The following is a 57,671-nucleotide window of genomic DNA, read 5'->3' as shown; positions in this document are numbered from 1 at the left end:
TGATTCAGCCAGAAACTAGTGTTTTCTATCTTAAAATGAATCAAACAAGAAACGAAGCATTAGCTAATAAAAATATTCGTGCTGCAATCGCTAAAGCATACAATAAAGAAGCTATCGTAAACGAAATTCTTAACAATGGTTCCGTTGCAGCAAATGGTTTAGTGCCAGCTGATTTCGCTCCAATGCCAGAATCTGGTGAAGACTTCCGTGAAGTAAGTGGTGACCTTGTCACTTATGATGTAGAAGCTGCAAAAGAATATTGGGCTAAAGGTTTAGAAGAGCTAGGTGTTGATTCTATTGAACTTGAACTTCTAGGTGATGATAGTGAATCAGCATTGACAATGAATGAATATTTAGCAAATCAATTATCTACAAACTTACCTGGTTTATCAGTGACATTGAGAAATGTACCATTTGAACAACGTTTAGATGCTGATACAAACATGGATTATGACCTACAAGTTTCTGGGTGGGGTCCTGACTACCTTGATCCAAACACCTACTTAAACCTATGGGTAACAGATGGTGGAAACAACAAGATGGGTTATTCCAATCCAGAATTTGATACGTTAATCGAAGAAGCGGCAACAACATTAGCTACGGATAATGTTGCGCGATATGAAAACTTCTTAGAAGCAGAAAAAATTCTAATGGAAGATGCAGCAATTGCGCCTATTTATCAACGAGCTAAAGCATATCTAGTTTCGCCAAAAGTTGAAGGTGTTTATTATAATGCATTTGGATTTGACTGGGAATTTAAATGGGCTAGTGTTGGCTCAGCAGAATAACCAGAAATAAAATTCTTATTTTCTAAAATAATTAACAAGAGAGTGTGTACCCTAAAGGTATTATACTCTCTTGTTCGCTTTTAAAGGAAAAATCTTATAATAATGAACATTACTCATTTTTGAAAATAACTATAAAATTTGGGAGGTGCGAGAATGGTTCGTTATATTGGGCGTAGAGTCTTCTATATGTTAATAACATTATTTGTTATTGCTACCTTGTCTTTCTTTCTCATGAAAATGCTACCGGGAAGTCCGTTGAATGCGGAAGATAAATTATCTGAAGAACAAAAGGCAATCGTTTTAGAAAAATATGGCTTAAATGATCCGGTGCCAATTCAATATGTCAAATATCTTGGTGGTCTCGTCCAAGGAGATTTAGGGATATCATTTAAGTTTAGCAATTATCCAGTAACAGAAATCTTACTAGATAGAATGGGACCATCTGCGCAATTAGGTTTTCAAGCCTTACTAGTTGGAACGATATTAGGTGTTTTATTTGGGCTTATTGCAGCGATTTCCCACAATGGTTTCCTTGATTACACCTCAACGATCATCGCTGTATTAGGTACGTCAATCCCCAACTTTGTGTTTGCGGCATTACTGCAAATTGTCTTTGCGGTAAATCTAGGCTGGTTCCCTGTAGCATTGTGGGGAGAATTTGAACATACGGTCTTACCAACTATTGCCTTAATGATTTTCCCAATGGCTACTGCTGCGCGTTTTGTCCGCACGGAAATGGTGGAAGTAATGGGCTCTAGTTATATTACAACGGCAAGAGCAAAAGGGATTAGTGAACCCGCTATTGTATTTAAACATGGGTTCCGTAACTCATTGATTCCATTAATAACTGTTATTGGACCACTTGCTGTCAGTATGTTAACTGGTTCCATGGTTATTGAACAAATTTTTGCTATCCCTGGGATTGGTGAACAATTTGTTAATTCCGTTTTTGCTAATGACTATCCTACAATCATGGGAACGACATTACTATTTGCATTTTTATTTGTCGTCATTATCTTAATAATCGACCTCCTATATGGATTGATTGATCCAAGAATTAGGATTAGTGGAGGGAAGAGCTAGTATGGAAATGAATAACAAAAATAATATACCAAAAGAACTGCTAGTCCCAATGAAACAGCGTGAAGATACTAGTGAGGAAATTTCTCGTCCGAGCAGGACATTTGGGCAAAATGCAAGAAGAACATTTTTTAAAAACAAACTTGCTGTTGTCAGTTTAATTATCTTAGTTATCATAATTCTGATGAGTGCATTTGGGCCATCAATGAATCAATATGGACTAGATGATCAAGACCTATCTCGTGCGAAAATGCCTGCACGTGTTCCGGTATTAGAAAATATATCATGGTTAGGCTTGGATGGGACATTGAGTGATAACTTTAAAGGAAATACTGTAGAACAAGCGACGTTAAAAGGTGTTTCAAGATATGATAATGCAGAAGAATTCATTGATATTGAAGTAATCGATGAAGGTGATGGTTCGAGAAATTCTGCGGAAGTAAAAGCAACCTATCGTATATATGAAGCAAAAGAGATGACGGATCAGTATTTCTGGTTAGGTACGGATACGTTAGGCCGTGATCAATGGACTCGTATTTGGCTTGGTACGCGGGTGTCGCTACAAATCGCTTTCTATGCTGCTCTTATCAGTCTAATCATTGGTGTAGCCTATGGTGGTATTGCAGGCTTCTATGGTGGTAAAGTCGATGATGTCATGATGCGTATTTTAGAAGTTTTGATTGGAATACCAAACCTCGTTATTATTTTGTTAATGATGTTAGTGCTTAATCCTGGTATCACTTCTATTGTTATAGCCTTAACCATCACCGGATGGACAGGGATGGCACGTATTGTTCGTGGGGAAGTCATGAAACAGAAGAATCAAGAATATGTACTTGCTGCCCGGACATTGGGAAGAAGTAATTGGAAAATAATCATGAAACACTTATTACCAAACATTAGTGGGATTATAATAATTAATACAATGTTTACGATTCCTGATGCCATATTCTTTGAAGCATTCTTGAGCTTTATCGGACTGGGAATTACTCCGCCAGAAGCTTCACTCGGTGCCTTAATCAGTACTGGGTTTAAAAGTATTATGCTTTATCCGTATTTATTGATTTTCCCAGCAATTTTAATTTCATTAATTATGATTGCATTTAACTTGATCGGTGATGGACTACGCGATGCATTTGATCCGAAAATGCATAAATAATAAAGGTAGGTGTTTTTAAATGAGTAAATTATTAGAAGTGAAAGACTTAAGGGTATCATTTAACACCTACAATGGCGAGGTACAAGCCGTTCGAGGTGTTAACTTTGAATTAAATAAAGGGGAGACACTAGCAATTGTTGGTGAATCGGGTTCAGGGAAATCCGTAACCACTTCTGCGTTAATGGGGCTTCTTCCCAAACCACAAGCGATGATAAAAACAGGTGAAATACTGTTTGAAGGACAAGACATAGTAAAGAAATCTAATAAAGAAATGCAAAAAATAAGAGGAAAAGATATATCCATGGTATTCCAGGATCCAATGTCATCGTTGAATCCGACGATGAAAGTTGGAAACCAGATTATGGAAGGTCTAATAAAACATCAACATATGAATCGCACGGATGCTAAGAAAAAGGCATTGGAACTATTAGATCAAGTTGGAATTCCTCATCCTGATGTTAGATTACATCAATACCCCCATCAATTCTCTGGTGGGATGCGTCAACGTGTTGTTATTGCAATTGCGCTAGCTTGTAACCCAAAAATATTAATTGCAGATGAACCAACAACAGCGCTAGATGTAACGATTCAGGCACAAATATTGGAATTGATGAAAGAAATTCAACGAGAATCCGATAGTGCTATTGTCTTTATCACACATGACTTAGGAGTTGTAGCGAATGTAGCAGATCGTGTTGCTGTTATGTACGCAGGTAAGATTATAGAAACAGGAACTGTAGATGACATCTTCTATAATGCGAAACACCCTTATACATGGGGATTACTCGGTTCCATGCCAACTCCAGATAGTGATGATGAGGAACTTTTCGCAATTCCTGGAAGTCCTCCAGATATGTCGAACCCGCCAAAAGGTGATGCTTTTGCACCACGAAACAAGTTTGCATTAGAAATTGATACCGTTATGGAGCCGCCGATGTTTAAGGTCTCCGATACCCATTATGCTGCGACTTGGTTGCTCCATGAAGATGCACCAAAAATTGAGCCACCTGATTCCGTGAAGAAACGCATGCAAGGATTTGCGAGAACAAGGGGTGACAAATAATGGAGCAGAAAAAATTATTAGAAGTTAAAAACTTGAAAAAGCATTTTAAAGTAGGACGAAATAAAATTGTTAAAGCAGTTGACGATGTCTCCTTTGATATCTATGAAGGGGAAACGTTTGGACTTGTTGGGGAATCCGGAAGTGGGAAATCCACAACAGGTAGAACGATTATTCGTCTTTACGATGCAACAGATGGACAAGTTTTGTTTAATGGGGAAAACGTTCACGGGAAGAAGTCTAAACAGGAATTACTAAAGTTTAATCGAAATATGCAGATGATTTTTCAAGACCCATCTTCTTCACTTAATCCAAGAATGACCGTGTTGGACATTATTGCGGAAGGCTTGGATACACACCATTTAGTGAAAGATAAAGCAGAACGCAAAGCGCGTGTGGAAGAATTGCTTGAAGTAGTAGGACTGAATAAATCACATGCGAATCGTTTTCCGCATGAATTTAGTGGTGGACAACGACAACGGATTGGGATTGCAAGAGCGTTAGCGGTAGAACCATCATTCATTATTGCCGATGAACCGATCTCCGCACTAGATGTATCTATTCAAGCCCAGGTTGTCAACTTGTTGAAGAAGCTACAAAAGGATCGTGGGTTAACGTATTTATTTATCGCTCATGATCTATCGATGGTGAAATATATTAGTGATCGAATTGGGATTATGTATTTAGGACATTTAGTAGAAGTTGCAGATAGCGATGAAATATTCAACAATCCACTCCATCCTTATACGAAGTCATTATTATCGGCAATTCCATTACCAGACCCAGAATATGAGCGTACACGAAAACGTATTTCCTATGATCCAACTGTTCACGATACAAGTGAAGAACCGAAGCTCCGTGAAATCGGCCCAAGGCACTGGGTTCGTTGTACGTCAAAAGAATTGGAACAGTATAAGATAGAATTAGATAAATAATGTAATAAGTATAGTGGGTAAAGTCATCGATCGATGAATTTACCCACTATTTTTCTTTTTAGAGTAACAGTGTAAAGTGAAAGGAAGCTCGACCAAACCTCAATGATACGAGACCGAAAATTAAACTGAGGTGGTACATAACTCAATATTAGCCCCGGAAATATACGGAGACTCCTTGAAAAAGAAGACCGCTTTTTCTGCGTGCGATGAGTCGCTGCCGAAGCGTTCCTTGTCCTGTGGGGGGATAGGTTTTATGAACTAATAAAAATGTTCGGTTCGGTTTTACCTTAGATAGAAAAACTTCAGTCCGAATATTTTTTTCTTATATAAGAAAGGTGTCAGCCCTTGATTGCTTTCCCTCAGGATTTAGCGAAACCTCAATATTTGAAACACCCTCAATATAATATTGATATGTTAAACTTTAAAAATAGTATGAAAATACAATTATTTAGCGACACTAAATATTTAAAATTTTTTAACAGATTAATATTATTACAATTTAATTGTAAACAAATAACAAATTAAAAAATTAATTTAATTCCTCAGAAACATTGATAAATCAATATTTTCACAGTTACAACAAAACAGAAAGTAACAATTTTATAAATTTTATTGAAGATAGGGGGTGACATTCATGGGAATATAGTAGTATAATTATTTTCATCACGTAATTCCAATAACACTAAATTGTCAGAATAATTTAAACAATAATAAGAATACCGTGTCTCATAAAAACTATAAAAACGTACACCCTAAAAAGGCGTTATGTCTTGGGCCTACAATACTAAATAGGGGGATTTAGAAATGGCTGAAAAGCTTCTCGATATTAAAAATCTAACGACATCATTTCGTATAAAAGATGACTACCATGCAGCGGTAGATAATTTATCATTAACCGTGAATAAAAATGAAGTTCTTGCAATCGTTGGAGAATCCGGCTGTGGTAAGAGTGCACTTGCTTTCTCCATTATGGGTCTTCATACTCGTGCGAAAATTGAAGGGGATATCCTGTATAAAGGAAACAATATTGCTAAAATGTCACCTTCCGAATTAAACAAAGTCCGTGGTAATGATCTAGGAATGATCTTCCAAGATCCATTAACTTCCCTAAATCCACTTATGGAAGTAGGCGAACAAATCGGAGAAACATTATACCTTCACAATAAAAACATGTCTAAAAATGCGCGTCGTGAAAAAGTATTAGATTTGCTAAATAAAGTTGGTATACCTCGTGCGGAGCATGTCATTAATCAGTTCCCACATGAATTATCAGGTGGTATGCGCCAGCGTGTAATGATCGCGATGGCAATTGCAAATAAACCTGAATTACTTATTGCAGATGAACCAACAACTGCACTAGATGTTACCATTCAATCTCAAATATTAGATTTAATTAATAAGCTTAAAGATGAAATGGACTCTGGTATTGTCTTAATTACTCATGACTTAGGTGTAGTTGCTGAAATGGCTGACCGAGTTGCTGTTATGTATGCCGGACAAATTGTAGAAGTCGCGGATGTGAAGACACTATTCGAAAGCCCATTACATCCTTATACTCGCTCATTATTAAATTCTGTACCAAACGCTAATACGGAACAAGATGAATTACACGTAATTCAAGGTATTGTTCCTTCGCTACAGAATCTACCAAGAGAAGGGTGTCGCTTTGGTGCTCGTATTCCTTGGATAGATGAATCTGCACATGAAAAACATCCAGAACTAAAAGAAGTAGCACCAGGGCATCAGGTGCGTTGTACTTGCTACAAGCACTTCAGCTTCCCTGATGAAAGCAAGGAGGAACAACATGTCTTATCTTGAGGTTAACGATTTAAAAGTTCACTTCCCAATCAAGGGTGGAGTATTTGGTAGAACAGTTGGCCATATTAAAGCGGTTGACGGGGTATCGTTTTCATTAGAAAAAGGAAAAACATACGGCTTAGTTGGAGAATCTGGATCAGGTAAAACAACTACAGGTAGAGCGATTATTGGTCTAAACAATATCACCTCTGGAAAAGTTATGTTTGATGGAAAAGAAATTACGAATATGAGACGCGCAAAATCAGATGCACGTAAAAATATTCAAATGATTTTCCAAGATCCTTATTCATCTTTAAACCCTAAGAAACGTGTGGTAGATATCGTATCGGAACCATTACGTAACTTTGAAAACCTAACACGTAAAGAAGAGCGTAAGAGAGTTCAAGAATTATTAGAACTTGTAGGATTGAGTCCTGAAAGTATCTTGAAGTATCCACATGAATTCTCAGGTGGACAACGTCAACGTATCGGTATTGCTAGAGCGATTGCACTAAAACCTAAACTCATCATTGCCGATGAGCCAGTTTCAGCACTTGACGTATCTGTTCAAGCACAAGTACTGAACTTTATGAAGGAAATTCAAAAAGAACTTGATTTAACCTATCTATTTATTAGCCATGACTTAGGAGTAATCAAACACATGTGTGACGAGATCGGTATTATGTACAAAGGTCGCTATGTGGAAGAAGGAACTGCGGAAGATATCTTTAATGACCCTCAACACATTTATACAAAACGTTTAGTTGCGGCAATTCCTGATATCGATCCGAATAAACGTGAAGAAAAACGTAAATTCCGTGAAGAGGTAAAAGTGGAATATGATCAGTCCTATAATGATTACTTTGATGAAGAAGGTTTAGCCTATAAACTACAGCCAGTTTCTGATACACATCTAGTGGCTTTACCGGAGAAAGGTTGATAATATGTGGAAATTTACATTACGACGTACACTAATAATGATTCCTCAATTAATTGTTCTTAGTATTCTAATATTCGTACTTGCACAATTAATGCCTGGGGATGCTTTATCTGGACAAGTTGGACCAGATGTTGACCCGAAACGTCTTGATGAAATTCGTGAACAAATGGGTTGGAATGACCCATGGCATGAACAATATGGTCGTTGGGTAGGTGGAATCCTACAAGGGGATTTCGGAGACTCGTATCGATTTAAAATACCAGTATCAGAGTTAATCGGTCAACGTATTGTGAACTCATTTTGGTTATCAGTTGCAACATTAATTCTATCGTACCTAATTGCTATTCCTCTAGGGATTACAAGTGGTCGTTACAATGATTCATGGCGCGATCAATTAATTACAGGTTATTCCTATATTGGATTTGCAACGCCATTATTTATTTTTGCACTAGTTATGCTTTGGTTATTTGGTTTCACATTACAGTGGTTCCCAACCAGTGGTAGTGTAACGCCAGGTCTTGAACCAGGTACCTTTGAGTACGTTATGAGTAAACTATATCACCTGTTATTACCTGCGCTATCAACAGCACTAATTACAACGTATGGTACCATTCAATATTTACGAAATGAAATAGTCGATACTAAACAAAAAGATTTCATTATTACTGCACGTGCAAAAGGTGCTTCGGAATCAAGAGTATATAATCGACATATTTTACGAAACTCACTATTACCAATTGCAGCGTTTTTTGGATTTGAAATCACGAATCTAATTGGTGGATCTATCTTCATTGAGAACATTTTTGGTTATCCAGGAATGGGACAACTACTAGTAGAATCCATTACACTACGTGACTACACCGTATTAACAGCTACGACATTACTATTTGGTGTTGCGTCAATACTAGGTGCTCTATTATCCGATATCATCTTAAGTATTGTCGATCCAAGAATTCGTATTAAATAAAATTTAGGTAAACAGTGAGGTGAGATAAATGGAAAACAAAGCAGAAGAAGTAAAAACAAATCAACCGATAAAAAGTCCCTCGGGCTTTAACATAATTTGGCGTGAGATCGTTCGAGATAAACTTGCATTATTATCTTTAGCCTTTCTAATACTAATAATTGCTTTTGTATATGGTATAGCACTTTTCTTAGACCAAAAAGAAATTGTAAAGGTAGACCTGTTCTCCATCTATGAACCACCTGGTGAAGAGTTCCTATTAGGTACAGATTATGGTGGCCGTGATGTATTTGGACAATTAATTATTGGTACTAGAAACTCTCTAACTATCGCGTTACTCGTTACATTATTAACCGGAATAATTGGTGTTGCATATGGAGTAATCTCAGGCTACTTTGGTGGTCACATCGATAACATTATGATGCGTATTTTAGATTTCTTTATGATCTTACCATTTACAATGATCGTAATTGCTTTCGTGGCAATTGTTCCGAAATATAACACGATAACATTCTCGCTTATTATGACAGCATTCCTATGGATGGGAATCGCCCGTTTGATTAGATCAAAGGCATTACAAGAAAAAGAACTTGATTATATTCAAGCTTCTAAAACACTTGGAAGCTCGAATTTCAAGATTATCTTTACACAGTTGTTACCAAACTGTAGCTCATTAATTATTGTAACAATGACACTAAACCTAGCAGCGAATATTGGTCTTGAATCTGGACTTTCTTTCTTAGGATTCGGTTTCCCAGAAAGCACACCAAGTTTAGGGACATTGCTAAGCTATGCTAGAAATCCACAAGTTCTTGAATATAGATGGTGGATCTGGGTACCTGCATCTCTAATGATTCTTCTACTTATGCTATCCGTGAACAACATCGGACAAGCACTAAAACGAGCAGGAGATGCTAGACAAAGAAGAGGTTAATAAACACAAAAATGTACGGGGAGTAGGTCTCCCTGTACAATGAAAATTTTGATTATTGCTACTAAACATCCAATGATGTTTTAGTATATAATCTTGGCCGCGCCAAACGAATGGCCAAGAAAAAGATTACACAAAATAGGGAGGCAACAAAGATGAGAAAGACAAGCAAATGGCTTTTAGCTCTTATGCTAGTATTATTGCTTGCACTTGCTGCATGCGGTGGCGATAGCGATAATGAGTCTTCTTCTGATAAAGAAGGAGATAAAACAGAAGATACAAACTCAGGCGAAAATACTGAGGCAAATGAAGATGGAATCTTCAACATTGAAGATTTCAGCATGACATCAACAAATGCTGGTGATGCACTTGAAGATGGATCATTAACTTACGGTATCGTTTCTGATACTGTATTAGAAGGTACTTTTAACTTTAACTTCTACTCAGCTGCACCTGACTATGAAGTAATCGCTTGGTTCGATGAGCCTTTATTCGATTCAGATGCTAACTATGCTTACACTCAAGATGGCGCTGCTACTTGGGAAGTAGATGAAACTGGTACAGTTTACACACTAAAAATTAAAGATGGCGTAAACTGGCATGATGGTAACCCTGTAACTGCTGAAGACTGGGCATTCGCTCATTATGTTATTGGACATCCAGACTATATCGGTATCCGTTACGGAGCTGATTTTGAAAACGTAGTTGGTATGACTGAATACCATGCTGGTGAAACAGATACAATTTCTGGTATTGAAGTAATTGACGAAAAAACACTTCAAATTACGTATAAAGAAGGCGGCCCTTCTCAAATCACTGGAGGAATCTGGCCTTACGCTTTACCGAAACATATCTTCGGTGAAATGGAAGTTGCTGAAATGATGGAATCTGATGCAGTTCGTAAAAACCCAATCGGATTCGGTCCTTATGTTGTTGAATCAGTTGTACCTGGTGAGTCTGTTGTTCTAACAAGAAACGAAGACTACTGGAGAGGTAAACCTGCATTAGAAAAAGTAACAGTTAAAGTTGTTTCATCTGCAACTGTTGTTCAAGAATTAGAAACTGGTGGCGTAGACTTAGTTGATAGTTTCCCAACAGATCAATTCTTAGATAACTCTGATATGTCTAATGTTGAATTCTTAGGAGCAGTAGATGCTGCTTACACTTACATTGGATTTAAACTTGGTACTTGGAATGCTGAAACTGGTCAAGTTGAAGTAGATCCAAATGCTAAAATGGCTGACGTAAATCTACGTCGTGCTATGTGGTATGCTGTTGACAACAACGCTGTTGGAGATAACTTCTACAATGGTTTACGTTGGAACGCTACTACATTAATTATTCCATTCTTCCCTGAGTATCATAATGCTGATATTGAAACACCAACATATGATCCAGAAGAAGCAAACCGTATTCTTGATGAAGCTGGATATGAAGATGTTGATGGCGATGGTTTCCGTGAAAACCTTGAAGGTGAAGAGTTAGTAATTAACTTTGCATCTATGTCAGGTGGAGAAACTGCTGAACCATTAGCACAATACTACATCCAATCTTGGGAAGCAATTGGTCTTAAAGTAGAACTAGTTGATGGTCGTCTACTTGAGTTCAACTCATTCTATGATCGTCTAGAAGCAGATGATCCTGCTTATGACATCTACCAAGGTGCTTGGGGAACTGGTACTGACGTTAACCCTGCTGGTATTTTCGCAGGTAACTCACCAGCTAACTACCCACGTTGGACTAACGAAGAAAACGATCAGCTTCTTGCTGAAGGTTCTTCTATGAAAGCAATGGATACTGAGTATCGTAAAGAAGTTTATGACAAGTGGCAACAATTAATGGTTGATAACATTCCTATGTTCCCAACTCTATACCGTTCAGTAATTGTTCCAGTGAACAACCGTGTAGTTAACTACACACTTGACCCACAATCTGACCTTCACCGTTACGAGATCGGTGTAACAGAAGCTGAGTCAGTAGTAGCTGAATAATACTGTTTAAAAGAAGAGGCCTTTGGCTTCTTCTTTTTTTATGCTTCTTTATACCTAGTATCATTCATCCCATAACCCCCTAAAAAACTCTCTTATCTAGCCAGTAAATAATATAACTACAATCTAATTTTAAATTCCAATAAAATAAGCAATGAAAGCGGTCTATAGTAGTAATAATAGAACCAATTATCTAAAAAGTTTTAATAAAAAGTTTAAAAAAAGCTTGTTAAAACTCAGAAAATAATATATACTTTAAAAAAATCAAATATATATTACAGTTTTATTACGAAAGTAGTTTAAAAGACTAATTTATGTAATGAAACCAACATATAATTTTTTGAAAATTAAAATTTATAACTAATGATAGGGCAGACACTTACTAGATTAATAACACCACGAAACTTCTGCTCTTTAATATGCTTGAAAAGAAATAAATGCCTAGATTTGATAGTGAATTTATATATAAAATATTTGTAATTTTTAGTTAGGGGGATTATTTTGGCAGAGAAATTATTAGAAATCCAAAATCTTAAAACTTCTTTCCGTATAAGAGATGATTATTTCGCAGCGGTTGATGATGTAACACTTACGGTGAATAAAAACGAAGTGTTAGCAATTGTAGGTGAATCTGGATGTGGTAAGAGTGCTCTTGCATTCTCTATTATGGGTTTACATAACCGTGCAAAAATAGAAGGAAATATATTATTTAAGGATGAAGATATTGCAAATATTGCTCCTTCTAAATTAAATAAATTACGTGGTAATAAAATGGGGATGATTTTCCAAGATCCGTTAACGGCACTAAATCCTTTAATGGAAATTGGAGATCAAATTGGTGAAGCTTTACTGTTACATAACAAAGAATTATCGAAGTCAAAACGAAAAGAACGAGTAATTGAATTGCTAAATAAGGTTGGTATCCCTCGTCCGGAATATGTGTATGAGCAATTCCCACATGAGTTATCTGGTGGAATGAGACAAAGGGTCATTATCGCTATCGCAATAGCAAATAAGCCAGACTTATTAATCGCGGATGAGCCAACAACTGCACTAGATGTAACGATTCAATCACAGATATTAGATTTAATTAAGGATCTAAAGGATGAGATGGATTCAGGTATCGTACTAATTACCCATGACCTAGGAGTCGTAGCAGAGATGGCTGATAGAGTAGCGGTAATGTATGCGGGACAAATCGTGGAATTAGCTGATGTAGATACACTATTTGAAGAACCTTTACATCCGTATACTCGTTCATTATTTAATTCCATTCCAAATACAGCTGAAAAACAAGATAAATTACATGTAATACAAGGTATTGTACCTTCTTTACAAAATCTACCACGTGAAGGATGTCGCTTTGCTCCTAGAATTCCGTGGATAGATAATTCCGCTCATGAAGCACATCCAGAACTTCATGAAGTAAAACCAGGACATTTTGTACGCTGTACTTGTTATAAACATTTTAGTTTCCCGGAACATAGTAAGGAGGAACAGCAGCATGGGGTTTCTTAAAGTAGAAGATTTAAAAGTTCACTTTCCAATTAAAGGTGGCCTATTTGGAAGAACAGTAGGAAATGTAAAAGCAGTAGATGGTGTCTCCTTTAATTTAGAAAAAGGGAAAACCTATGGATTAGTTGGAGAATCTGGTTCCGGTAAATCAACAACAGGTAGAGCAATTATTGGCTTAAACCATATTACTTCTGGAAAAGTGTTGTTTGAAGATAAGGACATTACGGGAGTAAGACGTGCAAAAACTGATATTAGAAAAGATATTCAGATGATTTTTCAAGATCCTTATTCATCACTAAATTCCAAGAAGAGGGTTATTGATTTAGTTGCTGAGCCTCTAAGAAACTTTGAAAAGATGACTAGAAAAGAAGAAAGGATTAGAGTCCAGGAGTTATTAGAATTAGTTGGACTAAACCCTGAAAGTGTACTTAAGTACCCACATGAATTCTCTGGTGGGCAACGCCAACGTATTGGTATTGCTAGAGCGGTTGCTTTAAAACCAAAACTAATCATTGCAGATGAACCAGTATCAGCACTAGATGTTTCGGTTCAGGCGCAAGTATTAAACTTCATGAAGGAAATCCAGAATGAATTGGATTTAACCTATTTGTTCATTAGTCACGATTTAGGTGTTATAAAACACATGTGTGATCAAATTGGCATTATGTATAAAGGCCGTTTTGTAGAAGAGGGGACATCACAAGAAATCTTTAATGATCCGCAACATATTTACACGAAACGTCTAGTTGCAGCAATACCGGAAATTGATCCGAAAAAACGTGAAGATCTAAAGAGGTTCCGACAAGAAGTCAATACAGAATATGAACAAGCCTACAATGATTATTTTGATGAGGAAGGTTTAGCTTATGGGCTAAAGCCTATATCCGATACGCATTTAGTGGCTTTACCGGAGAAAGGTTGATAATATGTGGAAATTTAGCTTACGACGTATATTAATTATGATACCTCAGCTCTTCTTTCTTAGTTTATTAATTTTTGTACTTGCAAAAATGATGCCTGGGGATGCATTGTCAGGGCAAATTGACCCGAATATAGACCCTGCTAGAATTGAAGAATTGAGAATTCAAATGGGTTGGTATGATCCATGGCACCAACAATATGCTGCATGGGTAGGTAACCTACTACAAGGCGATTTAGGAGATTCATTCCGATTTAAAATGCCTGTTACAGAGTTAATAGGTCAACGTATTGCAAACTCCTTCTGGTTATCCGTAGCAACGTTAATTTTTACGTATTTAATAGCTATTCCTCTTGGAATTACAAGTGGAAGATTCAATGATACGTGGAAGGATCAGTTGATAACAGGTTATTCCTATCTAGGGTTTGCAACACCATTATTTATCTTTGCACTTGTAATGCTATGGTTATTCGGGTTCCAATTACAATGGTTTCCAAGTAGCGGAAGTATTGAACCTGGGCTAGAACCGGGAACGTTTGAATATTTCATGAGTAAATTTTACCATTTACTTTTACCTGCTTTATCCATGGCACTTATTACTACGTTTAGTACAATCCAATACTTACGTAACGATATTGTTGATACAAAACAAAAAGAATTTATTCTGACTGCTAGAGCAAAAGGGGCTTCAGAATCAAGAGTTTATAATAAACACATTTTGAGAAACTCACTATTACCGATCGCAGCATTTTTGGGGTTTGAGATTACTGGATTAATCGGAGGGTCCATTTTCATAGAGACTATTTTCAGTTACCCAGGTATGGGACAATTGCTAATTGAATCTATTTCTCTACGAGATTATAGTGTTGTAACAGCAACTACTCTATTATTCGGAATGGCATCGATACTAGGTGCGTTACTCTCAGATATCATTCTAAGTATTATTGACCCAAGAATTCGTATCAAATAATCTAGGTAAACAGTGAGGTGATGAAAATGGGAGCAAAATCAGTGAATGTCGAGGTCAAATCAAACGTAGTGAAGAGTCCTTCTGGGATAAGCGTGATTTGGCGAGAAATTGTTAAAGATAAAATAGCACTAATCTCATTAATATTCTTAGTGTTGGTTACTGCTTTTGTATATGGCGTTTCATTAGTATTAGATCAAAAGGAAATTGTTAAAGTTGATTTATTTTCAATTTACGAACCGCCTAATGATGAGTTTATTTTAGGAACGGATTATGGCGGTCGTGATGTATTTGGTCAGCTTATTATCGGAACACGTAACTCATTATCGATCGCTATACTTGTAACGGTAATGACAGGTGTAATTGGTATCGTTTATGGATTAGTATCTGGTTACTTTGGTGGCCATATCGATAACATCATGATGCGTATCTTAGACTTCTTTATGATTCTACCATTTACGATGATCGTAATTGCTTTTGTTGCAATTATTCCGAAATACAGTGTTTGGACATTTTCACTTATAATGACAGCCTTCCTTTGGATGGGGTTAGCCCGACTAGTCAGATCGAGAACATTAGCGGAAAAAGAATTAGATTACATTCAAGCAGCGAAAACACTTGGTACGTCGAATATTAAAATCATATTTAAGCACGTATTACCAAATGTAAGCTCACTCATTATCGTTAGTATGACTTTAAGCTTGGCAGGTAATATCGGTTTAGAGTCAGGTCTGTCATTCCTAGGGTTTGGTTTTCCTGAAAATACACCTAGTTTAGGGACTCTGCTAAGTTATGCTAGAAATCCACAAGTACTGGAGCACAGATGGTGGATTTGGGTACCTGCATCCGTAATGATTCTATTATTAATGTTATGTGTTAATAACGTGGGTACGGCATTAAGACGTGCAACAGATGCAAGACAAAGAAGAGGATAAGAATTAAAAGTCTAAGCTTTCTAATAACAGATACATTTACCAGAAGACTTTAGGGAGGTGAGGCTTGGAAGAACGATGCAGGCAACTTATTGTTACCTACATTAATACACAGCTTGTATTAATGTTGAGTATAAATGTCGAAATATTCGACAAAAAAGGGTTTATAAAAAAAGGGAGGGTATTTAGCATGAGTAAGACAAACTTAACTAAGTGGCTATTTGCACTAATGCTTGCTATGTTACTAGTGTTAGCTGCATGTGGCGACGACACTTCTAGTGAAGAGCCAGAAAAAGATCCTGAAACAACCGAAGAGGATCCAGCTGGTGAAGAAGATCCAGAAGATGCTGAAGAGCCGGAAGATGGTTTATACAGTATCGATGATTTTGCTACAACTAAAACAAATGAAGGTACTGCTATCGAAGGCGGAACACTTAACTTTGGTTTAGTATCTGACACAGTTTTTGAAGGTACATTAAACTATAACTTCTATTCAGGTGCACCTGATGCAGAAGTAATTGCATGGTTTGATGAATCGATGCTTTACACTGATGGAAACTTTACATTTACAAACGAAGGTCCTGCAACATTTGAAACAGAGCCTTATGAAACTGATGAATATCCAAATGGTGTAACGTTCACTTTCACTATCCGTGACAATGTAAATTGGCATGATGGTGAGCCAGTAAAAGCGGAAGACTGGGCATTCTCTTATGAAGTAATCGGTCACCCAGATTATCCTGGTGTTCGTTTCGGTCCAGATTTCACGAACATTATTGGTATGGAAGAGTACAATGCTGGTGAAGCTGATTCAATTTCTGGTATTGAAATTGTTGATGAAAAGACACTAAAAATTACTTATAAAGAGTCTCAACCATCATTATTAACTGGTGGTGTATGGTCATATGCTATGCCTAAGCATATCTTTAAAGATATTCCTGTAGCAGAAATGCAAGAATCTGATGCAGTTCGTAAAAACCCAGTTGGTATGGGACCATTTAAAGTTAAGCAAATCACTCCTGGTGAGTCTGTAGTTTATGAAAAGAACGCTGACTACTGGAGAGGCGAGCCTAACCTAGATCAAGTAGTATTAAAAGTAGTATCTCCTGCAACAGTTGTTCAAGCTTTAGAAACTGGTGAAGTAGATATGGTTGATGGATTCCCTGTTGACCAATTCGTTGATAATGCTGATATGTCTAACGTAGAATGGCTAGGAGTTACTGACTTAGCTTATACGTATATCGGATTTAAGCTAGGACATTGGGATGCAGAAGCGAAGAAAGTTGTTATGGATCCTGAGAAGAAGATGGCTGACGTAAACTTACGTCGTGCTATGTGGTACGCAGTTGATAATAATGCTGTAGGTGAACAGTTCTACAATGGTTTACGTTGGAACGCAACAACACTAATTATTCCACCATTTGGTGATTATCATGATCCAACAATTGAAACACCAACATTCAATCCAGATGAAGCTAATAAAATTCTAGATGAAGCTGGTTATAAAGATGTTGATGGTGATGGAATCCGTGAAGATAAAGATGGCGAAGAGTTAGTAATTAACTTTGCTTCTATGTCAGGTGGAGACGTTGCTGAACCATTAGCACGTTACTACATCCAATCTTGGGAAAATGTTGGTCTAAAAGTTGAATTAATTGATGGACGTCTATTAGAGTTCAACGCATTCTACGATCGCGTAGGTCAAGCAGGTGAAGATGATCCTAACATTGATATCTATCAAGGTGCTTGGGGTACTGGAACAGACGTAAACCCTTATGGATTATATGGTCCAGACCAAATGTTCAACTTCCCACGTTATGAGTCTGAAAAGAATACTGAATTACTTGTAGAAGGTAACTCATTAGATGCATTCGACGTTGAATATCGTCAAGGTATTTACAAAGAGTGGCAACAACTAATGGTTGATGATATCCCAGTATTCCCTACTCTATATCGTGCAGTGTTAATTCCAGTTAACAACCGTGTTCATAACTACTCAATCGATTATGGTAGCACAATGGGACGTCATGAGTTAGCAGTAACTCAAGAAGAAGCAATCAAACACGAAGATTAATAGCTAAATAGAAAACGAAGAAGCTTAGTGCTTCTTCGTTTTTTTATTTGGTTCTATATGTCTAAATTACACAGTATTATCCTACTTTTGTCTCAAATCTATAATTTTTGTAATAAATCATAGTAGTTTTGGTAATCCTTGTAACAGACTCTTAAAAGTCTTGTAACGGCACAGTCTAGTAACCTATGATACGATAGGCTTTGTCCGGAAATTAAGGAGGGACTACTATGAAGAAGATTGTAGCGACAATTGCTACAGCGATTATACTCGCCGCCCCAATCAGTACGTCAGCTTTAGAGTATGAAGTCATTGAAGGTGATACTCTGTGGGGAATAGCAAAAGAACATGCGACATCAGTTTCATCTCTATATGAATTAAATGAGTTGAAATCTGACTTGATTTATCCAAAACAAAAACTAGCTATCTATAAAAAGTATTTAGTAGAAAAGGGAGATACGCTTTATGGCATATCCAAAGAACATGGAACTAGCGTAGAAGAGTTAAAAGCGTGGAATGAATTAACTTCAGATTTAATTTTAGTTGGACAAGAGTTAATCATTAAAGAAGCAGAAGAAGAAAAGGTAGTAGCAGCTGCTAAATCCATTCAACCAACAGAGGTTAAATCTAGCACTGTGAACAAGAACGATAATCAACCAGAAGGTACAACAATGACAGTTGTGGCAACAGCATATACCGCTGAGTGCGATGGTTGTTCAGGAATTACGTACACTGGTATAAACCTGCTGGAAGATCGAAATGCGAAAGTGATAGCAGTCGATCCAAATGTTATACCGCTAGGTTCTAAAGTGTATGTCGAAGGTTATGGATATGCAATCGCTGGAGATATCGGTAGTGCAATTAAAGGTAATCGAATTGATATTCATTTACCTACTAAACAAGAAGCATATAATTGGGGCGTAAAAGAAGTAAAAATAACGATTGTTGAATAAATTATTTAAGGAAGCATTCCTGGGAGTGCTTCCTTTTTGTTCGTTAAGATTGAATATTAACTGTATTAGGATTGTTTGGTTTGATGACCTGTTCCGGTCCATTTATCTGTTGATTAAACCCAACAACTCCAAAGCTGATAATTAACATAAGAAAAAGTACAACTAAAAACTTTCTCACCGCTGATTCCTCCAAATTGATATGTCCCTAAATCCTAGTATAATAGATAATGTTCAGTACATACAACGACAATCTTTAATAATGTGATAGGAAATAATTTCACAAACGTACAACGATTGGATAGGTAACACACCAATAGAGAAAAATAGGTTGTATGTCAGTCTAAACATTTAAACCGTATTATGATAAACTGAATATGGTAACCAGCATGGTAACGCTTACATATTTCGAATATAGGAGGTACTAAAAATGAGTAGTAAGACTTTAGATAAATTTTTAAATGATAACTTAGCAGATTTAAAGGCAAATGGTTTATACAATGAAATTGATCCTGTACAAGGTGCAAACGGTCCAATTATAACGATTGATGGTCAAAAGTTAATAAACCTATCATCGAATAATTATCTAGGTTTAGCAACAGATGAACGATTAAAGAAAGTAGCTAAGGAAGCAGTAGATTCACACGGTGCTGGTGCTGGTGCAGTGCGAACAATCAATGGAACCTTAGATTTGCATATCGAACTGGAGAAGAAGTTAGCAGAATTTAAAGGGACAGAAGCAGTAATCTCCTATCAATCTGGATTTAACTGTAATATGGCTGCAATCTCAGCAGTTATGGATAAAAATGATGCTATCTTATCGGATGAATTAAACCATGCTTCAATTATTGATGGCTGTCGTTTATCGAAAGCAAAAATTATTCGATTTGGACACTCCGATATGGATGATTTACGTGCAAAAGCAAAAGAAGCGGTAGAATCAGGTAACTATAACAAAATTATGGTTATCACAGATGGCGTATTCTCGATGGATGGCGACGTTGCTAAGCTTCCAGAAATCGTAGAAATCGCTGAAGAATTCGATCTAATAACTTATGTTGATGATGCACACGGCTCTGGCGTGCTAGGTAAAGGTGCAGGAACGGTAAAACATTTTGGTCTACAAGACAAAGTAGACTTTCAAATGGGAACATTATCAAAAGCTATTGGTGTTATTGGCGGATATGTAGCAGGAAAGGCAAACCTAATTGACTGGTTAAAAGTTCGTTCTCGTCCATTCCTATTCTCTACAGCAGTATCACCTGCAGATGCAGCTGCTAGTAAACGTGCGATTGAAATTTTAATGGAAAGCACAGAGTTGCATGACAAGCTTTGGGAGAATGGTAATTATTTAAAGGCAGGTCTAAAGAGCATTGGCTTTGACATTGGTAATAGTGAAACACCAATCACGCCATGTATCATTGGGGAAGAAAAGACTGCCCAAGCATTCAGTAAGCGATTATTCGAAGAAGGGGTATATGCCAAATCAATTGTATTCCCGACGGTTCCAAAAGGTACTGGCCGTGTACGAAATATGCCAACTGCAGCACATACGAAGGAAATGTTAGATGACGCTATTGCGATTTATGAAAAAGTTGGAAAAGAAATGGGATTAATTTAGTAGATAGAAAACGTAACACTTTTATTAAGTGACCCGCAAATACGAGTTTTATAGCATCTTTTTAATAGAGGAGAAACCGATGAAAAAAATACTTGTTACAGGTGCTCGTGGCCAAATTGGATCTGAGCTAGTTACGAAGTTAAGAAGTATATATGGGGATATAAATGTTATCGCAACCGATATCCGCTCGTCTGAAGAGGAAAAAGAAAAAGGTCCATTTGAAGTAGTGGATGTAACGGAAGAGAAACGAGTTTTTGAAGTTGCCAAAAGCTATCAGGTCGATACGGTGATGCACTTAGCTGCATTACTATCCGCTACAGCCGAAAAAATGCCTAGAGTAGCGTGGGATATTAATATGGGTGGACTTGTAAATACATTAGAGGTTGCACGTGAGTTAAACTTACAATTCTTTACGCCTAGCTCCATTGGGGCATTCGGCCCGACTACACCTAAGGAGAATACACCACAAGATACGTTACAACGACCGACAACTATGTATGGTGTGAATAAGGTTGCTGGAGAGCTTCTTTGTGATTACTATTATGAACGTTATGGTGTGGATACACGTGGCGTAAGATTTCCTGGTTTAATTTCGTATGTAGCGCCTCCTGGAGGGGGAACTACAGACTATGCAGTGGAAATTTACTATGAAGCTATAAAGGAACGAGCATACACATCCTATATTGCAGAAGGAACTTACATGGATATGATGTATATGCCAGATGCCTTAGATGCGATTGTTCAATTAATGGAAGCAGATTCTTCAAAGCTTAAACATCGAAATGCGTTTAACATCACTGCTATGTCTGCAGAGCCAATGGATTTTGCCAAAGCAATAGAAAAACATATTCCAGAATTTAAATTGTCCTTTGATGTAGATCCTGTTAGGCAGAAAATCGCTGACAGCTGGCCAAACAGTATCGATTCTTCCGCAGCTGAAGCGGAATGGGGCTTTAAATCAAATTACGATATTAACCGCATGACAGCAGATATGCTGGAGAAAATCGCAGAGAAGATAAAATAATGTGACGCTCTCATCTTGGATGAGGGCGTATTTTTGTGTTGATAGTTGCTCATAAATCGTAATGAGGAAGCAAACAACTGTAGTGAGGGGAGCATCAACCGAAATGGAGCAGCTATCAACTGTTTAAAGGAGTACATCAACCAATATAGGTGAGCTATCAACCACTATAGAGAAACATCAACCGAAATGAGATAACTATCAACCATTGCAGCGGAACATCAACCAAAAACGGTCACTTATCAACCATTAAACAAGAACATCAACCAAATAGAGTCCTCGCACAAAATTCCCCTTAAAAAAATAAATCCCCCTGCACGAAACAGGGGGAGTAGTTTATCGAATTAACCAGCATACATCTCTTTAATGCGCTTCTGTAATTCTTTATCTTGTACATATTCATCATAGGTCATTTCTTTATCGATAATACCGTTTGGCGTAATATCGATTAAGCGATTTGCAATACTATTGATGAACTGATGGTCATGAGAAGTGAAAAGAATGGAACCTTTAAACTTAATTAGACCATTGTTCAGTGATTGAATAGACTCTAGATCTAAGTGGTTTGTTGGATCATCTAATAGCAGTACATTAGCATTGGAAAGCATCATTTTAGAAAGCATACAACGTACTTTCTCACCACCGGAGAGGACGTTTGCTTTTTTCAACGCTTCCTCACCAGAGAATAGCATTCTACCCAAGAAACCACGTAAGAATGATTCTGTCTCGTCTTCTGGAGAGAATTGGCGTAGCCAGTCTACTAACGTTAGATCACCATTATTAAAGAATTCACTATTATCTTTCGGGAAGTAGGACTGTGATGTTGTAATTCCCCATTTATAGGAACCAGAATCGGCTTCCATTTCACCCATTAGAATTTTAAATAGTGTTGTTTTCGCGATATCATTTTTACCAACTAAAGCAATCTTATCGTCTTTGTTCATCGTGAAGCTAACATTATCAAGCACTTTTTCTCCACCAATTGTTTTGGTAAGACCTTCAACACGTAATAGATCATTTCCAATTTCGCGCTCTGGTGTAAATGCAATATACGGATACTTCCTAGAAGAAGGCTTAATGTCATCTAATGTAATGTTATCAAGCATTTTCTTACGTGAAGTCGCTTGTCTTGATTTAGAAGCATTCGCACTAAATCGTGCAATAAAGGCTTGTAATTCTTTAATCTTTTCTTCTTTCTTCTTGTTCGCATCTTGAGCCATTCTACTTGCTAATTGGCTTGATTCATACCAGAAGTCGTAGTTTCCGATATAAACCTGTATTTTTCCATAGTCAACATCTGCAATATGCGTACATACTTTATTTAAAAAGTGTCTATCGTGGGATACAACGATAACGGTGTTCTCAAAGTTGATTAGGAATTCTTCTAACCATTGGATCGCTTGAATGTCTAATCCGTTGGTAGGCTCGTCCAATAGTAACGTATCAGGGTTTCCAAAAAGAGCTTGTGCAAGTAAGACTTTAACCTTTTGCTCTTCGGATAGCTCTGACATTAATTTATAATGAAGAACTTCTTCAACACCTAGTCCTTTAAGAAGGATTGCGGCATCAGATTCAGCTTCCCAACCATTCATTTCAGAAAATTCACCTTCTAGTTCTGCAGCACGCATTCCATCTTCTTCGGTGAAATCTTCCTTCATATAAATTTGGTCTTTTTCTTGTTTAACAGCATATAGTTTTTCATGTCCCATTAAAACAGTCTCAAGTACAGGGTTATCTTCATAGGCAAAGTGATCCTGCTTCAGAACAGCTAGACGCTCTCCAGGAGACATAGAAACATTACCAGTTTGTGGGTCAATTTCGCCGGAAAGAATTTTTAAGAATGTTGATTTTCCAGCACCATTGGCACCAATAACACCATAGCAATTGCCCGGTGTGAATTTTAAATTTACATCTTCAAACAATTTTTTATCGCCATATCGTAAGCTTACATTAGTAACAGTTATCATTTATAGGTTTTCCTCCAAAATTAATACTATCGTAAGCTTACGAGATTTAAGACTTTTAGTCAATGTAAATCCTTGATTTACTTACGATTTTACAATATTTAAGAATTTTATTTTCAAAATTGTCTTGTATATTTATTGTTTTTTCGGTAAAGTTTTGTTATATCCGTTTGTTTTAGCGAATTGTAGACAGAAAAAGCTCGGTTGCAATTCTGAGTGGAGGGGAAAACATGAGAGAAAGGACTATCTACTTTATCTTCACAGATACTGGGACTTACCTTTCAAGAATGATTAATTTATATACGAATCAACCATTAAATCATGTATCTATTGGTTTTGATCATGAGTTAAAAGAAGTTTATAGTTTTGGTCGTATACATCCAAAGAATCCGTTTAGCGGTGGATTTGTTCGTGAAGATATTAGAGGGGAATTTTTAAAGCAATCTAGAAGTGCAGTCTATGCCCTTAATATATCGGAACAAGAATATCAACGAATACGCCAGCATATTAAAGAATTCGAAGATCGAGCTTCGGATTATAAGTATAACTTTATCGGACTTTTGGGTATTGCTTTAAAAGTTGAGATTCATAGAAAAAATGCTTTCTTCTGTTCTCAATTCGTTGCGACAGTTATGGAAGATGCAGATTCTTTTAAACTATCAAAACCAACCAATTTTGTTACACCAGCTGACATCCGAGACAATACTGAACTACAATTAATTTTTCAAGGTAGATTAGGAGATTATCCGAAGCACCAGCTTGCAGAGGAAGTATTAGATTTACCAAAGCAATCATTTATTAATCATATTACGCAAAAAGTGAAGCAGATTGTGCTTAGATAGCGCAGTTGGGTCTGTCCCCCCAATTACAACAGTAAGAATAGGTTGTAATTGGCGGGGGAGACCCTTTTTGGTTACGCCTACTTCGGTAAAAAGGTTTCAATACCTAACGATTCATAAGGAACTTTTAACTTGAAAGAGAGATTGTTAGCATCCAAATCCATATGTTCTACACTCACATGGAAATTACTCTTGATGTCCATTTGTGTCACCGCAACATAAATTTCTTCTTCCTCTGGATTGAACGTAACCCATTTGGGAACAGGCAAATACTTTTTCATATATTCCATTACCTTTTTATTGGGCAATTCCATTAATCCTAGTGAAATAGACTTTTGCTTGAGGATGACATCTCCATTCTCCTGAACAAGTGGTTCCAAACGAATCGAAACTGGAACGGTTGTTGAAAAGACAGGTAATTCACCAATCAAGTGAACATCCTCTTCTAATGCTACCCGGTATTTATGCTTCGAGTCCTTTAAATATTCATACATGTAGGCATTGATTAACTCGTTCAAGTTCTTCTTCGTTGTTCGGATAATAAATTCAGAGTTGTCTTGAGTCGTTTGATGCTCCGATATCGACATATCCGTTTGCTCAACTGGCCAAAATATGAAAGCTATTATACTTAGCACAACAAAAAAATTTAATAGAAGTAGGACGATAAAGGCTGTTCTCCATTTACTACTATTCGATTTTTCTTGTTCCATCCTACTCACCTTCTACTTTAATCTACAACTAAATAGTTTAATATTCTCTCTGCCATACGCCGGTAACCATATTCATTCGGATGAAAATGATCATCTGCGAATAAGTTAACCTCTTCGGTTACAAACAAATCCTTCGTAGGAATAAAAATTGCTCCATAATCATTGGCTACTTGATTACTAGTATGATTCCAATCATCGACAATCATCTCGAGCTCTTTAATATGCTCGAAATACTGTTGAAATGGATTGTAAAAGCCAACTAAATATACGGAAGCATCTGGATTTAACTCCTGGAGCGTCGAGAATATCTTCCGTAATCGCTCTTCGTATTGTCCTCTTTCTTCGGAAAAAATCTCATACGTTATTTCAGTAAAATTTTCTTTTACAACTTGCATAATATCATTTGCCCCAATGGTAATAATGATGATATCTGCGTTTGTTAAGGATTGCTTTATCTCGGGGTCTTCCATACGCTTTAGTAATTGATTCGTTCGATTCCCACGTTTGCCGTAGTTTTCGATGGTGACGATTGTTTTATCAGCATTTAAGTGCTTATCTAAAATACCAACATACCCACCTTGCCCAGTATTATCTCCAACACCTTGGGTTAAAGAGTCACCAATTGCCACAATTCGGTGTTGTTTACCAGTGAAAAATTGAATTGTACTTTGAATAGTTTCTCCAAATTCCTTTGAAATTTCCTCAGCTGGCTTAAGAGGGCCAATGTTTGTTTGTTCATCATCCTCGGTTGGATTGTTTGGATCCTTGGAATGTTCTTGTAACTCTTTTTCCATATTTTCATGGGATATCGGAGAGGTATCATGTTCGCTATAAAGCCAAACACCAATTCCGAAGACAATTAGAAATACAAGTGTTACAGTCATGATGATTGTCTTTTTCCGCATATGAACACACCTATTTAAATCGATTTCTTTTCCATTGTGCTTATAGTTTAATGTATGAATACCTATTTCATATATCTACTGATTTTATTATATATACCCATTTTTAGAGGTTTTTAAAAGTGAAAGGGGAAAATGTCATGAAAAAGAAAAAAACGCCAAGGAAGGCGCTTATAATTATGGTGTTAAATTATTTGTTTATAAAGTCATGAATGAGGGGACCCCATTTGTCAAATTCGACAAGAAATCCGTCATGGCCATATATTGTGTGAACATGGTGATAAGAACAATTTGGTGTGACAGATGTAAATTCAGCAATTGATCTTGGTTCATAAATTAAGTCATTCTCGTAGCTAATGGATAAAATGGGACATACATAATGCTGGCATGCTTCTTTCCATCCGCCCCGTCCATAACCAATATCATGTGAATTCATCGCATCTAATAGATAGAGATAACTGTTCGGATCAAAACGTTGGGTTATTTTTTTGCCTTGGTAGTCTAAGTAAGAAGCGACGGAAAAATTATCTTCTCTTCGTTGTCTTCCAAATCGTTCTGAAAAAAGTGATGCACTTCTGTACGTGACCAATCCAATCATTCTTGCTATCTCTAATCCTTGAATTTGCTCCGTATTATCATAGTTCCCATCTCTCCATAATGAATCGGATTTAATGACGCGTTCGGCAATATGATTATAAGCGATACCGTAATCAGAAAGAGAAGGGGTTGTAGCTAACAAAATGAGTCTTTCTACCATTGACGGATATAAAAGCCCCCATTCGAATGCTTGCATTCCTCCTAAGGACCCTCCTATGACAGCGTGCAATTTCGGAATACCGATTTTCATTAAAGCTGCATGTTGTGCGCGAACCATATCACGAATGGTTATCTTTGGAAAGCGCATCCGGTATAACTCGTTCGTAAATGGATTTATTGTTGATGGACCAGTAGAACCATAACAAGAACCTAGTACATTAAAGGTGATGACTTGAAATTTAGTTGTATCAACCGGTAAATCATACCCTACCAGCCCACTCCACCAGCCAGGTTCATCTGGTGTTCCTATGGTGAGATGATTACCAGTTAGGGCATGGCAAACGAGAATGGTAGGAGCATCAACAGGACCAACCCGTTCATATCGGAGTGTAACGGCCGGTAGTTCTATTCCAGAATCTAAACAAAGTGATCCTATATTAACTTCACCGATAGACAAATTGGCATGTGTAACCAAAAGTACCGCCCCCTCTGATTAGCCTACTGTTATAGGCTGGCTTTGCGTACCGCGTAACGTATATAGTGTTTCGATTAAGGAGCGGTTTGAAATAATCGTTAATCCAGTAGCTCTTGCATGTTCTAGGATTGGGTCATTACTTAGTGGATTCTCAATCCAAATAGCTTTCACCTGTTTATTAATGAACTCCTCGATTGCAGTAGGTGGAAGGGGCCCGTTATGGACATACACGATATCAGCCTCTCCTGTATTTGCTAGAGTGTTAACCTTATATCCAAAAAGTTCTAATCGTTCAAGCGTTTGTTTAAAAGCTTTACTTTGAGTTTCTCCTAGTGTTGCGATCGTTTTTGGCCGTACAATTCCGTTACTTCTATCAAAAGCAGAATGAAGGAACCATTCGGTAAAATAAGTTTCATCCTCTTTAATGGTTGAATGGACAGAGGAAGCTTTAGTTATTGCTTGTTCCAAATCCTGTATAATATCGTCTACAGATTCAATTCCTATCGATAAGCGAATCAATTCTTCGGAAACACCACTTAACCTTAATTCTTCCACGCTTAATTGCTGATGTGTTGTAGAAGCGGGATGAATGATTAGTGACTTCGCATCGCCGACATTAGCGACATGTGAAAAAAGCTTTACGGAGTCAATTACTGTTCGGCCAGCTTCTAGACCGCCTTTAATACCGAACGTAATCATCGATCCAAATTGCCCACTTAAATACTTTTTGGCTAAATGATGGGAAGGGTGACTAGTTAGACCTGGGAAATTAACCCACTCCACTGCGGGGTGCTCCTCTAAATACTGGGCAACAAGTCTAGCATTATCGGTATGTCTTTCCATCCGTAAATGCAAAGTTTCTAGACCTTGTAGGAGTAGAAAGGCATTTTGTGGACTTAAGCAAGCTCCGATATCTCGTAATAGCTGTACTCGTAGTTTGGTAGCAAATGCTGCAACACCAACATCGGCATAGCGGATACCGTGATAACTTTCATCTGGTTCGGTAAAGTCAGAGAAACGCTCATTGTTCCAGTCGAAACGGCCACCGTCAACAACTACGCCACCAATAGAAGTTCCATGTCCACCAATCCACTTAGTAGCGGAATGCACAACAATATCTGCTCCCCAAGTAAGAGGTTTCGAAAGAACCGGCGTACCAAATGTATTATCAATAATTACAGGAATATGATGCTTCTTACATATGGAAGCGACAGCCTCGACGTCAAGAACATTTAAGCTTGGATTCGTAATGATTTCCCCGAAAAATGCTTTCGTATTGGTCGTGATTGCTTGCTCTATTTCGCTTAGATTGGTACCGTCTACAAATTTTACCGTGATACCGTATTTCGGTAATGTTTTCGCAAACAGATTATACGTACCACCATATAAGTTACTATCCGCAATAATCTCATCACCTGCACGAGCTAGATTTAAGATTGCTAGCGTAATTGCGGCCATCCCAGAAGATGTAGCAACAGCTGCCACGCCATCCTCAAGTAAGGCAACACGTTGTTCAAACGCATCAACGGTGGGGTTCATGATACGCGTATAAATATTGCCAGGTTCCTTTAGTGCAAATAAGTTCTGAGCATGCTCGGTATCACGAAATACGTATGATGTAGTCTGATAGATTGGCACAGCCCTTGATCCAGTCGTGGGGTCAGGTTCCTGACCCCCGTGTAGTAATACAGTTTCTGCTTGTTGAACATGATAATTTGTCATAAAAAACTCCTCCTTCAATTGGTTTGTCTGGAGGTAGAAGAGAAACAAAAAAGCCCTCTTCCTAAGAAGAGGGCCCGATATGTACATTCGTTCCTCCTCTTATCTTCCAGATCATCGCTTCGATCTGTAGGATTTAGCACCTTTTAAGTAAAGTGTAAACTTCACCTAAGGTTGCCGGGCTTCACAGGGCCTATTCCCTCCACCACTCTTGATAAGAGATTCAATTAATTTAATTATTGACTAATATAATATCGACTTAAAAAAGATATGTCAATGGTTATTTAATTATTTCAACATTTAAGTATTATTGTCTTAGTGAGAATATACTAATGAATACTCTGAGCGGCTCGATTACACGTAGACTCCTGCGGGAGGATAGGCTTAGGTGAGACCCCACAGTGCGATAGCACGAGGAGGCTCACCAGCCGCCCGCGGAAAGCGAAGTGTAATCGAGCCGCGGATCTGGCCAGAATGTGTTATTGGTCCACACTTTTAATCTTCCTAATCGGAAAACGATAAATAGAACCAAGATAAATAACAAGCGCCAACCAAATAAAGCCAAACGAAATCAAATGCTCAAAAGAAAACGTCTCACCATACACAAACACCCCAAGCAACAGCATTAAAGTTGGCGCAATATATTGCAAAAAACCAACCAAAGCCAAAGGAATTCGCTTAGCACCACTAGCAAATAAAAGAAGCGGAACAGCTGTTACAATACCTGCACCCATAAGGAGCAAGCCATCAATTGATAAAGCTCCTTGAGAGGAGAACGTATTCTCTGGTAAAAACAACAAGTAAATAAGCGCAATCGGAGTAATAATCATCGTTTCAATCGTTAAGCCATACATCGCAGGAATATCCACAATCTTTTTAAATAACCCATATAATGCAAAAGTAATCGCTAAAACGATAGACACCCATGGAAATACACCATAACTAAAAGTTAAATATAATACACCGATACCAGCTAAAATAACGGATACCGTTTGGCTTTTTGTTAGTTTTTCCTTCAATACAATGATAGCTAGTAGAATGCTAACTAAGGGATTGATATAATATCCAAGGCTAGCTTGTAACACATGATCACTATTCACTGCCCAAATATAAATTAACCAATTTAAACTAATCACGATAGATGCCATCGTAATACTGAACAACTTCTTTTTATCCTTTAAAATAATTTTACACTGGTCAATAAAACCAGGCCATTTTCGTACAAAAAGGACGATAAACACCATAAACACGAAAGACCAAATAATTCGGTGCGCGAGAATTTCACTAGCGGGAACCGCATCAATAATCTTCCAATAAATCGGTAGAAACCCCCAAATAACATATGCAAAAACCGCATAAACAACCCCGACCCTATCAGTACCCTGCACCATCCGCAACCCTTCTTTTCCTGTAATTAGTGGCTCAATTAGTAATTTGATTTTGTAAAAAAATGAAATTAGAGTATTTTCTATGAGCAGCCAGTATACACGAAGACTCCTGCGGGAGGATAGGCATCGGTGAGACCCCGCAGTGCGTAAGCACGAGGAGGCTCACCAGCCGCCCGCGGAAAGCGAAGTGTATACTGCTGCGGACTACGCTAAACAACAACACTTACAAAACAGCCTAATAAATAAAACCAATTTTAAAACTGATTCCCCAAAAAGGCAATCAAAAGGTTTCAGATAAACTAAAAAGAAAACGCTTTCATTATTCATGATAATAGAATATGATAATAGTAGAAACTAAGAAAAAGGAGGAGAAATAATTGGCACGCTCATATAAACATATGGAAACATCTGTTATCCATGAAGGCTATGATTCAAAAGATATGTTAGGAAGCCTGACTACACCATTGTTTCAAACCTCAACGTTTACGTTCGAGTCAGCAGAACAAGGAGAAAGACGATTCGCTGGTGATGAGGACGGTTATATTTACACCCGACTTGGAAATCCAACCGTTACGGTTCTAGAAGAAAGAATTGCCGCGCTGGAGAATGGAGAAAGAGGTCTGGCATTTGGTTCAGGGATGGCCGCGGTATCAGCTATATTAATTGCATTAACCAAGGCAAATGACCATGTACTATGTTCCTCTGGATTATATGGTTGTACATTTGGACTACTAACGATGATGAAGGAAAAATATAATATTACGCACGACTTTTCTACTATGGAGACAGAGGATGATGTACGCGCGCATATTAAACCAGAGACAGTTTGTATTTATGTAGAAACGCCGATAAACCCAACTATGAAGTTGATCGACCTAGAAATGGTAGCAAGGGTCGCGAAAGAATATGGTATTCCAGTCGTTGTTGATAATACGTTTGCATCCCCATATTTACAAAAACCATTGGATCTAGGCTGTGATGTCGTAGTGCATAGTGCAACAAAGTATATTGGAGGACATGGGGATGTCATTGCAGGTCTTGCAGTAGGAAAAAAAGAATTCCTAGATGAAGTAGCGATGACGACGTTGAAAGATATTGGTGGTGTCATGGCACCTTTTGATGCTTGGCTACTTTTAAGAGGCTTAAAAACGTTACCAGTTCGCATGGATCGCCATTGTGATAATGCAGAAGAAATTTTTAAACGATTAAAAGACCACCCGAATGTAGCTAATGTGTACTATCCAAATGATGTCACGCATTCAGATTATCCTATTATGAAAAAACAAATGCGACGCGGTGGGGGCGTTATCTCATTTGAAATTATAGGAACGAAAAAAGATGCACAAGGCTTTTTGAATAACTTAGATTTCCTAAAGATTGCCGTTTCTCTCGGTGATGCTGAGACGTTAATTGAACATCCAGCAACAATGACACATGCCGTTGTTCCTGAAGAATTTCAACAACATATGGGAATCACGGACCAGTTAATCCGACTTTCCGTTGGATTAGAAGCATGGCAGGATATTTGGGCGGATTTAGAGCAAGCACTTGATAAGATATCAGTTAGCTCGGACGCTTATTCCAAGGTTTTAGAGTCCCGATAACCGTCTCTCTATAGTCTTGCTTAATCACTTTAATAACGCCATTGGCTATCTCTTCGTGGGTTAGCCACCTGGAGTTTTCATTATCTAATACAAAACCTAAGTAAACACGTCTGTATTCGCACGGTTCGGGTACGGACGTGTTTTCTTTTACAAAAAATGATGAACTACCTTGAACATGGATGAGTTTCCAAGGTTCCTTTCTTTTACTAACTTCCTTTAAAATAGTTGGTAGTGCATTTGGAGCAGAATTATGAATCCAGCTAACAATTAAATCAGGACAGTTTCCTTTTATCTTAATTATCTCTTGCAGCTTTATTTGTAGGGCTTCATCATCATGGTAATCAACTGCTACAGAATAAAGTTTGTCAGGGTGTTTCCCTCTGAGTCGCATCGCTTCAAACTTCGTGCGATCTCGATGAACGACATATACATCATAGCCTTCCTCGGTCAACCAATGACAGACACTTTCTAACATCCCAGTTCCGCCGATTACAAATGCAAATAACTTTTTACTCATGCTTTCAGCTCCCTTCTGTTATATTATTATATAATGAACAGTTTGTATAAACCCGTAATAAGGTAGTATGCTATAGTTACTTATATTGATTAGTTTGGTAGTAAATACAATTTTTATTAAACAAAGGGGAAATTGGTATGGAGATCATGCCATATTTGTTGTTTGCATTCATTATTTTTAATATCGCGCTAGGGCTATCTATCGTATTTCTAGAGCGAAAGGATGCATCAGCGACTTGGGCTTGGCTAATGGTTTTACTGTTTGTACCCGTCATTGGCTTTTTTGTTTATTTAATTTTTGGTAGAAGATTAAGTGGAAAACGTATTTTTACATGGGATGCCAAGGCAAAACTTGGAGTTAAAACAATCGTACAGTCCCAATTAAGGGCAATCGAGAATAATGAATTTGTTTTTAATCAATTAGAAGAATATAAGGACTTATACTACTTGCATTTACGCAATGATGATGCTATTTTTACCCAAAATAACGATATTGAAATCTTTGTTAATGGTAAAGATAAGTTTCGTTCTCTATTAGCCGATATGGAAAAGGCAACAGACCATATTCATCTACTGTATTATATCATCCGTCATGATGAGCTAGGGCAGCAAATTGCGAATATGTTAATGAAAAAGGCAGCTGAAGGTGTGGAGGTTAGGGTGTTATATGATGCCTTAGGTACTCGTTATTTAAGGCCGAAATATATTCGAAAGCTCAAGAAAGCTGGCGTACAGTTAGAAGCATTTTTCCCATCATTTATCCCAAAAATAAATTTTAAAGTCAATTACCGTAACCACCGTAAACTGGCTATAATCGATGGAAAAGTCGGTTATATTGGTGGTTTTAATATTGGGGATGAATACTTAGGCAAAAGTAAAAAGTTCGGTTTCTGGCGTGATACACATCTTCGGATTAGTGGAGATGCGGTACAAAGCATGCAGACACGTTTTATACTGGACTGGAATCAAGCATCCAAGCAGGACATTATCTATGATGAACGATATTATTCATCAGAAACCAAAGGAAGTGCGGGCGTCCAAATCGTCTCAAGTGGACCTGATTCCGATTGGGAGCAAATCAAAAATGGGTACATTAAAATGATTATGTCAGCAAAGGAATATGTATATATCCAGACACCATATTTTATCCCAGATGAAAGTTTGCGGGATGCAATTCGAATTGCGGCGTTATCCGGTGTGGACGTTAAAATTATGATACCAAATAAACCTGATCATCCATTTGTATATTGGGCAACCCTCTCTTATGTCGGTGATATGTTAGAGGCAGGTGCTCAAGTATTTATCTATCAAAAAGGTTTCTTACATTCGAAGACCATCGTTGTAGATGGAAAAATTGCCTCTGTTGGTACAGCAAATATCGATGTACGAAGTTTTCGACTGAATTTTGAGGTGAATGCATTTCTCTATGATCATGCCCTTGCAACCAAGCTTTTAGATGCATTTAATGTGGATGTGAAACACTCCACACAAATGACAAAGAAACTCTATAACAAACGTTCGATTGGAATTCGGATTAAAGAATCCATATCACGATTACTGTCACCTATACTATAAGAATAGATTTAAAATTGGAGTGAATGGAAGAATGGAAAAAAAGCCTTGCTCTAGTTCATTAGCAGTAAAAACCTCTCATGTACTACCTCCAGATACTAACTATCACGGCACACTATTTGGTGGAACATTAATGGCACACATCGACGACGTTGCGGCAATTGCAGCAGTTAGGCATTGTAGGCAGGCAGTCGTCACTGCTTCCACAGATTCTGTCGATTTTCTGGAACCGGTCAAACAAGGGAACTCAATATGTGTAGAAGCATTTGTCACATGGACACATAATACCTCGATGGAAGTGTTTGTAAAAGCGGTGACAGAAGACCTATTAACAGGAGAAAGAAAAGTGTGTGCAACAGCATTCTTAACCTTTGTTGCAGTCGATGAGAATTTACGCCCGACCTCTGTAGTAGAAGTTTATCCAGAAACAGAATCAGAGAAACTTTTACACGAAGGGGCACCACTAAGAGCAGAGCGTCGTCGAGAACGAAGAAAATATTCGCGACAATTTGCTGAAAAGTTTGGCACAACATATCCGTGGAATAAATGAGCGAAATGGATTAAAATGAAATACTATGTTTGCCTAGTAGAAGAAGCCTATTTTTATGGGGCTTCTTCTTTAATTATGAGGGATATCCTCATAATTGGTTATACTACAAAATAGAATTCGCTAAGGTCTTGTGACGAAAGGGGAACCAGTGTGGACTTTTTACAAAGTGTTGTCGATTATGCTAATAATCTTCTATGGGAATATGTCCTTATCATTATTTTAATTGGGTTAGGGTTATATTTTTCTATCCGAACGAAATTTGTTCAGTTTCTAAATTTTCCAGAGATGATGCGAGTGATATTTGACAAGCGCTCGATTAATGCGTCAGGAAAGAAGGGAACGTCATCGTTTCAGGCGTTTGCAATAAGTGCCGCCTCAAGAGTAGGAACGGGTAACCTTGCAGGTGTTGCATCGGCCATTGCGATTGGTGGTCCCGGAGCGATTTTTTGGATGTGGGTCATTGCACTTTTAGGTGCTGCTTCAGGCTTTGTTGAGAGTACATTAGCCCAGGTTTATAAAGTTCCGGAAAAGAGCCAATACCGGGGTGGTCCTGCCTATTACATGGAAAAAGGTCTGAAAAAACGATGGCTAGGAGTTATTTTTGCTATTACAATCACGTTCACGTATGGACTTGTTTTTAACTCCGTGCAGTCCAATACAATTAGTCTCGCCCTTGAAGGGGTCTTTGATGTTTCAGGCTCAACCGTAGCGATTGTATTAATCGTATTAACGGCTGCGGTGATATTTGGTGGATTAAAGAGTATTGCGAATGTGTCTCAAATAATTGTACCGGTAATGGCAGTGATTTATTTATTAATCGCATTTTATGTTGTCATGGTGAATTTTGGTTCAATCCCTGAGATATTTACACTCATTTTTGAAAATGCTTTTGGAATCAGAGAAATTGCAGGTGGCGGTTTTGGAGCAGCGATTATGATGGGGATTAAACGAGGACTTTTCTCCAATGAAGCTGGTATGGGTAGTGCCCCGAACGCGGCCGCAACGGCAGAGGTATCCCATCCTGTAAAGCAAGGGCTAATTCAAGCGTTAGGTGTGTTTTTTGACACGCTACTTATCTGTTCGGCAACCGGGTTTATTATTATTTCTGCTGGTGGATACGCAGGAAGTGACCTGGACGGGATTCAATTAACGCAGAATGCCTTCACACAGCATATTGGTGAGTGGTCAGGCATATTCATCGCGATTGCTATTTTCTTATTTGCCTATAGCTCTATTTTAGGAAATTACTATTATGGGGAAAGCAATATCGGGTACATTAAAGATAGTCCTGGATGGTTATTTGTATATCGTCTAGCCGTATTAGCGATGGTTGCCTTTGGTGCGCTAGCTAGCTTTGACTTTGTATGGGCACTAGCTGACTTAACAATGGCAATTATGGCGCTAATTAACTTGTACGCGATCACGCTGTTGTATAGAATTGCTCATCGGGTATTACAGGATTACCGTGACCAACGACGTGCTGGCAAGGATCCCGTGTTTAATCGTGAGATTTTAGATAATACGGATGGAATTGAATTCTGGGAGCCTGGTCAGGTGAAGGGGAAGGAATAGTGTAATCCAAATAATCTCTGAGTGGTGCACTTAACCCGCACCGGAAATATACTTCGCTTTCCTCGGGCGGCTGGTGAGCCTCCTCGTGCTTACGCACTGTGGGGTCTCACCTATGCCTATCCTCCCGCAGGAGTCTACGTATATTTCCGGTGCTAGTATGTAAAATACAAACTGAATTATGGCCCCACTCACTGATAAATAAGTTTTACACTTTTTTGCGAATACGCCAATTAAATACTACCAACAACCCACCAATTATAGAGAACGCGGGAATACCTGGTGAATGGAAATTTTCACTGTAATATCTAAGTGTGCCATAGGGTGCTAGTGAGCTCCTGTGTAATAAAAAGATTTCATAATGGCTTCGTTCCGTAAAATAGAATGAGTCTTTTTTCACGTTGCCTGCTTCATCCAATTCATAGTAGGTGTACTGTAAATCCTCTAAATCAGCTTTACCTTCTATATTATTATCATTTTTTCTCTTAGGGGTCTCTCTCGTGTCCTTAAGTAATACCACAAGTCTCTCTTCTTCCATTTGGTGATCCTTCATTAAAAGGAATGATAGCTGACCATGATATCTTGCTAGCCCTTCCCATTCAGCTCGAATAGGATAGTCTTCTAAAGTCGCTAGTACCTCATCATTTAAGAAGACGGTAATATCACCAAGCATAACTTTATTTTGCCATGGATCAATGTATGATTCGGAATCATTAGGTATTTCCTCTGTAATAGCAATCTTATTACCGCCAATCGTATAGACCGGTTGTGGCGGTGGGTATGTATGAAAATGTTTTGTTACGGTAAACCGTTTCGTCATTTGCTCGCTTTTTACCTCATCCATAATCATCAACGTCGTGAAAGGTAACGTAATAATTAATAACGAAACCCCTATAATAAAAAGTGTTCGTTTGTTAACTTCTTTTGTACGCAACAGTTCATCAATCATCCAAAAGAAAAAGCTCGCGATAATTGCTGCTAGAATCATACTGTCTACTTCTAACCCTAGTATCGAAACATGACTACCATCTTGAATGACAATGCCAAATAAAGCCCCAAAACCAGTATGAATGAGAAAAGCCATCCAGAAACGTCTACGCTCAAGAAAGCGACTGGTAAGATAATCCGATAGTAATGTCACTCCACCACCATAAAGGATTAAGATTGGAAATATGAACGAAATGATTGAGAATACATCCCCAATCATAACGAGGAAGCTTTGATAAGTATACTCCTCCTCATATAGAGCTAGCACCACTCCTGTTATACCTAACAGACTACCTAGTAAGACCGTAATAAGCTTTCGTCGAAACATATAGTACACCCCTCGATATCGAACCGATTGTAAACTGTAATTAATTCCATTGTTAATCCTTAATATCTATTGAAACATTTTCGGAAAACGCTTACAATAAAAATAGTAAGAATATTTTAAAAGAGGTAGAGAGATATGTTCATTCCTTTACAGCATAAACAGAAAACGAATAGTCACGGAGGCTTGGTTTAAACCATAGCCTCCTTTTTATTTGTGGACTTTAGTACGGTAAAGTAATGCAACGAAAGGGTGTATAGAATGGTTGTGTTAACAGGCAGTTCTTTATCGTTAGACGATGTTAAACGAGTTGTTTTTCAAAATGAGCATGTTGTCTTATGTGATATGCAAAAGCAAAAAATTGATGAAAACCGCGAAGTAATTGAATCGTTACTGCAAGATAAAAAGGTAATGTATGGCATAAATACGGGATTCGGTAAATTGAGTGATTGTGTAATCGGAGAGACAGACTTAGAGGAGCTTCAGCTAAATTTGATACACTCCCATGCCTGCGGGGTTGGTGAACCTTTTGATGAGAAGATAAGCAAAGCGATGGTCCTGCTTCGGGCAAATGCGTTAGCACAAGGATACTCCGGTGTTCGATCGACACTTGTTGAATCGTTAATCAATCTAATAAATGCAGAAATTTCCCCTGTTATCCCACAACAAGGTTCGCTTGGTGCTAGTGGTGACCTGGCACCTCTATCCCATCTGGCACTAGTTGTAATGGGGGAGGGTGAAGTGTTCTATAGGGGTGACCGAATTCCGACAGAAGAGGCATTCTTACAAGCGGGATTACACCCGATAACCTTGAAAGCGAAGGAAGGCCTGGCTCTCATCAATGGTACACAAGCGATGACTGCAACTGGAGTGATAACCTATTTGGAAATGGAGAGGTTATTGTATCAAAGTGAACTAACGGCATGCCTAACGATGGAAGGGCTCAATGGCATTATCGATGCCTTCGATGCAGATTTACACCGGGTTAGAGGACATCAAGAACAAATGGGTGTCGCATCGAGAATAACAAACATACTAGCTGATAGCCAACTTACAACGTCTCAAGGGGAAATTCGAGTGCAGGATGCCTATTCCTTACGTTGCATTCCTCAAGTTCTTGGGGCGTGCTGGCAAACCGTAAATTATGCAAGAGAAAAACTAACTATCGAAATCAATGCTGTGACGGATAATCCGTTAATTTTCACCGATAGTCAGAAAGTCATCTCCGGTGGCAACTTCCATGGCGAACCGATTGCATTTACGATGGATTTTCTAAAGCTAAGTATTGCGGAACTTGCCAATATAGCAGAGCGAAGAATTGAACGACTGGTGAACCCACAGTTAAATGACTTACCAGCTTTCTTAAGTCCAAACCCAGGGCTAGAATCTGGGGCAATGATTATGCAATATAGTGCTGCATCGTTAGTGTCAGAGAATAAAACATTAGCGCATCCAGCAAGTGTCGATTCCATTCCGTCATCTGCCAATCAAGAGGACCATGTGAGTATGGGAACCATTGCTGCAAGACACGCTTTAGCAATGTTACAAAATACAAGAAGAGTTATCGCTATAGAGCTCATCTGTGCGATGCAAGCCGTAGAATACCGCGGAACTGAAAAAATGGCTTCCAGCACAAAAGACTGTTATGAAAGAGCGAGAAAAGTTGTTCCTAGTATTACAAAGGATCGAATTTTCTCCAAAGATATTGAACATCTAACGCAGTGGCTAAAGGATGCGGAGGAAAGTGATGTTATAGAGCTAAAGGGAGAGGTGGAAGTGTATGAATAAAGTAGAAGTACGCGCAAAGAAAGGTTTGGAACTGGAATGTAAAGGATGGGAGCAAGAAGCGGCTTTACGAATGTTGTACAACAACTTAGATCCGGAGGTTGCTGAAAATCCAGAAGAGCTTGTTGTCTACGGTGGCATTGGAAAAGCAGCTCGGAATTGGGATGCCTTTCACGCGATTGTAAAGACTTTAAGGGATTTAGAAAATGACGAAACAATGCTCATCCAATCCGGAAAGCCTGTTGGTGTTTTTAAAACGCATCGCCATGCACCGCGAGTGCTGTTATCAAATTCTGTACTCGTTCCGAAATGGGCAAACTGGGAGCATTTCCATGAATTAGATCAAAAAGGGTTAATGATGTATGGGCAAATGACTGCAGGAAGCTGGATTTATATTGGTACACAAGGCATTTTACAAGGAACCTATGAAACTTTCTCTGCGGTTGCGAAAAAGCATTTCGGTGGAACATTAAAAGGTACGATTACGCTAACCGCAGGACTTGGTGGAATGGGTGGTGCGCAACCGCTTGCAGTAACCATGAACGAAGGTGTCGTGATTGCAGTTGAAGTGGATGAAAGTCGAATTGAAAAACGTCTAAAGACAAAGTACTGTGATGTTCGGGCTGATAGTATTGATGAAGCAATTTTGTTGGCAAACGAGGCAAAAGCAGAAGGAAGAGCATTATCCATTGCGTTACTTGGAAATGCAGCAGAGGTTCATCATGAGCTCCTTCAGAAAAACATTCAGATTGATATTGTGACGGACCAGACCTCTGCCCATGATCCGTTAAACGGGTATATTCCATTAGGTTATTCTGTCGGGGAAGCGGATGACTTACGAAAGACAGACCCTAATAAGTATATGAAGCTTGCTAAGCAAAGTATGGCGAAACATGTTGATGCGATGTTGACTTATCAGGAACACGGTTCGATTGTATTCGATTATGGAAACAATATCCGACAAGTTGCTAAAGATGAAGGAATTGCAACTGCATTTGATTTTCCAGGCTTCGTACCTGCTTATATTCGTCCGTTATTCTGTGAAGGAAAGGGGCCATTCCGTTGGGCAGCCTTATCCGGTGATCCGGAAGATATTTATCGTACGGACCAGTTAATTAAGGAGCTTTTCCCTGAAAACGAGGCATTAAATCGTTGGATTGATATGGCGCAAGAACGAGTTGCTTTTCAAGGACTACCATCACGGATATGTTGGCTTGGCTATGGGGAAAGGGTAAAGATGGGATTGGCGATTAATGAGTTAGTTCGTAAAGGTGAATTAAAAGCACCTATTGTCATCGGTCGTGACCATCTAGACTGTGGATCAGTTGCTTCTCCAAATCGTGAAACAGAAGCAATGAAAGACGGAAGTGATGCGGTTGGAGATTGGGCTGTATTGAATGCGTTAATTAACACGGCTGCAGGTGGATCATGGATTTCCTTCCACCATGGTGGTGGCGTTGGAATGGGATATTCCCTACATGCGGGGATGGTGGCAGTAGCAGATGGAACAGAGCTTGCTAGAGAAAGACTGGAAAGAGTATTAACAACAGACCCAGGTATGGGGATTATCCGCCATGCAGATGCAGGATATGAATCAGCGATGGATTTTGCTGATGAACACGATATAACGATACCGATGAGGAGGTAATATAGTGCAAGTAGATCTTCTAATCACGAATATAGGTGAATTATTACCGATGGATAAGAAAGGGCCAGTTAAGGGCTCGGATATGGGGGAGCTTACTGTTTGGCGCGATGCTGCAATTGGCGTGAAAAACGACACCGTAGTTTGGATCGGTTCGTCGGAAGAAGCTAGTATTCTAGAAGCCTCACAGATTATTGATGCAAAAGGTAGATTAGTAACTCCTGGACTAGTGGAGCCTCATACACATCTAGTGTTCGGAGGCTCTCGCGAAAAAGAAATGGCATTAAAACAGCAGGGGGTACCGTATTTAGAGATACTGCAACAAGGCGGAGGCATTTTATCAACGGTAAGAGCAACGCAGAATACTCCTTATGATGAATTGCTGGAAAAAGCATTATTCCATCTTGATCGAATGGCTATGCATGGGATAACAACAGTAGAAGCCAAGAGTGGTTATGGGTTAAATCGTGAAACAGAACTCAAGCAATTACAAGTGGCTAAGGAAGCCAATGAACAACATCCACTAGACATCGTATCTACCTTTTTAGGTGCTCATGCAATTCCACCTGAATATAAAGACGATCCGGAGGCATTCTTAGATGAAATGTGTGAGCTTTTTGATGAAATAAAGGAAGAGAACCTCGCAGAGTTTGTTGATATTTTTACAGAAACAGGCGTTTTCTCGGTTCCACAATCAAGAAAATATCTCTTGAAGGCGAAAGAAAAAGGATTTGGACTTAAAATACATGCGGATGAGATTGATCCATTAGGCGGAACCGAGCTTGCAGTGGAGCTTGGAGCAATAAGTGGGGATCATTTAGCAGTAACTTCAGATGAAGGAATTCAAAAACTAGCAAACTCGAATACGATAGGGGTCATTCTGCCAGGAACTAGTTTCTATCTTGGAAAGGATGATTACGGAAGAGCACGGGAAATGATTGATGCTGGTGCAGCGATTGCGATTTCTACTGATTTTAACCCAGGTAGCTCCGTGACAGAAAATCTACAACTAATCATGTCCATTGCTGCGCTAAAATTAAAACTCTCTCCGGAGGAAATTTGGCATGCAGTAACAGTGAATGCGGCACATGCAATTGGTCGGGGAAATGTTGCTGGTAGTATAGCAATTGGTAGAAAAGCAGATATCGTCATGTGGGATGCGCCAAACTATCTCTATATTCCATATCATTATGGGGTAAATCATACCAATACAGTTATAAAAAATGGGCAAGTTATCTATGAAAGGCAGACGAATCGATGAGTGAATTTCGTTATTTAAAGCCTGCTGGAACGGCATTTTTTCGAGACCGATATACGAAAAAAGCTAAAGAGTTATTAACCGAATGGACGATAGGGAAAAGAGCATCCTTTGGGATGGTAGGACTTCCACTATCGAAACCGTCGATTAGTCATTCAGGAGCGGCATTTGCTCCAGGTGCAATAAGAGAGGCGATGCAAAGTTATTCGGTTTACTCCGGTGAACAAACGTTTGATTTAGAGGAAGGAATTATTGATTTTGGTGATGTAGAAATGCATCCTACTGATATCATCGGCAACCAGGAGAGACTTTATGAAGGCCTATCCGACATCTTTCAAGTAAAAGCTGCCGATAATTGGTTCCTTCTTGGTGGGGATCATTCGGTTAGCTATTCATCGATTAAAGCTTTTAAAGAGCATTATGGCAAAGTGGGTGTCATTCAATTTGATGCCCATCATGATTTGCGTAATACCGAGGATGGTGGCCCTACCAATGGAACACCATTTCGTAGGTTACTAGAAGATAACATTATATCTGGGGAAGACCTCGTACAAATCGGTATTCGAGATTTTACAAATGCCCATGCCTATCATAAATACGCAATCGAGCAAGGAATAACGATCTATACGATGAAAGATGTGCGAGCTAAAAGTCTCACTAATATATTAACAAGCGAGGTAGAAAAACTGTCTAAGTCTGTTGACAGTATCTATCTATCTGTTGATATGGATGTATTAGATCAAGCCTTCGCACCAGGTTGTCCAGTAATTGGTCCGGGTGGAATGGATAGCACTACTTTGCTTGAGGGGATAAATCTAGCGGCACAGCATGATAAGGTGAAAGCGATGGATATTGTGGAGATTGATCCAACAATTGATATTCGGAATATGACGAGTAGGGTAGCGGCTTATGTGTTGCTGGAGTTTATGAAGGGAAAGAAGATGGCTTCTAAGGGCTTAGAGTAGAGAGAGGAGGGTCTGACCCCTAAAAAACAACCGTAATAATATGTTGTTTTTTAGGGGTCAGACCCTCGCTCACTTTACATTATTGAAGTGGTACTTATTCTACTTCTTCGTGTGTAATCCAATCATTCGCCCAATTTTGTATATCTTCTATCACGGGACGTAGGGACTCTCCTTTTTGGGATAGGGAGTATTCTATTCTTACTGGAAACTCAGAATATATATTACGATCTACTATACCTTCTTGTTCTAGCATTTTAAGGCGATCGGAAAGCAATCTGCCACTTATCGGTAAATTCGATTCCATTTCGGAAAAGCGTTTCGAACCATCTAGTAGCTCAAAAAGTATTAGACCTACCCAGCGTTTACTAATGATTTGCATCGCTTTTTCAAAACGTGGACATAATTCACTCATCTTCATCACCTCTTTATATATATAATCGAAACCATTCATTAACTTACAAAAAGTAACTAAGTTAATTGTATCATAACCTTTCACCCGTGTAAAACACAAAAAATGTAAGGGAATTAATACCATGTAGTTGGATATTTTTCTAATTTGTGAAATAATAACACTATGTCAATTATTCTTATTGGAGGTAACAAAATGGTTTCTCAACAAATTCAAGAAAAATATGCTGAATTAGCATTACGTACCGGTGTAAATTTACAAAAAGGACAAGCCTTAATGATAAATGCGCCACTGGAAGGGTTAGATTTTACTAAATTAGTTGTCCGTAAAGCGTATGAACTAGGCGCAAAAGATGTACATATTAACTGGGTTGATGATGAATTAACACTGTTGAAATATGAAAATGCACCAGAAGAAGTGATTGCTGAATATCCGGAATGGAAAGTGAAGCTTCATGATACATTTGCTGAAGATGGTGCCGCTGTATTAAATATTCGTTCTACTAACCCAGATTTATTGAAAGATATTGATCCAACTCGTGTAGCAAAAGCAAACAAAGCAGCGGCACTTGCGATGAAGAACTTCCGCAAATATACAATGAACGATAAAATCACATGGACAATCATCTCTATTCCTACAGGTGATTGGGCACAAAAAATCTTCCCAGATAAGTCACGTGAAGATGCTATCGCAAGCCTTTGGGATGCCATTGTTAAAATTGTACGTGTTGATCAAGAAGATCCAATTGCAGCATGGGATGCACATAATGAAACTTTAAAAACAGCTCGTGAAATTCTTAACGTGAAAAACTATAAGAAGTTAGTTTTCACAGCACCAGGTACAAACTTAGAAATGGAACTTCCAGAAGGCCATATTTGGAAAGGTGGATCAGCGGTATCCGAAAAAGGAATTACCTTCAATCCGAATATGCCAACAGAAGAAGTATTCTCTATGCCACATAAATATGGTGTAAATGGAACTATCTCTAGCACGAAGCCATTAAACTATGGTGGAAGCTTAATCGATAACTTCACCTTAACGTTCAAAGATGGTAAAGTAGTTGATTTTAAAGCGGAGCAAGGTGAGGATACATTAAAACATCTACTCGAAACTGATGAAGGTGCAACACGCTTAGGTGAAATTGCACTAGTACCACATGAATCACCCGTATCCCAATCTGGATTACTGTTCTACAACACACTATTTGATGAAAATGCATCATGCCACGTTGCGTTAGGTAAAGCATACCCAACGAACATTAAAGATGGTTCAGGCATGACAGAAGAAGAATTAGATAAACATGGTGTAAACGATAGCCTAACACACGTTGACTTCATGTTTGGTTCCGAACAACTAGACATTGACGGTGTAAAAGCTGACGGAACAACAGAAGCCGTATTCCGTAACGGAACTTGGGCTCTAGATATTAAAGGTTAATAAAAACTAAAAATAGAACTGCCACACAACTGGGTGTGGCAGTTCTATTTTGTATAGTGAAGGATGGTACGTTTAATTTCTAGCGAATGTACCATCCACCTCTACCGTTTCAAATATATTGATAAACGCTTTATCATCATACTTACGGACAATACCTCTTATTTGCATTGTTTCGTAACGTGTAACGACCATCAATATGATCTGCTTTTTCTCTTTTGAGTAACCTCCATATCCATCTGTAATCGTAAAGCCACGATAAATCGTCTCGAGCAGCTCTTTACGGATTAACTCACCTTCAGTTGTCACAATCTGCATCGTTAATTTGATATGGTTCGTATGGATTTTATCAATCATTCGGCCTGTTAAGTAGATGGATAAGAGTGTGTATAACGCGATATTCCAGTCGAAGATAGCACCAGAGATTAGAACGATAACACCATTCATACCAGTCAAAAGTAGACCGATACTTACATTACTAATTCTAGAGATGATGATCGCAACGATGTCCAATCCACCTGAACTCCCTGAGAACTTTAAGATAAGTCCAATGCCAATACCACTAATTACCCCTCCGAAAATAGTCGAAAGTAACACATTATCGGTTACTTGTAAGACCGGTAATAGATATAAGAATAGCGACAAGGAGACAACACAAATTAGCGTGTTAACAGTTATTTCTTTTCCTAGTTTGAAGTAGCTTAAAATAATTAACGGCAGATTAAGGACTAGATTTAATAAACCTGTATCAAATGGGGTAATTAGCCCCAACAAAATAGCAATACCACTTATTCCGCTGCTAAGAATACTATAGGGAACAAGAAAGAAATTAAATGCGAATGCAATAATTAACGAACCGATGATTACAATTAAGTGTTTCATGAATTTGACCACCTTAAGAAGTACATAAGAACTTGATTTATATTAGTGTCATCCTTTTTGGATATAATTAATCTATCTTGTTGGAGATTTAGCATCATACAAATTCAAACTAGAAATTCGTTGAAATAAAAAAAATTGTCCTTGCTTCGGGACAAGTTTTACTTTTTTTTGAATTATTTATCTCGTAATTTATAACTATATGTAGGTTTCTTTGATTTGCCACTTTAGCAATTTAGCAGAATAAAATGATGTTATCAGAACAAGATTGTTACGTCAATTAGAAGCTAACTAGAAGTATTATTGTAATTCAATTAAAAATAAAATACAGAAAACTAGCCAAACTAGACAAGTAAATATCTAGTGAAGGCGGTATGCACTAAGGATTTTTTTAGTTCCCAAGAATCATTAACCTGGATAAAGTGGGTGCTTCGAGCATTAGTAGGCTTTACATTTTTTGTTGTCATCGTAAAGATAATGGGGCAACGAACGATCTCTCAGGTAGCTCTACTAGACTTCGTAATTGTATTGCTGATTGGAAATATTATCGCACATCCTCTGTCTGATGAAGGATTGGGATTAGAAGGATCCATGATTTGATTAAAGAAAAGAAGATGGACAAGAAAGTGTTGGAGCAAATTGGAAAAGACGACCAGTGGTTGATCAGCAAAATAGTATCTAAATATGGCCAAGTCGAATTAAACGATATCTTATTAGCAACAGTAGACGAAAGTGGAAATGTTCAAGTGATGTTTTATTATTAAACTTACATATTCAACTATAAAACAATTATGGGGTTTAGACAAAAGTATTTCTATCAAAGGTAAAATCGACCATTGTTGTTAGTGCACATAACCCGCCCCGGAAATATACTGCGCTTTCCGTGGGCGGCTGGTGAGCCTCCTCAGAGCTAAAGCTCTTGCGGGGTCTCACCGATGCCTATCCTCCCACAGGAGTCTCCGTATATTTCCGGGGCTAATGTAGTGTTTATTCGTCTTTTACTACTCTTGAATGAGTTATGTCCCAATCTCAATTTTTTGTTTTAAGGCAAAAGTGATAATCACATCAATCCATTCTTCACCAAAACAGCCTTAATCTTCGTATAATCATACTCCTCAGGTAATGCTTCTTTTAATGGCTTAAGCTTAGGTTCTTCGATGGAATTTCGTACTTCTAATACTTTTGCTTCCTCAATTTCGTTAAAAAAGATGTTCCATGCAATGGGATAACCATCTTTAAAAGCTTTAAATAAATGATTTTCAATCGTCATGATGGTCATGTCACGAATAGCTGCTATATCTTTTATGGATTTACCGGACTGGAATAATTTATAGCTTGCTAGGTGACTTGGGCCTTCGTCTTCTTTTTTTCTAGGTTTTGGAGTAGGAGAAGACCCTGAAATTTTAACTCTTGTCTTTGCTTCTGGGTGTTCCTTACGCCATGTTTGAATGACTTCCAAAAACGCCTCGCCATACTGATCATATTTTTTCTCCCCGATACCTTTAATTTCAAGCATATCGTCTTTTGTAACGGGGAAATATCTACTAAGCTCTTTTAACGTCGCATCTGAGAATAAAACATACGGTGGTACATTCAATTCGTCCGCCATTTGCTTTCGTCTAGCTCGTAATGCTTCAAATAGGTCTTTGTAATAATCATCTTCATCTCCGGTAGGAATAGGTGCCGTATACATCTCAACTTTTCGATTTCCCTTAAGGACCTCAATAGATTGCTGATTAAGCTTTAATGTCGGAAACTTTCCTTCCTCTGTTGATAGTATTTGTTCTGCTACCAAGAAATGAATTCGTTCGGTTATCTCTTTTTCCGTATATGCTCTTAAGAGCCCATAGGTGGATAAGGTACTTAAATTAAATTCATGGACCTTTTTATCATTAGATCCCTTTAATACTTTGGCAGTCATACTCACACCAAAACGCTCACCCATTCGCTTGACACAGGATAGAATCATTTGCGCTTCTTCGGTAATGTCAGTCCTTTCTACCTTTTCAACACAGTTGCTGCATCTGCCACAATTCTCATGTGAATTGTGATCTTTAAAATAATCGAGAATAAAGCTACTTAAGCAACCCTGGGTATGACAATAATTCACCATCGCTTGCAGCTTTTTATATTCATTTTGTTTCGCAGCTTCATCCATCAATGATCGTTCAATTAAAAACTTTTGCAATTGGATGTCCTGAGGGGAGAATAGTAAGATACAGTCACTTGATTCGCCATCTCTTCCAGCTCTTCCAGCTTCTTGATAGTAGGATTCAATATTCATAGGCATCGCATAGTGAATAACGTAACGGACATTCGATTTATCGATGCCCATTCCAAACGCGTTTGTGGCAATCATGATTGGACTTTCATCATGAATAAAGGCTGCTTGTGCTTGTTTGCGAGCTTGTTCCGACATGCCTGCATGGTATTTTGCTACATGGATACCACGGCTAGAAAGCTGGTCATAAAGCGCATCCGCTTGCTTTCGAGTAGCGGTATAGATAATGCCTGATTCCTCTTGATGTTCCTCTAGGAAAGCCCGAATATAGCTTGTCCGATCCTTTCCTTTAACAATATGAAAGGCGAGATTGTCTCGGGCAAAGCCAGTATTGATCACATTTTGTGAATGAATATGTAACAGCTCTTGAATATCAGAAATTACTTCCTCGGTCGCAGTGGCGGTAAGCGCCATTATAACAGGGATGGTTCCAATTCGTTTTAAATTTGGAACAATGGAACGATAACTAGGACGGAAATCATGTCCCCACTGTGAAATACAATGTGCTTCATCAAAAGCAACGAGTGATATGTTGAGTCCTCTTATAACTTGGATAAACCCATTTGATTCAAATCGTTCTGGTGCAACATACACAAATTTAAAGCGGCCTTGTGCAATCTCAGTCATCCGGTTTTCTTGTTCTTCCGTCGTTAATGAACTATTGATAAAGGTTGCGGGAATTCCTAAAGCTAGGAGAGAGTCAACTTGGTCTTTCATAAGTGAAATTAACGGGGATATAATGATTGCTGTTCCATCAAGTGTTAGGCCAGGTACCTGATAACAAATAGACTTACCACCACCCGTTGGCATGACGGCTAATGTATTTGTAGAAGAAATGACGCGTTCAATCACTTCCTTTTGCCCAGGCCTGAAGGATTCATAACCAAAGTATTGTTTTAATATGGATTCTTGCTCTAGGATCATGTTTTTCCTCCTCTCATTTGTTTATCCTACCATAAATGTTGAATATAAACGAGTTGTAAAAAGTAAAGAATGACCGTTAATATCTGTTAAAAAAATAATCTTTGCTATAGGGAAAATTACTGTTTTACATTTAAACCTCCAAGTATAATTAAATTAAGAGAATATGAGGATACTATTTCTAAATGTTACAGAAGTTGAATAATAATGATAATCCTTGTTACCGTAACGACGTAAAAATGTAAGGCGATTATAGTTTACTTTTTTTGCTCAGGAATATAGAATGACCATATATTTTAATTTAGGGGGTAGAAGATGGTTTCATCTTTATTACTAGAAGTTATGCTCATCTTCTTCTTAGGGATTGGTTCCCAATGGGTAGCCTGGCGTTATCGCCTGCCAGCAATCGTTGTGATGGCGGTAACAGGCTTACTGGTTGGACCGATATTAGGTTTTATTAACCCTGAAGAGGATTTTGGAAGTCTTTATAGTCCAATTATATCAGTTGCGGTAGCCATCATTCTTTTTGAAGGAAGTTTAAACTTAAGCTTTAAGGAACTTCGTGGATTAGGAAAACCAGTTTTTAGAATCTCTACTGTTGGGGCGTTTATCGCTTGGATTCTTGGCTCCCTAACTGCACATTATATAGCCGGTTTACCATGGCCAGTCGCTTTCGTTATTGGTGGTTTATTCATTGTAACGGGTCCAACCGTTATTATGCCACTGCTACGTCAATCGAAATTAAAGCCAAGGCCTGCTAAAATCTTGAAGTGGGAAGGAATCATTGTTGATCCGATTGGGGCTTTACTTGCTGTTTTTGCTTTTGAAATTATAGTTTATTTAACGGCAGATGATCCTGATGGGACAAAATTATTAATGTTCTTTGCCGCATCAATATTTGCTGCCATCTTTGGTTGGGTTTGTGGGCGCGTCATTGGCTTTGCGTTTGAGCGTGGACATATACCGGAATTTCTAAAGTCACCTGCAGTATTTACCGTGGTGATCCTCTGTTTTACTGTAGCTGACGAGATTATGCATGAGACAGGATTGTTATCAGTAACAGCTATGGGTATTACGTTAGCAAACATGGGAATTTCATCTGTTGCAGACATGCGTCACTTTAAGGAGAATATTTCCATTCTACTTATTTCTGCAATCTTTATTATGTTAACCGCATCATTAAAATTGGAAACGATCTTAGAAATCTTCAGTCCGAATATCATTGGGTATGTATTGTTAATGATGTTCTTAGTTCGACCATTATCGATTTTCCTTTCCACATTTGGAACGGGGTTAACCTTTAATGAAAAGCTATTAGTTGGCTGGATTGCTCCTAGAGGAATCGTTGCATTAACAGTTGCCAGTTATTTTGCCACCGTCTTATTGGAAGCTGGCTACCAAGAGGCTGAGCTCCTCATCGCGCTAACGTTTGGTCTCGTGTTTTTCACTGTTATTGCGCATGGTTTTTCCATTGGATGGCTTGCGAAGAAGTTAAACCTTTCGATGGAAGGAAGACCAGGAACGTTAATTGTTGGAAGTAATGAATTTACCGTTGAGCTTGCTAAATCACTAACTAAAGCAAACGTACCAATTATTATCGTGGACCGCTCTTGGGAAAGATTGAGAATTGCAAGAGAAGCGGGAGTGCCGTTTTATCATGAAGAAGTACTTTCGGAGCAAACCGAGTATCATTTAGATACCATTCCATATGAATACTTGATTGCAGCAACCGATAGTAAAGCATATAATTCACTCGTTTGTACCACGTTTATGCCTGAATATGGTCGGACGAATGTGTTTAAGATTAGTCCGTATGATAAGGTTTATAAAACAACGGAAATTGTGTCTAAAGTAGGCGGCAGAATTCTATTTAAGAAAGAAGTTAACCTAGAGGATCTAATTGAAAAGGTTAATCAAGGATTTGTATTCCGTCAAACTAGAATTACCGAACAATATTCCTATCGTCAATATCTAGATGAGAAGGATGCAGAGACTGTATTTCTTTATATCATTAAACCATCTGGTCAAATTAAATATTACTCCGAAGAAATGAGAACTGTACCAAGTGTTGGTGACACAATCGTTAGCCTGATGCCTAGAAATAAAGAAATGGCAAAAATTCAAACTAGATTAGGTAATAACGAACAAGAATAAAAGAGAGCGCATAAACCATAACGGTTATGCGCTCTTATTCAAATGCTTCTAACTGCTTACGTACCTCAGCGATTTCTTCTTCAATACGTACCAGCTGCTCTTGGGCAGAGGAAGCTCTTCCTCGTACATAGACTAGCTTATCTAAATCACTCTGAATCCGAACATAATCTGATTTAAGTTCATCTAGCTTATGAAGTAGTTCTTTTTCTGTCATGTTACTCACCCCTTACGCTAAGTTTAGCGCGAACCCTTTAACAAAACAACCGATTAGTGTAAAATGAATTAACTTATCTAAATTTACCATATAAAGGGGGCTTATTGCATGAAGGTATTACTAGAAACATCTATTAAGCGGTTTCTGGAGAGAGTCGAAGAATTATTGTTGGAACAAGAAGTGTTAAATAACCTAATGTTAGGTTTATTAGAACGTGGAAGAAATAATATTGGCATTTACTCCGATGGAATTCGTCTAGGGATCGTGGAAGAGGATGGAAAAGCGATTTATGCATTTATGCAAACTCCTCCGAATAAGTGGATTTTAGCGAGCGTGAAACATCCTCGAGAAGATGTTATTCAAGCTGTTACACAATTTTTATACCAGCATAAATATCCAGTGCCAGGAGTTATCGGCCAAGTAGCGCAGGCTAATCACTTTGTGGAGCGGTGGAAGGAACTGACTGGAAAAAAGGCAGATTTACATATGAAACAATTAATTTATCAACTGGATGAAGTGAAAGTTGTCCCTAATCCAGATGGTGAATTATTTCCAGCTACTGATAGACATTTATCAACGGTGCGCGAATGGCTGTATCAATTTGGAGAGCAAGCAAATGTAGCCATCACTAAACCACAAGCGGATAGCATGGCAAGAACGTATATTCAGAATCAGTCGCTGTATCTGTGGAGCGTCAATGATGAGATTGTATCCATGGCAAATAACTCCAGAAGAACAAAGAACGGGGCGACTGTAAATGCGGTGTTTACACCAGATGAACATAAGCGTAAAGGGCATGCAACAAATGCAGTCGCTGCTTTATCTCAGAAACTATTAAATGACGGTTTTCAGTTTTGTAGTTTATATACGGATGCAACTAACCCTACCTCCAATAGCATTTACCGAAAGATTGGCTATTATGATGTTGGGGAGTCGGTTGAGTATTACTTTGGGTGAGGTTTTATCGATTGGTATTAACCGCATATCGGGGCGCTTCAACCAAAAGTGGGGGAGTATCAACCGAAAACTGGAGAGTATCAACCATTTTCGAAGAACATCAACCGTTTGTTTGAGAACATCAACCAAACTTAGAAAATATCAACCAAAACTAGCGATTATCAACCAAAACCCAGCCGACATCAACCAAATGTGAATACGCCTAGCCACAATAAAAAGCGACAGCCCAAGAACTGTCGCTTTTAATCATATCAATGCATCTTCCTTATTTTTCCGCGTGTCTTTAAACGTCTCATAGAAATGCACAATAATCGCTTTTACAACGGCATAAAATGGAACTGCGAGTAGGATGCCGATAAAGCCAGCGATGCTACCTGCAGCCAAAATAATCGTAATAATCGTCAACGGGTGGATACGTAGGACATGCCCCATAATATTAGGCGAAATAAAATTACCTTCAATTTGTTGTGCGATGATCATGATAATGGCAATCCACACCACATTCATCGGGTCCTGAAATGCCCCGACAAGGATTGCTGGAACAACAGCAATAAAGGGACCTATAAATGGTACAACACACATCATCATACCAAACAATGCTAGTGAAAAAGCATAGCTGAGATCAATGATTAAATAACCGATAAACAGCATGACCCCAATACTTAAGCTAACAAGTAGTTGACCCTGGATATAAGCGGAAAGTGTATGGTCAATTTTTTGTAATAAATTACGTAGGTTACTAGCTTTTTTCGCTTCGAATATTTGGGTGACAAAGGGAATGAACTTATCGCCATCTTTTAGCATAAAGAATAAGAAGAATGGTACTAACACAAGCGTAAATACAAACCCGATGACTTGGCTAATAAAACTAAATAAAAATGTCATGAAGCCTTCTATGTAGGTTTGAATATTAGCAATCATATTATCAATCGTATCTTCAACTTCTTTTGGTATGAAATTTTGATTCGTTTGGACATAATTAATAACATCTTCTGCGCCTTTCAGCATTGCGGGTATATTCTGTACAAACTTCGTATATTGATCTTGTGCGATAGGGATAATGAAAATAGTAAACACATAACCTACTAATATAAGCACAGCAAATACTAGAAGGATTGCTAGAATCTTCGGCGTCTTGTATTTCAGTAATAGCTTCATTAAAGGCTTGGTTAAGTAAAAGAGTAGGCCAGCAGCAATAAACGGAAATGCCACAGCTCCAATATACTTTAGAATAGGATCAAATATAAATCGTGTATGATAAATGAGTAAGATTAATAGAAAGACTAGAATAAATGCTACAAGCATTTGAAACCAGCGTTTGCTTAACATGTTCAACACACCTTCTCTCTTTATGGTAATCATATAGTATTTTTATCCATTTCGCATTAAAGAAGTAAGATAAAACTATATTAAATTCTTACCTAAACGGAACAAATTTAAACAGCCCTGGTAGTCCATTAGATTAATGGAAGATTTTATGTTAAAATTTGGGCATATTATAATGTTGGAGGATATTTTAGATGACTAATTGGAAGTCAGTCTTTGATAAATGGAATACATTTCAAGATTTAGATACGAATCTCAGACAAGAATTAAGAGCACTACAATCAGATGGAGAAAAATTAGAAGATGCTTTTTATAAGGAACTAACTTTTGGAACTGGTGGTATACGTGGTGTACTAGGAGTTGGAACCAACCGAATGAACATATACACCATTCGTAAAGCGGTGTACGGACTGGCAAAATATCTATTAGAAAACACGGTGAATGTGAAGGATCGTGGTGTGGTTGTGGCATATGATTCCCGTTATATGTCGCGGGAGTTCGCCATTGAAACAGCTAAAACTCTTGGAGCATTTGGAATAAGGACGTATGTCTTCCAATCATTAAGACCGACTCCTTTATTATCATTTGCCGTTCGTTACTTAGGAACAGCTGCTGGCGCTATGATTACGGCTAGTCACAACCCACCTGAATATAATGGATTTAAAGTGTATAACGAAGACGGTGGGCAGATGGTTCCCGATGAAGCAAATAAAATTATTGAAGCGATTCAGGAGATTGAAAATGAATTGGAAATCCCTGTTCTAGAACAAGAAGAAATTGAAAATAGTGGGCGATTAGTATGGTTAAAAGATGAAGTGGACAATGCATACCTAGAAAGATTGCGCCAAATATCTAAATTGGATGATGCAGAAGTCGAGCAGGATAAAGATTTGAACATCGTCTTTACTCCGTTGCACGGTACAGCTTACTCCTTAGTTACGAAAGGGTTAGAGCAGTTAAACTTTAATAACGTATATGTAGTCGAGGAACAAGCCGAACCCGACCCTGAATTTTCAACCGTAGCCTCACCAAACCCAGAAGAACATCAAGCTTTTACGATGGCAATTGAACTCGGCAAAAAGGTGGATGCGGATATTTTATTGGGGACTGACCCCGATGCGGATCGATTAGGTGTAGCGGTGAAAGAATCATCAGGTGGCTACACGGTTTTAACTGGGAATCAGTTAGGCGCTCTTCTAATCGATTATATTTTATCTCATACGGATCAAGTACTTTTTTCTAATGCACGGGTACTAAAGACGATTGTTACTTCTGAATTAGGTCAAACTATTGCAGAATCCTATGGAGTTAAAACAATTAACACACTTACTGGATTTAAATATATTGGAGAAAAAATTCATCAATTTGATTCTACTGGTGAAGCCTTTGCTTTTGGTTATGAAGAAAGCTATGGTTACTTAATTGCAAGCTTTGCTCGTGATAAGGATGCTGTCCAAGCGGCTGTAATGGCAACAGAGATGGCTTACTATTGGAATAAGCAAGGGAAGACGTTACTGGATGCACTGGAAGACCTATACGAGAAGCATGGTTATTATCGGGAAGGCATGTCTTCACTAACATTAAAAGGAAAAGAAGGAACAGAGAAAATTGCGCTCATTATGAATACCATCCGTAATAATCCATTTAAGGAAATAGCCGGCTTTTCTGTTGAACAGGTTGAGGATTATGTAACAAGCAAACGTCATAACCTAGTTAGTGGTGAGACGGAAACAATCGAGCTTCCGCAAGAAAATGTACTTAAGTTTGTGCTAGAAGCAAATAGCTGGGTCTGCCTAAGACCATCAGGTACAGAGCCGAAAATTAAATGCTACTTTGGAACATGTGGTACGACTCTAGCGGAAAGCGAAAAGACGCTAGCAGCCTTAAAGGAAAAAATGAATCAAGTCATGAATGAAATTATTGCATAAAATCATCCTCCTCGTGAGGGTGATTTTTTTGGAGGTACGATATGGTGGAAATTGTATGTAAACGCATCTATAGCGATGTTAATGAAGACGATGGTTTACGTATTTTAGTTGACCGTTTATGGCCAAGAGTGTTTTCCAAAGAAAAAGCAAAACTAGATTATTGGTTAAAAGAAATCGCGCCATCGAACGAGTTGCGGAAGTCGTTTCATGGTGGTGAGTACCAATTTGAGTCATTCAAAGAAAAATATCTAGAAGAACTTAAGCGTGGATTACAGAAAGAAACTCTCAATCATTTATTCGAGATCGTCTCTAACCAAGAGGGGAGAGTAACCTTATTGTTTGGAGCAAAAGATGAAGAGAATAATCAAGCGGTTGTATTAAAGGAATTACTTGAAGCTAATTGAGGATGTGGATATTAGTCCTATTCTTATCCTCTTAATTCCCATTACATTATACGAAGAACATGAAAGTTCATATTGTAAATTCTGTGTAAATTTTACGTATAAATCAAAATTATATGTTACCTTAGAAAAAACTACTTCAATTGGAGGGACATATGAAGAAAAATTCTTTACTCGAAATCTTAGGAACGTCGTTAAAGCTTGGTTTAACGAGTTTTGGGGGACCTGTTGCCCATTTAGGCTATTTTAAGAATGAATATATCGATAAGCGAAAGTGGTTAGATGATAAAACCTATGCCGATATCATCGCACTTTGTCAGTTTCTACCGGGCCCGGCTAGTAGCCAGGTAGGTATTGCAATAGGCATGTTACGTGGCGGATTATTAGGTGGTGTTGTTTCATGGTTTGGATTCACAATACCATCTGTCATTGTCCTGATTCTATTTGCAATGGCGTTTCAATCCTTTGCTTTAGGAGATGCGACATTTATTACGAGCTTAAAAATTGTAGCCGTCGCGGTAGTACTTCATGCTGTTCTTGGCATGGGGAAAAAGCTTACTCCTGATAAACCGCGTATTGCTATGGCAGTTGTAGCGATGTTAATTATGTTATTATTCCCGTCTGCTTTAGTACAAATCGCTGTTATTGTAGGAGCTGCAATTATAGGGTATTTTCTATTTTCTAAAGATGCAGAGTCAAAGGTAAAAACATTCACCGTTTCGATTTCGAAAAGGCAAGGAATCATATCTTTATCTTTATTAGTAGTATTATTGATAGGACTTCCTATCGCTGCACAGGCAATGAATAACCAATATGTTAGCATATTCGATACCTTTTTCCGTGTTGGTTCTATCGTGTTTGGTGGAGGACACGTCGTTCTACCTTTATTAGAACAAGAAGTAGTACCTAATGGCTTACTGACAAGTAGTGAATTTCTTGCTGGTTATGGGATGGCCCAAGCAGTGCCCGGTCCATTATTTACGTTTGCGAGTTACCTCGGAACGATGATAAGTGGTTTAATAGGTGGTATTATCGCAACGATTGCAATGTTCCTACCTTCATTTCTTTTAATCATCGGCGCACTACCATTTTTAAGTGAACTACGTAAGCATAAAAGCTTCCAAGGGATTTTAACAGGAGTGAACGCTAGTGTAGTAGGTATTTTACTTGCGGCTTTTTATGATCCTGTATTCACTAGTGCGATTACCAATGCTGCTAGTTTCTCGTTAGCTGCCATTCTATTCGTTATGCTGTATTTTTGGAAAACACCAGCATGGCTAATTGTAATCATCGGGGTAGTGTTGGGAGAAGTCATGCACTACGTATTATAAAAAGATTTGAGGTGTAATTCATGGCAGAACATCATTTTCATTTAAAAGCTGATTGGCCAGGTGGTAGAAATAGTGAGGGCAATATCGATGCTGGAAACTTAAAAACAAAGATCTCGATTCCAACTGAAATGGATGGACCAGGAGTTGGAACAAATCCAGATGAAATGCTTCTCGGAGCGGCTGCGACATGTTATATTATTACCTTAGCTGCAATGATCGAGCGAGCACATCTTCCACTAAAAGAAATGTCTCTAGAGTCAGAGGGAATT

49 protein-coding genes, 1 pseudogene and 1 riboswitch (2 of these 51 running past the window's edge) are annotated in these 57,671 nt (G+C 38.2%); of the genes and pseudogenes, 36 read left to right on the top strand and 14 right to left on the bottom strand.

The window, feature by feature from the left end; translation table 11 throughout:
* The 16 genes from TE34_RS05820 to TE34_RS05740 form a co-directional block, all read left to right on the top strand.
* On the top strand, positions 1–788 hold the 3' portion of the coding sequence (locus tag TE34_RS05820; protein ID WP_047983882.1) for a peptide ABC transporter substrate-binding protein. Its footprint begins 880 nt before the window's first position; the window shows 788 of its 1,668 coding nt (coding positions 881–1,668); its start codon lies beyond the left edge, outside the window; its stop codon occupies positions 786–788.
* Between the two features lie 153 nt (positions 789–941).
* Positions 942–1,871 carry an oligopeptide ABC transporter permease gene (gene opp3b / locus TE34_RS05815; RefSeq protein ID WP_047983881.1) on the top strand — a complete coding sequence of 310 codons (930 nt, stop codon included), beginning with the start codon at positions 942–944 and terminating at the stop codon, positions 1,869–1,871.
* 1 nt (position 1,872) lies between these two features.
* Positions 1,873–3,027 carry an oligopeptide ABC transporter permease gene (gene opp3C / locus TE34_RS05810; RefSeq protein WP_201777677.1) on the top strand — a complete coding sequence of 385 codons (1,155 nt, stop codon included), beginning with the start codon at positions 1,873–1,875 and terminating at the stop codon, positions 3,025–3,027.
* A 19-nt stretch (positions 3,028–3,046) separates the two neighbouring features.
* Positions 3,047–4,090, top strand: a complete 1,044-nt coding sequence (locus tag TE34_RS05805) for an ABC transporter ATP-binding protein (protein ID WP_047983880.1) — start codon at positions 3,047–3,049, stop codon at positions 4,088–4,090.
* Entirely contained in the window at positions 4,090–5,022 is a 933-nt protein-coding gene (locus TE34_RS05800) for an ABC transporter ATP-binding protein (protein WP_047983879.1), read from the top strand. The genes TE34_RS05805 and TE34_RS05800 overlap by 1 nt, the downstream gene beginning before the upstream one ends.
* Positions 5,023–5,826: 804 nt before the next feature.
* The gene (locus TE34_RS05790; RefSeq protein ID WP_047983877.1) at positions 5,827–6,840 is read left to right on the top strand and encodes an ABC transporter ATP-binding protein; all 1,014 of its coding nucleotides are present in this window, start codon (positions 5,827–5,829) and stop codon (positions 6,838–6,840) included.
* On the top strand, positions 6,827–7,759 hold the full coding sequence (locus TE34_RS05785) for an ABC transporter ATP-binding protein (RefSeq protein WP_047983876.1): 933 nt from the start codon (positions 6,827–6,829) through the stop codon (positions 7,757–7,759). The genes TE34_RS05790 and TE34_RS05785 overlap by 14 nt, the downstream gene beginning before the upstream one ends.
* Before the next feature lie 4 nt (positions 7,760–7,763).
* Complete coding sequence (opp4B, locus tag TE34_RS05780) at positions 7,764–8,726, top strand: oligopeptide ABC transporter permease (RefSeq protein ID WP_047983875.1); 963 nt, start codon at positions 7,764–7,766, stop codon at positions 8,724–8,726.
* A 28-nt stretch (positions 8,727–8,754) separates the two neighbouring features.
* On the top strand, positions 8,755–9,657 hold the full coding sequence (locus TE34_RS05775) for an ABC transporter permease (RefSeq protein ID WP_047983874.1): 903 nt from the start codon (positions 8,755–8,757) through the stop codon (positions 9,655–9,657).
* A gap of 152 nt (positions 9,658–9,809) precedes the next feature.
* A complete protein-coding gene (opp4A, locus tag TE34_RS05770) occupies positions 9,810–11,645 on the top strand; it encodes an oligopeptide ABC transporter substrate-binding protein (RefSeq protein WP_047983873.1) in 1,836 nt (611 codons plus the stop codon).
* Between the two features lie 498 nt (positions 11,646–12,143).
* Positions 12,144–13,160 (top strand): ABC transporter ATP-binding protein, encoded by a 1,017-nt coding sequence (locus TE34_RS05765; protein ID WP_047983872.1) that lies wholly within the window; start codon positions 12,144–12,146, stop codon positions 13,158–13,160.
* Complete coding sequence (locus tag TE34_RS05760; RefSeq protein WP_047983871.1) at positions 13,147–14,079, top strand: ABC transporter ATP-binding protein; 933 nt, start codon at positions 13,147–13,149, stop codon at positions 14,077–14,079. The genes TE34_RS05765 and TE34_RS05760 overlap by 14 nt, the downstream gene beginning before the upstream one ends.
* Positions 14,080–14,083: 4 nt before the next feature.
* Entirely contained in the window at positions 14,084–15,046 is a 963-nt protein-coding gene (gene opp4B, locus TE34_RS05755; RefSeq protein ID WP_047983870.1) for an oligopeptide ABC transporter permease, read from the top strand.
* A 26-nt stretch (positions 15,047–15,072) separates the two neighbouring features.
* On the top strand, positions 15,073–15,978 hold the full coding sequence (locus TE34_RS05750) for an ABC transporter permease (protein ID WP_047983869.1): 906 nt from the start codon (positions 15,073–15,075) through the stop codon (positions 15,976–15,978).
* A gap of 187 nt (positions 15,979–16,165) precedes the next feature.
* Positions 16,166–18,049 (top strand): oligopeptide ABC transporter substrate-binding protein, encoded by a 1,884-nt coding sequence (gene opp4A, locus TE34_RS05745; RefSeq protein ID WP_047983868.1) that lies wholly within the window; start codon positions 16,166–16,168, stop codon positions 18,047–18,049.
* Between the two features lie 227 nt (positions 18,050–18,276).
* Positions 18,277–18,999 carry a 3D domain-containing protein gene (locus TE34_RS05740; RefSeq protein WP_047983867.1) on the top strand — a complete coding sequence of 241 codons (723 nt, stop codon included), beginning with the start codon at positions 18,277–18,279 and terminating at the stop codon, positions 18,997–18,999.
* A 43-nt stretch (positions 19,000–19,042) separates the two neighbouring features.
* Here the strand turns inward: TE34_RS05740 and TE34_RS21610 are convergent, their stop codons facing one another.
* Entirely contained in the window at positions 19,043–19,177 is a 135-nt protein-coding gene (locus TE34_RS21610; RefSeq protein ID WP_269083150.1) for a hypothetical protein, read from the bottom strand.
* A 249-nt stretch (positions 19,178–19,426) separates the two neighbouring features.
* Between TE34_RS21610 and TE34_RS05735 the strand changes: the two genes are divergently transcribed.
* On the top strand, positions 19,427–20,617 hold the full coding sequence (locus tag TE34_RS05735) for a glycine C-acetyltransferase (protein ID WP_047983866.1): 1,191 nt from the start codon (positions 19,427–19,429) through the stop codon (positions 20,615–20,617).
* A gap of 79 nt (positions 20,618–20,696) precedes the next feature.
* Positions 20,697–21,641 carry an L-threonine 3-dehydrogenase gene (locus TE34_RS05730; protein WP_047983865.1) on the top strand — a complete coding sequence of 315 codons (945 nt, stop codon included), beginning with the start codon at positions 20,697–20,699 and terminating at the stop codon, positions 21,639–21,641.
* Between the two features lie 341 nt (positions 21,642–21,982).
* On the opposite strand, the gene TE34_RS05725 is transcribed toward TE34_RS05730, so the two are convergent.
* Positions 21,983–23,605, bottom strand: a complete 1,623-nt coding sequence (locus TE34_RS05725; protein WP_047983864.1) for an ABC-F family ATP-binding cassette domain-containing protein — start codon at positions 23,603–23,605, stop codon at positions 21,983–21,985.
* A 227-nt stretch (positions 23,606–23,832) separates the two neighbouring features.
* Between TE34_RS05725 and TE34_RS05720 the strand changes: the two genes are divergently transcribed.
* Entirely contained in the window at positions 23,833–24,444 is a 612-nt protein-coding gene (locus TE34_RS05720) for a hypothetical protein (protein ID WP_047983863.1), read from the top strand.
* Positions 24,445–24,521: 77 nt separating this feature from the next.
* Here the strand turns inward: TE34_RS05720 and TE34_RS05715 are convergent, their stop codons facing one another.
* The 5 genes from TE34_RS05715 to rarD form a co-directional block, all read right to left on the bottom strand.
* A complete protein-coding gene (locus TE34_RS05715) occupies positions 24,522–25,151 on the bottom strand; it encodes a YpmS family protein (protein WP_047983862.1) in 630 nt (209 codons plus the stop codon).
* Positions 25,152–25,168: 17 nt separating this feature from the next.
* Complete coding sequence (locus TE34_RS05710; RefSeq protein WP_047983861.1) at positions 25,169–26,056, bottom strand: SGNH/GDSL hydrolase family protein; 888 nt, start codon at positions 26,054–26,056, stop codon at positions 25,169–25,171.
* A gap of 187 nt (positions 26,057–26,243) precedes the next feature.
* The gene (metX, locus tag TE34_RS05705; protein WP_236687109.1) at positions 26,244–27,284 is read right to left on the bottom strand and encodes a homoserine O-acetyltransferase MetX; all 1,041 of its coding nucleotides are present in this window, start codon (positions 27,282–27,284) and stop codon (positions 26,244–26,246) included.
* A gap of 18 nt (positions 27,285–27,302) precedes the next feature.
* Positions 27,303–29,006, bottom strand: coding sequence for an O-acetylhomoserine aminocarboxypropyltransferase/cysteine synthase family protein (locus TE34_RS05700; RefSeq protein ID WP_047983860.1), 1,704 nt, complete (start codon positions 29,004–29,006; stop codon positions 27,303–27,305).
* A gap of 96 nt (positions 29,007–29,102) precedes the next feature.
* A riboswitch (SAM riboswitch) is annotated at positions 29,103–29,224 on the bottom strand.
* Between the two features lie 258 nt (positions 29,225–29,482).
* Positions 29,483–30,394 (bottom strand): EamA family transporter RarD, encoded by a 912-nt coding sequence (gene rarD / locus TE34_RS05695; RefSeq protein ID WP_047983859.1) that lies wholly within the window; start codon positions 30,392–30,394, stop codon positions 29,483–29,485.
* A gap of 395 nt (positions 30,395–30,789) precedes the next feature.
* Between rarD and megL the strand changes: the two genes are divergently transcribed.
* Positions 30,790–31,995, top strand: a complete 1,206-nt coding sequence (gene megL / locus TE34_RS05690) for a methionine gamma-lyase (RefSeq protein ID WP_047983947.1) — start codon at positions 30,790–30,792, stop codon at positions 31,993–31,995.
* Here megL and TE34_RS05685 read toward each other — a convergent pair.
* Entirely contained in the window at positions 31,955–32,512 is a 558-nt protein-coding gene (locus tag TE34_RS05685; protein WP_047983858.1) for a Rossmann-fold NAD(P)-binding domain-containing protein, read from the bottom strand. The two genes, megL and TE34_RS05685, sit on opposite strands and share 41 nt — an antisense overlap.
* A gap of 137 nt (positions 32,513–32,649) precedes the next feature.
* Between TE34_RS05685 and cls the strand changes: the two genes are divergently transcribed.
* From cls to TE34_RS05670, 3 genes are all read left to right on the top strand, one after another.
* Positions 32,650–34,086, top strand: coding sequence for a cardiolipin synthase (gene cls, locus TE34_RS05680; RefSeq protein WP_047983857.1), 1,437 nt, complete (start codon positions 32,650–32,652; stop codon positions 34,084–34,086).
* Between the two features lie 31 nt (positions 34,087–34,117).
* Positions 34,118–34,633: an acyl-CoA thioesterase gene (locus TE34_RS05675; protein WP_047983856.1), complete on the top strand. Its 516-nt coding sequence runs from the start codon at positions 34,118–34,120 to the stop codon at positions 34,631–34,633.
* Between the two features lie 150 nt (positions 34,634–34,783).
* Positions 34,784–36,205 carry an alanine/glycine:cation symporter family protein gene (locus TE34_RS05670; protein ID WP_047983855.1) on the top strand — a complete coding sequence of 474 codons (1,422 nt, stop codon included), beginning with the start codon at positions 34,784–34,786 and terminating at the stop codon, positions 36,203–36,205.
* 205 nt (positions 36,206–36,410) lie between these two features.
* Here TE34_RS05670 and TE34_RS05665 read toward each other — a convergent pair whose 3' ends face one another.
* Positions 36,411–37,517 carry a hypothetical protein gene (locus tag TE34_RS05665; RefSeq protein WP_047983854.1) on the bottom strand — a complete coding sequence of 369 codons (1,107 nt, stop codon included), beginning with the start codon at positions 37,515–37,517 and terminating at the stop codon, positions 36,411–36,413.
* A gap of 258 nt (positions 37,518–37,775) precedes the next feature.
* On the opposite strand from TE34_RS05665, the gene hutH reads away from it, so the two are divergent.
* The 4 genes from hutH to hutG are packed head-to-tail and all read left to right on the top strand — an operon-like array spanning position 37,776 to position 43,167.
* On the top strand, positions 37,776–39,302 hold the full coding sequence (hutH, locus tag TE34_RS05660; RefSeq protein WP_047983853.1) for a histidine ammonia-lyase: 1,527 nt from the start codon (positions 37,776–37,778) through the stop codon (positions 39,300–39,302).
* The gene (hutU, locus tag TE34_RS05655; RefSeq protein WP_047983852.1) at positions 39,295–40,947 is read left to right on the top strand and encodes a urocanate hydratase; all 1,653 of its coding nucleotides are present in this window, start codon (positions 39,295–39,297) and stop codon (positions 40,945–40,947) included. Before hutH ends, hutU begins: the two co-directional genes overlap by 8 nt.
* 49 nt (positions 40,948–40,996) lie before the next feature.
* On the top strand, positions 40,997–42,205 hold the full coding sequence (gene hutI, locus TE34_RS05650) for an imidazolonepropionase (protein ID WP_047983946.1): 1,209 nt from the start codon (positions 40,997–40,999) through the stop codon (positions 42,203–42,205).
* Complete coding sequence (hutG, locus tag TE34_RS05645) at positions 42,202–43,167, top strand: formimidoylglutamase (protein WP_047983851.1); 966 nt, start codon at positions 42,202–42,204, stop codon at positions 43,165–43,167. Before hutI ends, hutG begins: the two co-directional genes overlap by 4 nt.
* 94 nt (positions 43,168–43,261) lie before the next feature.
* Here hutG and TE34_RS05640 read toward each other — a convergent pair whose 3' ends face one another.
* Positions 43,262–43,585, bottom strand: a complete 324-nt coding sequence (locus TE34_RS05640; protein ID WP_047983945.1) for a winged helix-turn-helix transcriptional regulator — start codon at positions 43,583–43,585, stop codon at positions 43,262–43,264.
* Between the two features lie 186 nt (positions 43,586–43,771).
* Here TE34_RS05640 and TE34_RS05635 point away from each other — a divergent pair, with 186 nt between their 5' ends.
* On the top strand, positions 43,772–45,013 hold the full coding sequence (locus TE34_RS05635) for an aminopeptidase (RefSeq protein WP_047983850.1): 1,242 nt from the start codon (positions 43,772–43,774) through the stop codon (positions 45,011–45,013).
* A gap of 72 nt (positions 45,014–45,085) precedes the next feature.
* On the opposite strand, the gene TE34_RS05630 is transcribed toward TE34_RS05635, so the two are convergent.
* The gene (locus tag TE34_RS05630) at positions 45,086–45,892 is read right to left on the bottom strand and encodes a YitT family protein (RefSeq protein ID WP_047983849.1); all 807 of its coding nucleotides are present in this window, start codon (positions 45,890–45,892) and stop codon (positions 45,086–45,088) included.
* Positions 45,893–46,252: 360 nt separating this feature from the next.
* Here TE34_RS05630 and TE34_RS21405 point away from each other — a divergent pair.
* Together TE34_RS21405 and TE34_RS21400 are read left to right on the top strand one after the other, a co-directional pair.
* A pseudogene (locus TE34_RS21405) lies at positions 46,253–46,486 on the top strand (DUF421 domain-containing protein); the annotation flags it as partial.
* Positions 46,486–46,653: a hypothetical protein gene (locus TE34_RS21400; RefSeq protein WP_236687107.1), complete on the top strand. Its 168-nt coding sequence runs from the start codon at positions 46,486–46,488 to the stop codon at positions 46,651–46,653. The pseudogene TE34_RS21405 and the gene TE34_RS21400, both read left to right, overlap by 1 nt.
* A gap of 296 nt (positions 46,654–46,949) precedes the next feature.
* Here TE34_RS21400 and recQ read toward each other — a convergent pair whose 3' ends face one another.
* Entirely contained in the window at positions 46,950–49,094 is a 2,145-nt protein-coding gene (gene recQ, locus TE34_RS05620; protein ID WP_047983848.1) for a DNA helicase RecQ, read from the bottom strand.
* Positions 49,095–49,406: 312 nt separating this feature from the next.
* On the opposite strand from recQ, the gene TE34_RS05615 reads away from it, so the two are divergent.
* A complete protein-coding gene (locus TE34_RS05615) occupies positions 49,407–51,245 on the top strand; it encodes a cation:proton antiporter (protein WP_047983847.1) in 1,839 nt (612 codons plus the stop codon).
* Positions 51,246–51,279: 34 nt separating this feature from the next.
* Here the strand turns inward: TE34_RS05615 and TE34_RS05610 are convergent, their stop codons facing one another.
* Positions 51,280–51,459, bottom strand: coding sequence for an SE1832 family protein (locus TE34_RS05610; RefSeq protein ID WP_047983846.1), 180 nt, complete (start codon positions 51,457–51,459; stop codon positions 51,280–51,282).
* Between the two features lie 108 nt (positions 51,460–51,567).
* On the opposite strand from TE34_RS05610, the gene TE34_RS05605 reads away from it, so the two are divergent.
* The gene (locus TE34_RS05605) at positions 51,568–52,416 is read left to right on the top strand and encodes a GNAT family N-acetyltransferase (RefSeq protein ID WP_047983845.1); all 849 of its coding nucleotides are present in this window, start codon (positions 51,568–51,570) and stop codon (positions 52,414–52,416) included.
* Positions 52,417–52,662: 246 nt separating this feature from the next.
* On the opposite strand, the gene TE34_RS05600 is transcribed toward TE34_RS05605, so the two are convergent.
* Positions 52,663–53,745: an AI-2E family transporter gene (locus TE34_RS05600; protein WP_047983844.1), complete on the bottom strand. Its 1,083-nt coding sequence runs from the start codon at positions 53,743–53,745 to the stop codon at positions 52,663–52,665.
* Positions 53,746–53,936: 191 nt separating this feature from the next.
* On the opposite strand from TE34_RS05600, the gene TE34_RS05595 reads away from it, so the two are divergent.
* From TE34_RS05595 to TE34_RS05580, 4 genes are all read left to right on the top strand, one after another.
* On the top strand, positions 53,937–55,670 hold the full coding sequence (locus tag TE34_RS05595; RefSeq protein ID WP_047983843.1) for a phospho-sugar mutase: 1,734 nt from the start codon (positions 53,937–53,939) through the stop codon (positions 55,668–55,670).
* 41 nt (positions 55,671–55,711) lie between these two features.
* Positions 55,712–56,074 carry a DUF488 domain-containing protein gene (locus TE34_RS05590; RefSeq protein WP_047983842.1) on the top strand — a complete coding sequence of 121 codons (363 nt, stop codon included), beginning with the start codon at positions 55,712–55,714 and terminating at the stop codon, positions 56,072–56,074.
* 152 nt (positions 56,075–56,226) lie between these two features.
* Entirely contained in the window at positions 56,227–57,402 is a 1,176-nt protein-coding gene (chrA, locus tag TE34_RS05585; protein WP_047983841.1) for a chromate efflux transporter, read from the top strand.
* A 20-nt stretch (positions 57,403–57,422) separates the two neighbouring features.
* A protein-coding gene (locus TE34_RS05580; protein ID WP_047983840.1) for an OsmC family protein crosses the window boundary here: on the top strand, positions 57,423–57,671 show its 5' portion. It continues 192 nt past the right edge of the window; 249 of the gene's 441 nt are visible here — the first part of the coding sequence; the start codon lies at positions 57,423–57,425; the stop codon falls past the right edge of the window.

The sequence above is a fragment of the Ornithinibacillus californiensis genome, assembly GCF_001038485.1.
In the GTDB taxonomy this organism is placed as follows: Bacteria; Bacillota; Bacilli; order Bacillales; family Amphibacillaceae; genus Ornithinibacillus; species Ornithinibacillus californiensis.
Note: the sequence above shows the minus strand (reverse complement) of the source record. Positions and strands in the feature narration are given on the sequence as shown.

Bases quoted from the DNA above. Each gene is read 5' to 3' on its own strand.
- opp3b (WP_047983881.1), top strand. From the start codon at position 942: ATGGTTCGTTATATTGGGCGTAGAGTCTTCTATATGTTAATAACATTA.
- opp3C (WP_201777677.1), top strand. From the start codon at position 1,873: ATGGAAATGAATAACAAAAATAATATACCAAAAGAACTGCTAGTCCCA.
- TE34_RS05805 (WP_047983880.1), top strand. From the start codon at position 3,047: ATGAGTAAATTATTAGAAGTGAAAGACTTAAGGGTATCATTTAACACC.
- TE34_RS05800 (WP_047983879.1), top strand. From the start codon at position 4,090: ATGGAGCAGAAAAAATTATTAGAAGTTAAAAACTTGAAAAAGCATTTT.
- TE34_RS05790 (WP_047983877.1), top strand. From the start codon at position 5,827: ATGGCTGAAAAGCTTCTCGATATTAAAAATCTAACGACATCATTTCGT.
- TE34_RS05785 (WP_047983876.1), top strand. From the start codon at position 6,827: ATGTCTTATCTTGAGGTTAACGATTTAAAAGTTCACTTCCCAATCAAG.
- opp4B (WP_047983875.1), top strand. From the start codon at position 7,764: ATGTGGAAATTTACATTACGACGTACACTAATAATGATTCCTCAATTA.
- TE34_RS05775 (WP_047983874.1), top strand. From the start codon at position 8,755: ATGGAAAACAAAGCAGAAGAAGTAAAAACAAATCAACCGATAAAAAGT.
- opp4A (WP_047983873.1), top strand. From the start codon at position 9,810: ATGAGAAAGACAAGCAAATGGCTTTTAGCTCTTATGCTAGTATTATTG.
- TE34_RS05760 (WP_047983871.1), top strand. From the start codon at position 13,147: ATGGGGTTTCTTAAAGTAGAAGATTTAAAAGTTCACTTTCCAATTAAA.
- opp4B (WP_047983870.1), top strand. From the start codon at position 14,084: ATGTGGAAATTTAGCTTACGACGTATATTAATTATGATACCTCAGCTC.
- TE34_RS05750 (WP_047983869.1), top strand. From the start codon at position 15,073: ATGGGAGCAAAATCAGTGAATGTCGAGGTCAAATCAAACGTAGTGAAG.
- opp4A (WP_047983868.1), top strand. From the start codon at position 16,166: ATGAGTAAGACAAACTTAACTAAGTGGCTATTTGCACTAATGCTTGCT.
- TE34_RS05740 (WP_047983867.1), top strand. From the start codon at position 18,277: ATGAAGAAGATTGTAGCGACAATTGCTACAGCGATTATACTCGCCGCC.
- TE34_RS05735 (WP_047983866.1), top strand. From the start codon at position 19,427: ATGAGTAGTAAGACTTTAGATAAATTTTTAAATGATAACTTAGCAGAT.
- TE34_RS05730 (WP_047983865.1), top strand. From the start codon at position 20,697: ATGAAAAAAATACTTGTTACAGGTGCTCGTGGCCAAATTGGATCTGAG.
- TE34_RS05725 (WP_047983864.1), bottom strand. From the start codon at position 23,605: ATGATAACTGTTACTAATGTAAGCTTACGATATGGCGATAAAAAATTG.
- TE34_RS05720 (WP_047983863.1), top strand. From the start codon at position 23,833: ATGAGAGAAAGGACTATCTACTTTATCTTCACAGATACTGGGACTTAC.
- TE34_RS05715 (WP_047983862.1), bottom strand. From the start codon at position 25,151: ATGGAACAAGAAAAATCGAATAGTAGTAAATGGAGAACAGCCTTTATC.
- TE34_RS05710 (WP_047983861.1), bottom strand. From the start codon at position 26,056: ATGCGGAAAAAGACAATCATCATGACTGTAACACTTGTATTTCTAATT.
- TE34_RS05700 (WP_047983860.1), bottom strand. From the start codon at position 29,006: ATGACAAATTATCATGTTCAACAAGCAGAAACTGTATTACTACACGGG.
- rarD (WP_047983859.1), bottom strand. From the start codon at position 30,394: ATGGTGCAGGGTACTGATAGGGTCGGGGTTGTTTATGCGGTTTTTGCA.
- megL (WP_047983947.1), top strand. From the start codon at position 30,790: ATGGAAACATCTGTTATCCATGAAGGCTATGATTCAAAAGATATGTTA.
- TE34_RS05685 (WP_047983858.1), bottom strand. From the start codon at position 32,512: ATGAGTAAAAAGTTATTTGCATTTGTAATCGGCGGAACTGGGATGTTA.
- cls (WP_047983857.1), top strand. From the start codon at position 32,650: ATGGAGATCATGCCATATTTGTTGTTTGCATTCATTATTTTTAATATC.
- TE34_RS05675 (WP_047983856.1), top strand. From the start codon at position 34,118: ATGGAAAAAAAGCCTTGCTCTAGTTCATTAGCAGTAAAAACCTCTCAT.
- TE34_RS05665 (WP_047983854.1), bottom strand. From the start codon at position 37,517: ATGTTTCGACGAAAGCTTATTACGGTCTTACTAGGTAGTCTGTTAGGT.
- hutH (WP_047983853.1), top strand. From the start codon at position 37,776: ATGGTTGTGTTAACAGGCAGTTCTTTATCGTTAGACGATGTTAAACGA.
- hutU (WP_047983852.1), top strand. From the start codon at position 39,295: ATGAATAAAGTAGAAGTACGCGCAAAGAAAGGTTTGGAACTGGAATGT.
- hutI (WP_047983946.1), top strand. From the start codon at position 40,997: ATGGATAAGAAAGGGCCAGTTAAGGGCTCGGATATGGGGGAGCTTACT.
- hutG (WP_047983851.1), top strand. From the start codon at position 42,202: ATGAGTGAATTTCGTTATTTAAAGCCTGCTGGAACGGCATTTTTTCGA.
- TE34_RS05640 (WP_047983945.1), bottom strand. From the start codon at position 43,585: ATGAAGATGAGTGAATTATGTCCACGTTTTGAAAAAGCGATGCAAATC.
- TE34_RS05635 (WP_047983850.1), top strand. From the start codon at position 43,772: ATGGTTTCTCAACAAATTCAAGAAAAATATGCTGAATTAGCATTACGT.
- TE34_RS05630 (WP_047983849.1), bottom strand. From the start codon at position 45,892: ATGAAACACTTAATTGTAATCATCGGTTCGTTAATTATTGCATTCGCA.
- recQ (WP_047983848.1), bottom strand. From the start codon at position 49,094: ATGATCCTAGAGCAAGAATCCATATTAAAACAATACTTTGGTTATGAA.
- TE34_RS05615 (WP_047983847.1), top strand. From the start codon at position 49,407: ATGGTTTCATCTTTATTACTAGAAGTTATGCTCATCTTCTTCTTAGGG.
- TE34_RS05610 (WP_047983846.1), bottom strand. From the start codon at position 51,459: ATGACAGAAAAAGAACTACTTCATAAGCTAGATGAACTTAAATCAGAT.
- TE34_RS05605 (WP_047983845.1), top strand. From the start codon at position 51,568: ATGAAGGTATTACTAGAAACATCTATTAAGCGGTTTCTGGAGAGAGTC.
- TE34_RS05600 (WP_047983844.1), bottom strand. From the start codon at position 53,745: ATGTTAAGCAAACGCTGGTTTCAAATGCTTGTAGCATTTATTCTAGTC.
- TE34_RS05595 (WP_047983843.1), top strand. From the start codon at position 53,937: ATGACTAATTGGAAGTCAGTCTTTGATAAATGGAATACATTTCAAGAT.
- TE34_RS05590 (WP_047983842.1), top strand. From the start codon at position 55,712: ATGGTGGAAATTGTATGTAAACGCATCTATAGCGATGTTAATGAAGAC.
- chrA (WP_047983841.1), top strand. From the start codon at position 56,227: ATGAAGAAAAATTCTTTACTCGAAATCTTAGGAACGTCGTTAAAGCTT.